General features: G+C 66.5%; 54 protein-coding genes, 5 tRNA genes and 2 other RNA genes (2 of these 61 running past the window's edge). 27 read left to right on the forward strand and 34 right to left on the reverse strand.

Annotated elements, in window-relative coordinates:
- The 15 genes from nusG to ACD584_RS09635 all read right to left on the reverse strand — a co-directional run.
- On the reverse strand, window positions 1-546 hold the 5' portion of the coding sequence (nusG, locus tag ACD584_RS09565; protein ID WP_011036113.1) for a transcription termination/antitermination protein NusG. The gene continues 12 nt to the left of window position 1, outside the view; only the first 546 of its 558 coding nucleotides appear in the window; its start codon is at window positions 544-546; the stop codon falls past the left edge of the window.
- A 13-nt stretch (window positions 547-559) separates the two neighbouring features.
- Window positions 560-970: a preprotein translocase subunit SecE gene (gene secE, locus ACD584_RS09570; protein ID WP_014506812.1), complete on the reverse strand. Its 411-nt coding sequence runs from the start codon at window positions 968-970 to the stop codon at window positions 560-562.
- A gap of 49 nt (window positions 971-1,019) precedes the next feature.
- Window positions 1,020-1,095 (reverse strand) — tRNA-Trp (locus tag ACD584_RS09575).
- Between the two features lie 104 nt (window positions 1,096-1,199).
- Complete coding sequence (gene tuf, locus ACD584_RS09580) at window positions 1,200-2,390, reverse strand: elongation factor Tu (RefSeq protein WP_040942179.1); 1,191 nt, start codon at window positions 2,388-2,390, stop codon at window positions 1,200-1,202.
- A 46-nt stretch (window positions 2,391-2,436) separates the two neighbouring features.
- Window positions 2,437-2,512, reverse strand: a tRNA-Thr gene (locus ACD584_RS09585).
- Between the two features lie 33 nt (window positions 2,513-2,545).
- Window positions 2,546-2,619 (reverse strand) — tRNA-Gly (locus ACD584_RS09590).
- Between the two features lie 29 nt (window positions 2,620-2,648).
- Window positions 2,649-2,734 (reverse strand) — tRNA-Tyr (locus tag ACD584_RS09595).
- A gap of 151 nt (window positions 2,735-2,885) precedes the next feature.
- Window positions 2,886-3,977, reverse strand: coding sequence for a redox-regulated ATPase YchF (gene ychF / locus ACD584_RS09600; protein ID WP_076036316.1), 1,092 nt, complete (start codon window positions 3,975-3,977; stop codon window positions 2,886-2,888).
- Window positions 3,978-4,053: 76 nt separating this feature from the next.
- A complete protein-coding gene (pth, locus tag ACD584_RS09605) occupies window positions 4,054-4,635 on the reverse strand; it encodes an aminoacyl-tRNA hydrolase (RefSeq protein ID WP_076036317.1) in 582 nt (193 codons plus the stop codon).
- Window positions 4,636-4,685: 50 nt separating this feature from the next.
- Window positions 4,686-5,315 carry a 50S ribosomal protein L25/general stress protein Ctc gene (locus tag ACD584_RS09610; protein ID WP_076036318.1) on the reverse strand — a complete coding sequence of 210 codons (630 nt, stop codon included), beginning with the start codon at window positions 5,313-5,315 and terminating at the stop codon, window positions 4,686-4,688.
- A 108-nt stretch (window positions 5,316-5,423) separates the two neighbouring features.
- Window positions 5,424-6,383 carry a ribose-phosphate diphosphokinase gene (locus ACD584_RS09615; RefSeq protein ID WP_011269977.1) on the reverse strand — a complete coding sequence of 320 codons (960 nt, stop codon included), beginning with the start codon at window positions 6,381-6,383 and terminating at the stop codon, window positions 5,424-5,426.
- A gap of 184 nt (window positions 6,384-6,567) precedes the next feature.
- A tRNA-Gln gene (locus tag ACD584_RS09620) sits at window positions 6,568-6,644 on the reverse strand.
- A 3-nt stretch (window positions 6,645-6,647) separates the two neighbouring features.
- Complete coding sequence (ispE, locus tag ACD584_RS09625; RefSeq protein WP_011036107.1) at window positions 6,648-7,535, reverse strand: 4-(cytidine 5'-diphospho)-2-C-methyl-D-erythritol kinase; 888 nt, start codon at window positions 7,533-7,535, stop codon at window positions 6,648-6,650.
- Complete coding sequence (gene lolB / locus ACD584_RS09630) at window positions 7,517-8,173, reverse strand: lipoprotein insertase outer membrane protein LolB (RefSeq protein WP_076036319.1); 657 nt, start codon at window positions 8,171-8,173, stop codon at window positions 7,517-7,519. The genes ispE and lolB overlap by 19 nt, the downstream gene beginning before the upstream one ends.
- Window positions 8,170-9,858, reverse strand: a complete 1,689-nt coding sequence (locus tag ACD584_RS09635) for a tetratricopeptide repeat protein (RefSeq protein WP_042596301.1) — start codon at window positions 9,856-9,858, stop codon at window positions 8,170-8,172. The genes lolB and ACD584_RS09635 overlap by 4 nt, the downstream gene beginning before the upstream one ends.
- A gap of 65 nt (window positions 9,859-9,923) precedes the next feature.
- Here ACD584_RS09635 and hemA point away from each other — a divergent pair, with 65 nt between their 5' ends.
- The 5 genes from hemA to ppk2 all read left to right on the forward strand — a co-directional run bounded on the left by hemA (window position 9,924) and on the right by ppk2 (window position 15,941).
- Entirely contained in the window at window positions 9,924-11,222 is a 1,299-nt protein-coding gene (hemA, locus tag ACD584_RS09640; protein WP_076036320.1) for a glutamyl-tRNA reductase, read from the forward strand.
- Window positions 11,200-12,285: a peptide chain release factor 1 gene (gene prfA / locus ACD584_RS09645; RefSeq protein ID WP_011036103.1), complete on the forward strand. Its 1,086-nt coding sequence runs from the start codon at window positions 11,200-11,202 to the stop codon at window positions 12,283-12,285. Before hemA ends, prfA begins: the two co-directional genes overlap by 23 nt.
- Window positions 12,282-13,988 (forward strand): tetratricopeptide repeat protein, encoded by a 1,707-nt coding sequence (locus ACD584_RS09650; RefSeq protein ID WP_076036321.1) that lies wholly within the window; start codon window positions 12,282-12,284, stop codon window positions 13,986-13,988. The genes prfA and ACD584_RS09650 overlap by 4 nt, the downstream gene beginning before the upstream one ends.
- Window positions 13,989-14,609: 621 nt before the next feature.
- On the forward strand, window positions 14,610-15,128 hold the full coding sequence (gene moaB, locus ACD584_RS09655; RefSeq protein WP_012439128.1) for a molybdenum cofactor biosynthesis protein B: 519 nt from the start codon (window positions 14,610-14,612) through the stop codon (window positions 15,126-15,128).
- A 30-nt stretch (window positions 15,129-15,158) separates the two neighbouring features.
- Complete coding sequence (gene ppk2 / locus ACD584_RS09660) at window positions 15,159-15,941, forward strand: polyphosphate kinase 2 (RefSeq protein WP_011036100.1); 783 nt, start codon at window positions 15,159-15,161, stop codon at window positions 15,939-15,941.
- Here ppk2 and ACD584_RS09665 read toward each other — a convergent pair.
- The 4 genes from ACD584_RS09665 to ACD584_RS09680 all read right to left on the reverse strand — a co-directional run bounded on the left by ACD584_RS09665 (window position 15,923) and on the right by ACD584_RS09680 (window position 19,388).
- The gene (locus tag ACD584_RS09665; protein ID WP_076036322.1) at window positions 15,923-17,146 is read right to left on the reverse strand and encodes a hypothetical protein; all 1,224 of its coding nucleotides are present in this window, start codon (window positions 17,144-17,146) and stop codon (window positions 15,923-15,925) included. The two genes, ppk2 and ACD584_RS09665, sit on opposite strands and share 19 nt — an antisense overlap.
- 87 nt (window positions 17,147-17,233) lie before the next feature.
- A complete protein-coding gene (locus ACD584_RS09670; protein ID WP_070692038.1) occupies window positions 17,234-17,500 on the reverse strand; it encodes an acylphosphatase in 267 nt (88 codons plus the stop codon).
- Window positions 17,500-18,114, reverse strand: a complete 615-nt coding sequence (locus ACD584_RS09675; RefSeq protein ID WP_076036323.1) for a TlpA disulfide reductase family protein — start codon at window positions 18,112-18,114, stop codon at window positions 17,500-17,502. Before ACD584_RS09675 ends, ACD584_RS09670 begins: the two co-directional genes overlap by 1 nt.
- Window positions 18,111-19,388, reverse strand: a complete 1,278-nt coding sequence (locus ACD584_RS09680; RefSeq protein WP_042596311.1) for a YihY family inner membrane protein — start codon at window positions 19,386-19,388, stop codon at window positions 18,111-18,113. The genes ACD584_RS09675 and ACD584_RS09680 overlap by 4 nt, the downstream gene beginning before the upstream one ends.
- A gap of 112 nt (window positions 19,389-19,500) precedes the next feature.
- Here ACD584_RS09680 and wrbA point away from each other — a divergent pair, with 112 nt between their 5' ends.
- The gene (gene wrbA, locus ACD584_RS09685; RefSeq protein WP_014506797.1) at window positions 19,501-20,097 is read left to right on the forward strand and encodes an NAD(P)H:quinone oxidoreductase; all 597 of its coding nucleotides are present in this window, start codon (window positions 19,501-19,503) and stop codon (window positions 20,095-20,097) included.
- A complete protein-coding gene (locus ACD584_RS09690; protein WP_076036324.1) occupies window positions 20,094-20,438 on the forward strand; it encodes a DUF2069 domain-containing protein in 345 nt (114 codons plus the stop codon). The genes wrbA and ACD584_RS09690 overlap by 4 nt, the downstream gene beginning before the upstream one ends.
- Window positions 20,439-20,577: 139 nt before the next feature.
- Here ACD584_RS09690 and ACD584_RS09695 read toward each other — a convergent pair whose 3' ends face one another.
- Window positions 20,578-21,795 (reverse strand): glycoside hydrolase family 30 beta sandwich domain-containing protein, encoded by a 1,218-nt coding sequence (locus ACD584_RS09695; RefSeq protein WP_076036325.1) that lies wholly within the window; start codon window positions 21,793-21,795, stop codon window positions 20,578-20,580.
- A 177-nt stretch (window positions 21,796-21,972) separates the two neighbouring features.
- Between ACD584_RS09695 and ACD584_RS09700 the strand changes: the two genes are divergently transcribed.
- From ACD584_RS09700 to ybaK, 3 genes are read left to right on the forward strand one after another with little or no spacing between them, the layout of a single operon-like run.
- Entirely contained in the window at window positions 21,973-22,227 is a 255-nt protein-coding gene (locus ACD584_RS09700; RefSeq protein WP_139328371.1) for a hypothetical protein, read from the forward strand.
- Window positions 22,212-22,697, forward strand: a complete 486-nt coding sequence (locus ACD584_RS09705) for an asparaginase domain-containing protein (RefSeq protein WP_076036327.1) — start codon at window positions 22,212-22,214, stop codon at window positions 22,695-22,697. Before ACD584_RS09700 ends, ACD584_RS09705 begins: the two co-directional genes overlap by 16 nt.
- Before the next feature lie 3 nt (window positions 22,698-22,700).
- Window positions 22,701-23,174, forward strand: coding sequence for a Cys-tRNA(Pro) deacylase (gene ybaK / locus ACD584_RS09710; RefSeq protein ID WP_050912403.1), 474 nt, complete (start codon window positions 22,701-22,703; stop codon window positions 23,172-23,174).
- Between the two features lie 126 nt (window positions 23,175-23,300).
- Here the strand turns inward: ybaK and ACD584_RS09715 are convergent, their stop codons facing one another.
- From ACD584_RS09715 to sufT, 5 genes are all read right to left on the reverse strand, one after another.
- Entirely contained in the window at window positions 23,301-24,998 is a 1,698-nt protein-coding gene (locus ACD584_RS09715) for a S8 family peptidase (protein ID WP_076036328.1), read from the reverse strand.
- A 351-nt stretch (window positions 24,999-25,349) separates the two neighbouring features.
- Window positions 25,350-26,759 (reverse strand): S8 family peptidase, encoded by a 1,410-nt coding sequence (locus ACD584_RS09720; protein ID WP_103699498.1) that lies wholly within the window; start codon window positions 26,757-26,759, stop codon window positions 25,350-25,352.
- 236 nt (window positions 26,760-26,995) lie between these two features.
- Window positions 26,996-28,738 (reverse strand): S8 family peptidase, encoded by a 1,743-nt coding sequence (locus ACD584_RS09725; protein ID WP_076036329.1) that lies wholly within the window; start codon window positions 28,736-28,738, stop codon window positions 26,996-26,998.
- Window positions 28,739-29,053: 315 nt separating this feature from the next.
- Complete coding sequence (locus ACD584_RS09730) at window positions 29,054-30,139, reverse strand: branched-chain amino acid aminotransferase (RefSeq protein ID WP_070692023.1); 1,086 nt, start codon at window positions 30,137-30,139, stop codon at window positions 29,054-29,056.
- Window positions 30,140-30,203: 64 nt separating this feature from the next.
- Window positions 30,204-30,758, reverse strand: coding sequence for a putative Fe-S cluster assembly protein SufT (gene sufT / locus ACD584_RS09735; RefSeq protein ID WP_011036085.1), 555 nt, complete (start codon window positions 30,756-30,758; stop codon window positions 30,204-30,206).
- A 173-nt stretch (window positions 30,759-30,931) separates the two neighbouring features.
- Here sufT and ACD584_RS09740 point away from each other — a divergent pair, with 173 nt between their 5' ends.
- The 4 genes from ACD584_RS09740 to ACD584_RS09755 all read left to right on the forward strand — a co-directional run bounded on the left by ACD584_RS09740 (window position 30,932) and on the right by ACD584_RS09755 (window position 33,112).
- Window positions 30,932-31,351: a hypothetical protein gene (locus ACD584_RS09740; protein WP_040941723.1), complete on the forward strand. Its 420-nt coding sequence runs from the start codon at window positions 30,932-30,934 to the stop codon at window positions 31,349-31,351.
- A 362-nt stretch (window positions 31,352-31,713) separates the two neighbouring features.
- Window positions 31,714-32,277 (forward strand): RNA polymerase sigma factor, encoded by a 564-nt coding sequence (locus ACD584_RS09745; RefSeq protein ID WP_029216817.1) that lies wholly within the window; start codon window positions 31,714-31,716, stop codon window positions 32,275-32,277.
- Window positions 32,274-32,627, forward strand: a complete 354-nt coding sequence (locus ACD584_RS09750) for a hypothetical protein (RefSeq protein WP_040941724.1) — start codon at window positions 32,274-32,276, stop codon at window positions 32,625-32,627. The genes ACD584_RS09745 and ACD584_RS09750 overlap by 4 nt, the downstream gene beginning before the upstream one ends.
- 5 nt (window positions 32,628-32,632) lie before the next feature.
- Entirely contained in the window at window positions 32,633-33,112 is a 480-nt protein-coding gene (locus tag ACD584_RS09755) for a DUF3106 domain-containing protein (RefSeq protein WP_076037781.1), read from the forward strand.
- 795 nt (window positions 33,113-33,907) lie between these two features.
- On the opposite strand, the gene ACD584_RS09760 is transcribed toward ACD584_RS09755, so the two are convergent.
- Entirely contained in the window at window positions 33,908-34,567 is a 660-nt protein-coding gene (locus ACD584_RS09760; RefSeq protein WP_070692017.1) for a TetR/AcrR family transcriptional regulator, read from the reverse strand.
- A 141-nt stretch (window positions 34,568-34,708) separates the two neighbouring features.
- On the opposite strand from ACD584_RS09760, the gene ACD584_RS09765 reads away from it, so the two are divergent.
- Entirely contained in the window at window positions 34,709-35,572 is an 864-nt protein-coding gene (locus tag ACD584_RS09765) for an alpha/beta hydrolase (protein ID WP_076036330.1), read from the forward strand.
- Window positions 35,573-35,635: 63 nt separating this feature from the next.
- Here ACD584_RS09765 and ACD584_RS09770 read toward each other — a convergent pair.
- The 4 genes from ACD584_RS09770 to ACD584_RS09785 all read right to left on the reverse strand — a co-directional run bounded on the left by ACD584_RS09770 (window position 35,636) and on the right by ACD584_RS09785 (window position 40,681).
- Window positions 35,636-35,710: non-coding RNA, sX9 sRNA (locus ACD584_RS09770), on the reverse strand.
- A 51-nt stretch (window positions 35,711-35,761) separates the two neighbouring features.
- A non-coding RNA gene (locus tag ACD584_RS09775) (sX9 sRNA) lies at window positions 35,762-35,836 on the reverse strand.
- 61 nt (window positions 35,837-35,897) lie between these two features.
- Complete coding sequence (locus ACD584_RS09780) at window positions 35,898-38,246, reverse strand: DUF1631 domain-containing protein (protein ID WP_076036331.1); 2,349 nt, start codon at window positions 38,244-38,246, stop codon at window positions 35,898-35,900.
- Window positions 38,247-38,467: 221 nt separating this feature from the next.
- A complete protein-coding gene (locus ACD584_RS09785; protein ID WP_076036332.1) occupies window positions 38,468-40,681 on the reverse strand; it encodes a DUF1631 domain-containing protein in 2,214 nt (737 codons plus the stop codon).
- 130 nt (window positions 40,682-40,811) lie between these two features.
- Between ACD584_RS09785 and ACD584_RS09790 the strand changes: the two genes are divergently transcribed.
- From ACD584_RS09790 to ACD584_RS09805, 4 genes are read left to right on the forward strand one after another with little or no spacing between them, the layout of a single operon-like run.
- On the forward strand, window positions 40,812-41,387 hold the full coding sequence (locus ACD584_RS09790) for a nitroreductase (protein WP_076036333.1): 576 nt from the start codon (window positions 40,812-40,814) through the stop codon (window positions 41,385-41,387).
- The gene (locus tag ACD584_RS09795) at window positions 41,384-42,382 is read left to right on the forward strand and encodes a 5'-3' exonuclease H3TH domain-containing protein (protein WP_076036334.1); all 999 of its coding nucleotides are present in this window, start codon (window positions 41,384-41,386) and stop codon (window positions 42,380-42,382) included. Before ACD584_RS09790 ends, ACD584_RS09795 begins: the two co-directional genes overlap by 4 nt.
- Window positions 42,379-42,930 (forward strand): NUDIX hydrolase, encoded by a 552-nt coding sequence (locus ACD584_RS09800; protein ID WP_012439149.1) that lies wholly within the window; start codon window positions 42,379-42,381, stop codon window positions 42,928-42,930. The genes ACD584_RS09795 and ACD584_RS09800 overlap by 4 nt, the downstream gene beginning before the upstream one ends.
- Window positions 42,911-43,702 carry an N-formylglutamate amidohydrolase gene (locus ACD584_RS09805; RefSeq protein WP_076036335.1) on the forward strand — a complete coding sequence of 264 codons (792 nt, stop codon included), beginning with the start codon at window positions 42,911-42,913 and terminating at the stop codon, window positions 43,700-43,702. Before ACD584_RS09800 ends, ACD584_RS09805 begins: the two co-directional genes overlap by 20 nt.
- A gap of 237 nt (window positions 43,703-43,939) precedes the next feature.
- Here the strand turns inward: ACD584_RS09805 and pip are convergent, their stop codons facing one another.
- Both pip and prmC read right to left on the reverse strand, forming a co-directional pair.
- On the reverse strand, window positions 43,940-44,881 hold the full coding sequence (pip, locus tag ACD584_RS09810) for a prolyl aminopeptidase (protein ID WP_076036336.1): 942 nt from the start codon (window positions 44,879-44,881) through the stop codon (window positions 43,940-43,942).
- A 174-nt stretch (window positions 44,882-45,055) separates the two neighbouring features.
- Window positions 45,056-45,907, reverse strand: coding sequence for a peptide chain release factor N(5)-glutamine methyltransferase (gene prmC, locus ACD584_RS09815; protein ID WP_076036337.1), 852 nt, complete (start codon window positions 45,905-45,907; stop codon window positions 45,056-45,058).
- Between the two features lie 199 nt (window positions 45,908-46,106).
- On the opposite strand from prmC, the gene ahpC reads away from it, so the two are divergent.
- The 6 genes from ahpC to ACD584_RS09845 all read left to right on the forward strand — a co-directional run bounded on the left by ahpC (window position 46,107) and on the right by ACD584_RS09845 (window position 52,018).
- Window positions 46,107-46,670 carry an alkyl hydroperoxide reductase subunit C gene (gene ahpC, locus ACD584_RS09820; protein WP_076036338.1) on the forward strand — a complete coding sequence of 188 codons (564 nt, stop codon included), beginning with the start codon at window positions 46,107-46,109 and terminating at the stop codon, window positions 46,668-46,670.
- A 189-nt stretch (window positions 46,671-46,859) separates the two neighbouring features.
- Window positions 46,860-48,449 (forward strand): alkyl hydroperoxide reductase subunit F, encoded by a 1,590-nt coding sequence (gene ahpF, locus ACD584_RS09825; RefSeq protein ID WP_014506771.1) that lies wholly within the window; start codon window positions 46,860-46,862, stop codon window positions 48,447-48,449.
- 90 nt (window positions 48,450-48,539) lie between these two features.
- Window positions 48,540-49,481, forward strand: coding sequence for a LysR substrate-binding domain-containing protein (locus ACD584_RS09830; RefSeq protein WP_076036339.1), 942 nt, complete (start codon window positions 48,540-48,542; stop codon window positions 49,479-49,481).
- A gap of 228 nt (window positions 49,482-49,709) precedes the next feature.
- Window positions 49,710-50,141, forward strand: a complete 432-nt coding sequence (rnk, locus tag ACD584_RS09835; protein ID WP_011036067.1) for a nucleoside diphosphate kinase regulator — start codon at window positions 49,710-49,712, stop codon at window positions 50,139-50,141.
- A gap of 62 nt (window positions 50,142-50,203) precedes the next feature.
- On the forward strand, window positions 50,204-51,172 hold the full coding sequence (locus ACD584_RS09840; protein ID WP_011036066.1) for a transaldolase: 969 nt from the start codon (window positions 50,204-50,206) through the stop codon (window positions 51,170-51,172).
- 276 nt (window positions 51,173-51,448) lie between these two features.
- Window positions 51,449-52,018 (forward strand): type 1 glutamine amidotransferase family protein, encoded by a 570-nt coding sequence (locus tag ACD584_RS09845; protein WP_076036340.1) that lies wholly within the window; start codon window positions 51,449-51,451, stop codon window positions 52,016-52,018.
- A gap of 521 nt (window positions 52,019-52,539) precedes the next feature.
- Here ACD584_RS09845 and msrA read toward each other — a convergent pair.
- Window positions 52,540-53,190 (reverse strand): peptide-methionine (S)-S-oxide reductase MsrA, encoded by a 651-nt coding sequence (gene msrA, locus ACD584_RS09850; protein WP_070692001.1) that lies wholly within the window; start codon window positions 53,188-53,190, stop codon window positions 52,540-52,542.
- Window positions 53,191-53,273: 83 nt separating this feature from the next.
- Window positions 53,274-53,798, reverse strand: a complete 525-nt coding sequence (locus ACD584_RS09855) for an SgcJ/EcaC family oxidoreductase (RefSeq protein WP_070691999.1) — start codon at window positions 53,796-53,798, stop codon at window positions 53,274-53,276.
- 124 nt (window positions 53,799-53,922) lie between these two features.
- Between ACD584_RS09855 and ACD584_RS09860 the strand changes: the two genes are divergently transcribed.
- Window positions 53,923-54,630, forward strand: a complete 708-nt coding sequence (locus ACD584_RS09860) for a response regulator transcription factor (RefSeq protein WP_011036062.1) — start codon at window positions 53,923-53,925, stop codon at window positions 54,628-54,630.
- A protein-coding gene (locus tag ACD584_RS09865) for an ATP-binding protein (protein WP_076036341.1) crosses the window boundary here: on the forward strand, window positions 54,627-55,257 show its beginning. The gene runs 1,280 nt beyond the window's last position; only the first 631 of its 1,911 coding nucleotides appear in the window; its start codon is at window positions 54,627-54,629; the stop codon falls past the right edge of the window. The genes ACD584_RS09860 and ACD584_RS09865 overlap by 4 nt, the downstream gene beginning before the upstream one ends.

Raw genomic sequence — 55,257 nt, forward strand, 5'->3', positions numbered from 1 at the left:
GACCTGGCCGAACTCGAGCTCGACCGGCGTGGAGCGACCGAAGATCAGCACCGCGACACGCAGCCTGCTCTTCTCGTAGTTGACTTCTTCCACCACACCGTTGAAGTCGTTGAACGGGCCGTCGGTGACACGCACCATCTGGCCAGGCTCGAACAACACCTTCGGACGCGGCTTTTCGACACCGTCCTGCACACGCTGCAGGATCGCATCGGCTTCTTCATCGCGAATCGGCAACGGACGATCGGCGGTGCCGCCGATGAACCCCATGACCTTCGGGGTTTCCTTCACCAGATGCCAGCTTTCGTTATCGATGCGCGGAATACCGGCCTCGTCATGCGTCTCGATCTGCACCAGCACGTAGCCGGGGAAGAACTTGCGCTCGGAGCGGCGCTTCTGCCCGGCGCGCATCTCGATGACCTCTTCGGTCGGCACCAGCACGTCGCCGAAACGCTCTTCCATTTCGGTGCGTGCGATGCGGTCGCGCAGAGCCTGCGCAACGGATTTTTCGAAGCCTGAATAGGCGTGAACGACATACCAACGCTTCACTGCTTGATTCTCCTCAACGAGCCAGGAACCACTGCGTGAGCTTCTGGATGACAAAGTCGAAGCCGCCCAACAGCAAACTCAGAATGATCACAACAACAATAACGACCCAGGTGGTGCGGATGGCTTCCTGGCGCGTTGGCCAGACCACCTTGCGCAGCTCGAACCTGGATTCGGACATAAATTCGCGGGTTTCCCGACCCTTGCCGGTTCCCAGAAACACAAATGCGCCGGCTACCAGGCCCACGATCACAGCCAGGGCACGCAGTTGCGGGGTCCAGGCTCCAAATTGGGTGGCACGCTCCGGCGTTGAAAACCAGAACCACACAAACAACCCCGCAACCACCAGGATCGCGGAGATGACGTATTTGACAATATCAGCGCTAGCGGACGACGCGCTCTTGGACGGCTCGATTTTGCTATTCATCCGGCTCTAGTTACCGATCTGACCCGAATCGCTGGGCCGGAAAGAGGAGTGGCACGCCAGGAGGGACTCGAACCCCCAACCTGCGGTTTTGGAGACCGCTGCTCTGCCAATTGAGCTACTGGCGTATGTACTCGTTACCGCACACCCTGAGACAACGAAGGCGGACCGAGGTTCAGCCGGCCCGCCATTCGTATGAACCCGGCGACCGAAGTCACCGGATTGCAGGCACTTACTTGACGATCTTGGCGACCACGCCGGCGCCGACGGTGCGGCCACCTTCACGGATTGCGAAGCGCAGACCTTCGTCCATCGCGACCGGGTTGATCAGGGTCACGACCATCTTCACGTTATCGCCCGGCATCACCATTTCCACGCCTTCCGGCAGCTGGCATGCGCCAGTGATGTCGGTGGTGCGGAAGTAGAACTGCGGACGGTAGCCCTTGAAGAACGGGGTGTGACGGCCGCCCTCGTCCTTCGACAGCACGTAGACTTCGGCTTCGAACTCGGTGTGCGGCTTGATCGAACCCGGCTTGCACAGCACCTGGCCGCGCTCCACGTCGTCACGCTTGGTGCCGCGCAGCAGCAGACCGGCGTTGTCGCCTGCCTGGCCCTGGTCCAGCAACTTGCGGAACATTTCAACGCCGGTGACCGTGGTCTTCTGCGTGTCGCGGATACCGACGATTTCGATTTCATCGCCGACCTTGATGATGCCGCGCTCGATACGACCGGTCACCACGGTGCCACGACCCGAGATCGAGAACACGTCTTCGACCGGCATCAGGAACGGACGGTCGACGTCGCGGGTCGGATCCGGAATAAAGGTATCCAGGGCTTCGACCAGCTTCAGGATCGCCGGCACACCGATGTCGCTCTGATCGCCTTCCAGCGCCAGACGGGCCGAACCGTGGATGATCGGGGTGTCGTCGCCCGGGAAGTCGTACTTGCTCAGGAGCTCACGCACTTCCATCTCGACCAGCTCAAGCAGCTCGGCGTCGTCGACCATGTCGGCCTTGTTCAGGAACACGACGATGTGCGGCACACCGACCTGACGCGAGAGCAGGATGTGCTCACGGGTCTGCGGCATCGGGCCGTCAGCGGCCGAACACACCAGGATCGCGCCATCCATCTGCGCAGCACCTGTGATCATGTTCTTGACGTAGTCGGCGTGGCCGGGGCAATCGACGTGCGCGTAATGGCGCACTGCGGACTCATATTCAACGTGCGCGGTCGAGATCGTGATACCACGCGCCTTCTCTTCCGGCGCTGCGTCGATCGCGTCGTACGCCTTGAACTCGCCACCGAAACGCTCGGCACCGATCTTGGTCAGCGCAGCGGTCAACGTGGTCTTGCCATGGTCGACGTGACCGATGGTGCCGACGTTAACGTGCAGCTTTTCGCGAAGAAATTTAGCTTTTGCCATGGGTGCGTGTCTCGGTAATCGTTTGGAGTTGAAGACGATTGAGTAATGGTGCTCACGAAAGGAATCGAACCTTCGACCTCCTCCTTACCAAGGAGGTGCTCTACCGACTGAGCTACGTGAGCGAGTTTTGCATTATGCCATGCATTTACGTTCAATGGAGCGGGAGACGGGAATCGAACCCGCACCATCAGCTTGGAAGGCTGAGGTTCTACCGTTGAACTACTCCCGCGCCGGGAACTGCAAGACACAACATGAAACTGGTGGAGGGAGGTGGATTCGAACCACCGAAGGCGTAAGCCAGCAGATTTACAGTCTGCCCCCGTTGGCCGCTTGGGTATCCCTCCAGCTTTTACTACCGGACCGGGGCGCGATAAAGCGATTCGGTTCGGGGTGAAGCAGCCCGCTATTTTGTTGTGGGACGCATGCGGTGTCAACAAAAATTTGGAGCAATTTCACCGAAGATGGCGCACGCCCCTGCGGGCCGCGCGCATCGCCTCAGACGTTGAAGCGGAAATGCAGCACGTCGCCTTCCTTGACGCGGTATTCCTTGCCTTCCAGACGTAGCCGACCCGCGTCGCGCGCACCGGATTCGCCGCGATACTTGATGAAGTCATCGAAAGCGATCGTTTCGGCGCGAATGAAGCCCTTCTCGAAGTCGGTATGGATCACGGCGGCAGCCTGCGGCGCGGTGGAACCGGCCTTGACCGTCCAGGCACGCACTTCCTTGACGCCTGCGGTGAAGTAGGTCTGTAGCCCAAGCAACTTGTAGGCGGCGCGAATGACGCGATTCAGGCCCGGCTCGTCGAGACCGAGATCGGCCAGGAAGGTGTCGCGGTCGGCATCGTCGAGCTGGGACAACTCTTCTTCGATCGCAGCGGAAACCGGCACGACCTCGGCGCCTTCGGCGGCGGCATGCGCACGCACGGCATCCAGGTGTGCATTGTTCTCGAACCCGTCTTCGAGCACGTTGCAGATGTACATCACCGGCTTGAGCGTGAGCAGGAACAGATCGCGCACCAGCGCCTTCTCTTCCTCGTCCAGACCAGCGGAGCGCCCTGCCTTGCCGTCGGCAAGTGCCGCCTGCAACTTGGCCAGCACCGGCTTGCGTGCTGCCGCTTCCTTATCGCCACCCTTGGCACTGCGCTCGGCACGATTCAGGGCCTTTTCCACGCTATCCAGGTCGGCCAGCGCCAGCTCGGTATCGATGGTTTCGATATCGGCGATCGGGTCGACCTTGTTGTTCACGTGGATGATGTCGGCATGCTCGAAGCAACGCACCACGTGGGTGATCGCATCGACCTCGCGGATGTGCGCCAGGAACTTGTTGCCCAGCCCTTCGCCGCTTGCCGCACCTGCCACCAGACCGGCGATGTCGACGAACTCGACCGCGGTCGGAATCAGCTTCTGCGGCTTGACGATCTCGGCCAACTCATTCAGACGTGGATCCGGCACCGGTACCACGCCCACGTTGGGCTCGATCGTGCAGAACGGAAAATTGGCCGCGGCGATGCCGGCCTTGGTCAAGGCATTGAACAGGGTCGACTTGCCAACGTTGGGCAGGCCGACGATGCCGCATTTGATACCCATGGGTTGTCCAGTGAATGGAGAATCGGGAATGGGGAATGGCAGAGCAGCGCTCCTACCATTCCCCATTCCCCATTCTCTATTTTTTTGGGGTGTGCAACCGCTTCATCGCCTCGTTGAAATTACCGTCCAGTGCCAGCGGCAGCGCATCGATGGTCGCATCCACTGCCTCGCCGATCGCTATGTCGTCATCGCGTCCGGCACGCCCCAGCACCCAGGGCACCACGCGGTCCTTGTGACCAGGGTGACCGATTCCGACCCGCAGCCGGTGGAACTTGCCATGTCCGAGCAGACGGATGGTGTCACGCAGGCCATTCTGGCCGCCATGGCCGCCGTCGAACTTGAGCCGCGCCGTGCCCGGCGCCAGGTCCAGCTCGTCATGCGCAACCAGCAGCTGCTCAGGCTCGATCTTCCAGAACCGCAGCGCAGCAGTGATCGACTTGCCACTTAGGTTCATGAAAGTGGCGGGTTTGAGCAACCACACCGTGTGGCCGGCGATCTCGGCCTTGGCGGTTTCGCCGAACAGCTTGCTGTCCAGGCCCCACCGTGCGCCGGTGCGCTCGGCGAGCGCATCGACGAAACGAAACCCGGCGTTGTGCCGGGTTTGCGCGTGTTCGGGACCGGGATTGCCCAGCCCGACGATCAGACGTAATGCAGACATACGGTATACCGGAGCCGGTGCTGCGCAGTGACGCAGCACCGGCCAGCCGATTACTTGGCGTCGCCTTCAGCGGCTTCGTCAGCCACGTCGTCGGCTTCCACCTGACCGTGCTTGGCGATGACCACTGCCACGTCGTGTTCCTTGCCCAGCTTCAGCTCGGGAATCTCCACGCCGGCCGGCAGGGTAATTTCCGACAAGTGGATCACGGTGCCCACTTCCAGCGTGCTCAGATCGATCTCGATGAACTCCGGCAGGTCCTTCGGCAGGCAGACCACCTGGACTTCGTTGAGCTCATGGGTCACGACCACTTCACTCGACTTGCCAGCCGGCGAGCTTGCTTCGTTGATGAAGTGCAGCGGCACCGAAGCGCTGAGCTTCTCGTTGGCACTGACGCGCTGGAAGTCGATGTGCATGATCAGCTGCTTGAACGGATGGCGCTGCATGTCACGCAGCAGCACCTGCTGCACGTCGCCATTGAGGTTCAGGTCGAGGATCGACGAGTAGAACCACTCGTTCCGCTGCGCAAGCCAGATCTGCTCGTGGTTGAGCTGGATGCTGACCGGCTCGAGTTCGCCACCGTAAACGATGGCCGGAATGACGCCAGCGTGACGCAGGCGGCGGCTCGCACCCTTCCCCTCGTCTGCGCGGCGCTCGACCTTGATTTCATGAGTCTTTGCCATTGGATTTCACTACCTAGTTGGAACACCGCCTCGCGGCGATGAAGCGTCTCCCCCGCGACCAGGAGAGACGGATTGCGGCACCCGGACATCCGGATGCCGAAGAACCTGTCAGTCGACGTAGAGCGAGCTGACCGACTCGCCGAAGGCGATGCGGCGGATGGTCTCGGCCAGCAGTTCGGCCACGCTCAGCTGGCGAATCTTGGGGCACGTGCGTGCCGCTGCGCTCAGCGGGATCGTGTCAGTGACCACCAGCTCGTCGAGCTGCGAATTGTTGATGTTGTCCACCGCCGGGCCGGACAGCACCGGGTGGGTGATGTAGGCCACGACCTTGAGCGCACCGCGCTGCTTGAGTGCCGCAGCGGCTGCGCACAGGGTGCCAGCGGTATCGACCAGGTCGTCCACCAGCACGCAGGTCTTGCCCTGCACGTCACCGATGATGTTCATCACCGTGGCGACGTTGGCGCGCGGGCGACGCTTGTCGATGATGGCCAGGTCCGCATCGTCCAGGCGCTTTGCGACTGCGCGCGCGCGCACCACACCGCCCACGTCCGGCGAGACCACGATCAGGTTGTCGGTGCCGTAGGCGCGCCAGATGTCGGCCAGCAACAGCGGCGAGGCGTACACGTTGTCGACCGGCACATCGAAAAAGCCCTGGATCTGATCGGCATGCAGGTCAACCGTCAACACGCGGTCGGCCTCCATCGCGCAGATCATCTTGGCGGCGACCTTGGCGGTGATCGGCACGCGCGAGGAGCGCATGCGGCGGTCCTGGCGCGAATACCCGAAATACGGGATCACCGCGGTGACGGACGCGGCGCTGGCGCGCTTGAGCGCGTCGATCAGCACCAGCAGTTCCATCAGGTTCTCGGCGCTGGGCGCGCAGGTCGGCTGGATGACGAACACTTCCTGCCGGCGCACGCTCTCTTCGATCTCGACCTGCACTTCGCCATCGGAGAAGCGCGTGACCAGCGCCTTGCCCATGCGCACGCCCAGCTCCTTGCAGATGCTTTGGGCAAGCGGTTTATTGGCATTGCCGGAGAACACCAGCAGATTACGTTGGTCTTGCATGAGATCTCTCGGGCGGCGGCAAAGAGCGTGCGGGTCGATGGCGGAGCGGGACAACGGCGCGCCAAGCCAGGCTTTTTTGGATCCGCACATGCTTTCCCTCACTCCCGCATAAGATGCGCGGGCGATTGCAGAGGGATCTGCAGGTACGGCGCGTGCAGAGGGATCTGCATCGATTCTCAACAACTGGCAGGGGCGGTAGGATTCGAACCTACGAATGCCAGGATCAAAACCTGGTGCCTTGGGCCTCTTGGCGACGCCCCTGCATCAAACCTGTATCGCGTCCAGTGCGTCGAGCAATGGCGAGTGCGCTGCACCCTCCACTACCCACGCCCGCAGGTTGCCCGGCAAATGCGCCATGGCCTGCTCTGCAGCAGCGCGCGTGGCGAATTCTACGAAACAACCGCTCCCCGACCCTGTCAAACGTGGCGTTCCGATCCTGGAAAGCGCCTGGAACACGGCCTCGATGGCAGGTTCCCGGCGCCGCAGGACCGGCTCGAACGCATTGTCGAGCAGAGAACCGGAAGCGAAGTCCGCTATTTTCGCGGGCGCAGCATCCCGCGTCAATTCCTGTGATTGAAACAGGACCGGCGTGGGCACGTGAATACCGGGGTCGACCAGCACGTAGGCCGCCTGCGGCAGGCTGATCGGGGTCAATTTTTCGCCCACACCTTCGGCCCAGGCGTTGTGCCCACGCACGAATACCGGCACATCGGCGCCGAGGCGCAGGCCCAGTTCGGCCAGGGTGTCGACCGGCAAGCCCAGGCCCCACAAGGCATTCAGGGCCACCAGCACGGTGGCGGCATCCGAGGAGCCGCCACCGAAGCCACCGCCGGCGGGGATGCGCTTGTCGACCCGCAACTCAGCCCCGAGCGCGGTGCCGGCATGAATTTGTAGCGCGCGCGCCGCACGCACCATGAGATCGTCGTCTTCGGCGACGCCCGGCAGGCTGGCGCCAATGCGCTGGATCTGGCCGTCGGTGCGCAAACGAACATGAACGGTGTCCCCCCAGTCGAGCAGGCGGAACACGGTCTGCAGCAGGTGATAGCCATCGGCGCGGCGCCCGACGATTTGCAGGAACAAGTTGAGCTTGGCCGGCGCAGGCCAGGCCGACCAGGCAGGGTTCGACGCAGACATCAGGGCGAGAGCGTCCATTGGTCGACCAGCAGGCGCACCTTGGCGTCGCCATTGCGCGCTTCGATCCGACGCGGCAGTTCGGGCTGGGCTGCGCTGGCGGGCGTCCATTCGAGGAAATCGATGGTCCAGCCGTCCTGCTGCACGGTGCGCGGCCGGCCGTGTTCGTCCAGGTCCACGCGCGCGGCGCCGGCGTCGGCGATGCGCAGGGCGCGTACCCAGTCGGGCATCTGATTGACCGGAATGGTCCAGCCAGTGGCCTCCAACAGCACCTGTTCGGCATCGGCGCCAGCGCGCGGCCCGCCGTCCAGGCCTTCCAGGCGACCTGCGCCCGTGGTGGTGTCGCCGGTCAGCACCCAGCTCTGCCGGGTCACCGGCGCACTCAATTGCACGTGGTAGCGCGGGCCATCCTGCTGCCAGTCGAGACGGCCACTGCCGCCATCGCGGCCCTTGCTGATCGCCACCCGGCCCTGGAACGACCATGCCGGATGTGCCTGCAGCCAGGCCTGGCGAGCGGTTTCAGCCTGCTGTGCGGATTCGCTCACCTGCCCCACAACCGCCGGCGCGGCACCGCCCTGCCCGCGCGGCACGCTGACACACCCCGACAGGCCGGCCAGCGCCAGCCCGGTGAGGGCCAGCATCCTGATCACCTGACTCATAGACCGAACTTCTCCACCGCACGCTGCAGCGCGCGGTTGTCCGGGTCGAGCCGGCGTGCTTCGTCGAAGTAGCGCCGCGCTTCGTCCTGCTTGCCGCTGACCCACAGCACTTCACCCACGTGCGCGGCGATTTCCGGATCCTTGACCAGGGCCCAGGCGCGACGCAGCTGCACCAGCGCTTCCTTGGTGCGGCCCATGCGGTAGAGCACCCAGCCGTAGCTGTCGACGATGGCCGGGTTGTCCGGCGCGGCCGTGCGCGCGCGATCGATCAGCGCCAGCGCTTCCTTGTAGCGGGTGGTGCGGTCGGCCAGGGTGTAGCCGAGCGCATTCAGGGCGGCGACGTTTTCCGGCTCGGCGACCAGGATCTTGCGCAGATCGGCCTCGGCACGCGGCACATCGTCACGGCGTTCCCAGGCCAGGCCACGCGCGTACAGCAAGGCGCCGTCGTCCGGATAGGCCGCAAGCCCGCGGGCAAAGGCGTCCAGTTCGCCCGGTGCATCGTCGGCACGCTGGTGCAGCTCGGCCTCCAGTACGTAGGCGTCGCGACGGGCGTCGTCGTCGGCACTGGCATCGCCCTGCAAGGCACGGGCTTCCTTGAGCGCTTCGGGTTTGCGGCCGAGTTCGTACAAGGCGCTGGCCGCGCGCAGGCGTGCCTCGCTCAGCTGCGGGCCGCCCGGAACGCCGCGATACCACTCCACTGCCTCGTCGTAGCGCTTGAGGAATTCGGCGATCTTGCCCAGCAACAGGCGGCGGTCCGGATCGGGCTTGGTCGCGTTGCCCTTGAGCTCGTCGTACAGCGCGGCCAGCGCGGTGTTGTCCTTCTCTTTGGCCAGCATCGAGGCACGCAGCCCGTAGGTCTGGGTGTCTTGCGGGCCGGTGGACAGCACCCGTGCCGCCGCTTCGGTCTGGCCCATCGCGTCATAGGCGAACGCCAGCGCGCCGCGCAGTTCGGAGTCCTTCACCGCCTGCGGCTCGACATTCTTCAGCAGCGCCAGCGCTTCGTCGTTCTTGCCTTCCTGCTGCAACTGGGTGGCGTGCAGCAAGGCCACGCGCGGTTCTTCGGGGAAGCGGCGCACCACTTCGTCGACGATGCGCTTGGCCAGCGCCGGGCGCTCCATCCGCAGCGCAAGCCGACCGAACTCCTGCCAGGCCTCGATCTGATTGGGAATGGCGCCGGCCTTGACCAGGTCTTCGAGCACATCGGCTGAAGCGTCCGGCTCGCGTCCGCCGTTGGCCAGGGCGATCAGCGCGAAGCGCCACCCGCGCGGGTCGGTTTCCTTGAGCAGGCCGAGCAGGTCGCGGCGTGCGGTGCGCAGATCGTTGCGGCGCAAGGCCAACGAGGCTTCGGTGCTACGCATTGCCAGCGACGACGGCGCACGGGCACGCCACAGGGCCAGGGCCTCGATGGCGCGCGCGTCATCGTTGGCCAGCATGGCGATGCGGGCGGCCCGCTCGGCCAGCCCGGCATCGCCGGCTTCGGCCTTGGCGGCATCCAGGTAAGCGCGCGCCGCCTCGTCCAACTGCCCGGCCTGCAAGGCGAATTCGCCTGCCAGGACTGGCTCCAGCGAGGCGCTGCCGGCAGTGGCTGCCGGGGGGGCGGGCGGTGCTTTTTTCGGTGCTGCGATGGCGCTGGTCGACACTGTGGCCAGCAAAAGAACACTCAGGATGCGAATCGGTACAGGCATCGGGGGCAACCGGGCCGTAAAATGGGGCCCTGAATGGCCAGCAGCTTATCGCAAGCAACTGAACAATGACGTTGTGGGTGCTCGGACTGAATCACCAGACCGCACCCGTGGACCTGCGCGAACGCGCGGCGTTCGCGGGTGACGCGTTACCGCGCGCGCTCGATTCGTTGCGCACCCTGCCGCAGGTGCGCGAGGCCGCGCTGCTGTCCACCTGCAACCGCACCGAGCTGTATGCGATGGCCGACGACCCGCAGACGCTGGTGGCCTGGCTGGACACGCACGCGCCCGGGTTGAGCGGCTATCTGTACCAGCACCACGACGCCGAGGCGGTGCGCCACCTGTTCCGCGTAGCCACCGGGCTGGACTCGATGGTGCTCGGCGAGCCGCAGATCCTGGGCCAGGTGAAGGACGCCTGGGCGGTGGCACGCGCGCACGGCGCGCTGGGCAGTGGCCTGGACCGGCTGTTCCAGCAGACCTTTTCGGTGGCCAAGCGCGCACGCACCGACACCCGCGTGGGGGCCAACCCAGTGTCGGTGGCCTCTACCGCGGTGCGGCTGGCGCAGGAATCGTTCGCACGCCTGAATGAATCGACGGTGCTGCTGGTGGGCGCCGGCGAGACCATCGAGCTGGCGGCCAAGCATCTGAGCGAAGGCCGCGTGCGGCGGCTGCTGATCGCCAATCGCACCCTGGCCCACGCGCAGACGCTGGCGACCCAGCATGGCGGCGTGGCGCTGCCGCTAACCGAGCTGGATCGCCACTTAGCCGAGGCCGATGTGGTGTTTTCCGCCACCGCCGCGCGCGAGCCGGTGGTGACCCGGGTGCAGGTGGAACAGGCGCTGCGCACGCGCAAGCGCAAGCCGATGCTGCTGTTCGACCTGGCGGTGCCGCGCGACATCGAGGCCTCGGTGGCCGAGCTGAGCGACGCCTACCTGTACACGGTGGACGACCTGGAACGCGCGGTGGAAGACAACCGCCGCAGTCGCCGCGAGGCGGCCGACCAGGCCGAAGCCATCATCGACCTGCAGGTGGCGCGCTATGTGGAAACGCTACAGGCCAACGAACGCCAGGCGCCGCTGAAGCGGCTGCGTGCCTTCGGCGACAGCACCCGCGACGAACTGCTGGCCAAGGCGCGGCAGCAATTGAACAACGGCAAGCCGGCCGATGAAGTGCTGGAACAGTTGGCGCATGCCTTGACCAACCGCCTGCTGCATCCGCCAACCGCCGCACTGCGCGATGCCGCGCTCAACAACGACCTCGACCTGACCAGCGCGGCCGACCGGCTGTTTCCCGAGAAACCCGGTTACCGCCATCCCCCTGTAGCTACCCCGATCGTGAGGACTGATGACGCCGACCCTGCGCCGTAAGCTCGAAGCGCTGGCCGAGCGCCGCGAAGAACTGCAACACCTGCTCTCCGATCCGGAGGTGGTCAGCAACAACGACAAGTTCCGCAGCCTGTCGCGCGAACTGTCGCAGCTGGAACCGGTGGCGCTGGCCATGCAGGAGGAAGCGCGCGCCAAGGCCGATCTGAGCGCCGCAGAGGCGATGCGCAACGATCCGGAAATGCGCGAGCTGGCTGAGGAAGAAATCCTCGCCGCACAGGCGCGCCTGGACGAACTGGACGCGCAACTGGCGCTGTTGCTGGTGCCGCGCGACCCGCGCGATGAAGGCAACCTGTTCCTGGAGGTGCGTGCCGGCACCGGCGGCGACGAAGCGGCGATTTTCGCCGGCGATCTGTTCCGCATGTACGCGCGCTACGCCGAGCGCCAGGGCTGGAAGGTGGAGATCGAATCCGACAGCCCCGGCGAGCACGGCGGCTACAAGGAAGTGGTGGCGCGGGTGGTCGGGCGCGGCGCGTATTCGCGGCTGAAATTCGAGTCCGGCACCCACCGCGTGCAACGCGTGCCGGCCACTGAATCGCAGGGCCGCATCCACACCTCGGCCGCGACCGTGGCGATCATCCCCGAAGCCGATGACGTGGAAGAGATCGTGATCAATCCGGCCGACCTGAAGGTGGATACGTTCCGCTCCTCCGGCGCCGGCGGTCAGCACGTCAACAAGACCGAATCGGCGATCCGCATCACCCACGTGCCCAGCGGCGTGGTGGTGGAATGCCAGACCGAACGCAGCCAGCACGCCAACCGCGACAAGGCGATGAAGCGCCTGAAGGCGCAATTGGTGGAAGCAGAACGCAGCAAGGCCGCCGCCGCCGAGGCGCAGACGCGCAAGTTGCAGGTAGGCAGCGGCGACCGCAGCCAACGCATCCGCACCTACAGCTTTCCGCAGGGCCGCATTACCGACCACCGCGTCGAAGGGCTGACCTTGTACGACCTGCCCAACATCATCGAAGGCGATCTGGATGCCTTGATCGCCCGCTTGCTGCACGAGCATCAGGCCGACGAACTGGCGCGACTGAGCGAGGGCACGTGACCGCCGACGGCCCGCGCGAGCTGTTGCAGCTGCGCGCGGCCGTGCGCCATCGCCCGCAGGATTTCGTGGCCTGGCTGATGCTGGCCGACGCGGAGCTGGGCATGGGCGACACGGCTGCCGGCGAGATGGCCGTGCAGCGCGGCCTCGCGCTGCAGCCTGGCCATCCGGAGGCGGTGGCGCGGCTGGGCCGCGTGCGCTGGGCGCAACAGCGCCATGCCGAGGCCGCCGTACTGCTGCAGCAGGCCTCCGATAGGGCCCCCGAACACCCCGGTATTGCGTTGTGGCTTGGGCATGCGCTGGAAGATGCCGGCCAGGCCGAAGCCGCCGCCGCCGCGTACACGCGTGCGCATCAGTTGTTGCCGGAGGAGCCGTACATCACCGCGCAGCTGCTCAACTGGCGGCGCCGGCTGTGTGACTGGCGCGCGCTGGATGTGCTCTCCGCGCAGGTGCGCGCCGCCGTGGCGCAGGGCGTTGGCGCGGTGGAGCCGTTCGCGTTCCTCAGCGAAGATGCCAGCGCCGCCGAGCAACTGGCCTGTGCGCGCACGCGTGCGCAAGCGATCGCCGCCAGCGTGCGGCCGCTTGCGCCAACGCGCGTGCGCAGCCACGGCGCGCTGCGGGTGGGCTTCGTCTCCAATGGCTTTGGCGCGCATCCCACCGGCTTGCTGACCGTGGCCTTGTTCGAAGCGCTGCAGCGGCGCCAGCCGGACCTGCAGGTGCATCTGTTTGCGACAAGCGGTGACGATGGCAGCACGCTGCGGACGCGACTCGCGCAGGCCAGCACCTTGCACGGCGTCACCGCGCTCGGGCATCTGGCCACTGCGCAGCACATCCGCGACCAGGGCATCGATCTGTTGTTCGATCTACGCGGCTGGGGCGGCGGCGGGCGCCCGGAAGTGTTCGCGTTGCGCCCGGCACCGGTGCAGGTCAACTGGCTGGCGTATCCGGGCACCTCCGGCGCGCCATGGATGGATTACGTGCTGGGCGATGCGTTCGCGCTGCCGCCTGCGTTGGAGCCGTTCTACAGCGAGCACGTGTTGCGCTTGCAAGGTGCATTTCAGCCGTCGGACACCTCGCGCGTAGTTGCCGAACCGCCTTCGCGTACGCAATGCGGCTTGCCCGCGCAGGGCGTGGTGCTGTGCTGCTTCAACAACAGCTACAAGCTCAATCCACGCAGCATGGCGCGCATGCTGGCGGTGCTGCGCGCGGTGCCCGACAGCGTGCTGTGGCTGCTGTCCGGGCCGGGCGAGGCCGATGCGCGTCTGCGCGCATTCGCACAGGCGCAGGGCGTCGACGCGCAGCGCCTGGTGTTCATGCCGAAGTTGCCGCATCCGCAGTACCTGGCGCGCTACGGGCATGCAGACCTGTTCCTGGATACGCATCCGTACAACGCGCACACCACCGCATCGGACGCGCTATGGGCGGGATGCCCGGTATTGACGACGCCTGGCGAGACGTTTGCTGCGCGGGTCGCTGGCAGCTTGAATCATCATCTTGGGTTGGATGAGATGAATGTGGCGGACGATGCCGCGTTTGTTGCCAAGGCGGTGGCGTTGGCGAGTGATCCGGCGGCGCTGGGTGCGTTGCGTGCGCGGGTGGATGTACTGCGGCGGGAGTCTGGGGTGTTTGAGATGGATGGGTTTGCGGATGATTTTGGTGCGTTGTTGCAGGCACTCGCGCGGCGTCATGGTTGGTTGGGAATTTAGCGCGGACTTTTTGCGTTCAAAATAGATGGCTGTCTTCCGCCGTACCCTCACCCCCAACCCCCGCTCCACGCCCCGGCCCGCGCTTGCGGCGCGGGCGCTCCAAGGCACGCGCGCCCATGGCGCGCAAGCTGTGCCTGCTCGCCCCAACGGGAGAGGGGCTCCAGCCAACTTCCTCGCTATCGCGTTCAAACTCCTCCAAGTCACCGTAATGAAGTGCCGAGGCGGCAGCGTGGCCGGGGATTGGCGGAGAGCGGCACAGGGATGTGCCCCGGCGGCGCGTCAGACAGGATGTCTGACCGAGCCGAGGAGCCGATCCCCGGCCGCGCTGCCGCGCCTCACCGAAGCTAGTACGGACAGGCATCTTGCTTCGCCGTACCCTCACCCCAGTCCCTCTTCCGGAGGGAGAGGGGCGTCCAACCTTGCGGCGTGGGCGCTCGGCGGCACGCACACCAGTGGCGCGCAAGCTGTGCCTTCTCGCCCCCAGGGAGAGCGGCTTATCGATTTGCCACGAACTGTCAGTTGCTAACTGCCAGTATCAGCGGATCCTCGACTGCGACTGACGTTGTGCGGCTTCACGCCGTGGTGCTGTACCCGGCCGTCCAGGCTCGCTAGGCTGGCGGCATGCCTTCCAATCTCGACTTCATTCCCTTGCACCTGTGCGTACTGACGGTGTCCGACAGCCGCACCCTGGCCGATGACCGCTCCGGCGATTATCTGGTCGACGCACTCACTCACGAGGGCCACGTGCTGCATGCGCGTGCGTTGTGCCCGGACGATCGCTATCGCATGCGTGCAATTGTCTCCGCCTGGATCGCCGATGCGCAGGTGGACGGCATCCTGGTGACCGGTGGCACCGGCTTCACCGGGCGCGATTCCACCCCCGAGGCGATCACCCCGCTGCTGGACAAGCTGATGCCGGGCTTTGGCGAGATGTTCCGCGCCATCAGCGTTGCGGAAATCGGCACCTCGTCGCTGCAGTCACGCGCGTTTGCCGGCCTGGCCAACCACAGCTTCGTGTTCTGTCTGCCCGGTTCCACTTCGGCCTGCCGCACCGCATGGGAAAAGATCGTGCGTGCGCAGCTGGATGCGCGCACCAAGCCCTGCAACCTGGCGACACTGCGTCCACGGCTGAGCGAATAGCCTGCGCGTTCCATCGCTGGCGGAACGCGCATGTCGCACCTCAAACGCAAGGCCTACAAGAAACTGCTGGAACCGCTGCAGCTGGAACTGGTCGGCATGGCACGCTGGCTGCAGCACACCAACCAGCGCGCGCTGGTGCTGGTGGAAGGCCGCGACACCGCCGGCAAGGGTGGCGTGATTCAAACCATCGCCAGCCATCTCAATCCGCGCCAATGCCGGGTGGTGGCGTTGCCCAAGCCCAGCGATCGCGAAAGCACGCAGTGGTATTTCCAGCGTTACGTGACGCATCTGCCGGCGGCCGGCGAGTTAGTGCTGATGGATCGCAGCTGGTACAACCGCGCCGGCGTGGAGCGCGTGATGGGCTATTGCACCGACGCGCAGTACCAGGCGTTTCTGGAGCAGGCACCGCGCTTTGAACAATTGCTGGTCGACGACGGCATCCTGCTGTTCAAGTACTGGCTGTGCGTGGATCAGGCCGAGCAGGAAGAACGCTTTGCCGAGCGCCACGCAGATCCGCTCAAGGGCTGGAAGCTGTCGCCGGTGGACCTGCAGTCACGCGCCAAGTACGACGACTACACCGCCGCGCGCGAACGCATGCTGCAGGCCACCCACACTGCGCAAGCGCCGTGGACGCTGGTGGACTTCAATGACCAGAAGCGCGGGCGGCTGAGCCTGATCCGTGATCTGCTGGACCGGCTGCCGGATACCTCGGTGCCGCAGGAGCTGCTGCCGCTGCCGCCACTGGACGGCAAGCTGCACAAGGAGCACTACGGCGTGCTGACCCCGATCGATGATTACGCCGGCCAGTCCTGAGAGACTTCGTCGCTGGCGGCAGTGGCGCGCGGCAACGGATGCACGCCCGCCTGGCCTTCGACCTGCTCGGCCTGCACCACCAACTGGCTCAGGCGCTGGGCGAACAACTGCATGAAGCCGCGGTGCAACGGGCGCATGGCCTCGATGTAGTCGACATCGTCGGTCTGCGGCCCGAGCGGGCTGCAGGACGCCAACAGCACTTCGTCCAGGCGCAGCGCGGTGTCGGGCAGGCGCACCGTGGCCGCGCGGCGTAGCCAGTCGCGCATACCCTGGCGGTATTCGGCGGCCAGGATGTAGGCCACTTCCACCTGGTCCAGGTCCACATCCGGGTTCCAGGCGAGCACCTGGATCACCTGCGAGCGCTCGTCCAGCACGCGGCTTTCGGCGATCAGGGCATGCAGCTGCTGCAACAGCTGCCATTGCGCGAGCGCACCGTCGCGCTGCGGCGAGGGCATGGCCTCGATGGCCAGCACCAGGCGGCGGGCGAACAGGGCCGGCACGTGGGCCAGCACCAGCGGGCCGGCGTCGGCGCCCAGCAACAGGCGTTCGGTCCGCAGCGCGGCGGTGTCGGGCAGATAGCCGTCCTGCAGCGGGCGCATCACGCCGTGATCGAGCAGCGACAGCACCACATCCAGCCAATAACGGCGTTCCTGCTGCTGCGCGCGGTTGGCGCTGGCGTTTTGCCAGGCGGGGCGCAGTTCGTCCAGCCGCGCGATGCAGGCCTGGCTATCCAGCGCATCCCACGGCGCGCGGGTGGCGTCGTTTGGATCGAAGGCGTCGACGTTGAGCATGCCGCCGCCGAAGCGGTGCCAGGCGGCGCCACGCAGCGCATTGGCCGGATCAGGCTTGGCTGGGGCGAGCGGTGCTGCCGTGGCCGGCCGCAACAGCGCGGCGTAGGCATCGGCCCAGGAATCGGGAAGACGGGCAGACAACGGATAGCTGGCCGACGGCTCGCCCAGCCCGCGCCGCGCCAGGCGCAGGCTCCACAGCACCGCACCCAGCACGATGCCCGCGAAGACCCAGGCCAGCAGCCAGCTGGCGGCGGCCTGCTCAGGGCGCAACACCCGCGTGGCCGGGTGCATGAACAACAGCCAGCCGCTGCCCAGCAGCGCGCCCAGATACAGCCACGGCGCCAGCTGCGCCGATGCACTGCGAGGTTCGGGCAGGTCGCGCCCACTGTTCTGGTCTTGAGATGGAGCTGCCATACATTTCCCCTGCACGCCTGATCGCGTGGACATCCAGGTTATCGGCGAGGAAACGCAAGTCTGTTGCCCTGCTCAGGCAACTTTTGGCTAGCCGGTTACAAATGCTTCAGTCGTCGGAATCGCGCATGGCGTGCGCGTGACAGACGCGACCTTGCTCGCTGGCGAGCCCTGCCAGAGCCAGTGTTCAAGTGCCTCCAGTGCTGCAGCGGAACCGGCGGCGACAACTTCCACGCTGCTGTCCGCCTGGTTGCGCGCATGTCCGCGCAGCTGCAGCGCCAGCGCCCGCTCGCGCGTGGAGGCGCGGAAGAACACGCCCTGCACGACGCCGGTGACGATGAAGCGTGCCGCCTGCATCAGCCGGCCTTGCCGGTGATGCCCACTGCGGTCTCGATGTCGCGCGCGGTGACCGGGCCGAGGAACTGCTTGGCCACCTTGCCGTCGGGGCCGATCAGATAGGTCATCGGCAGCCCGCGCGGAGTGGCGAAGTCCTGCGGCGGCTGGTACGGGTCCAGGATGGCCACCGGATACGACACCGGGTGATCCTTGAGGAAGGACTGCATGTCGGCGGTGGTGATGTCCTCGTAGGCCAGGCCGACCACTTCGATGGAGTCGCGCATGGTGTGCAACGCCGACAGCTCGGGCATCTCCTTCAGGCACGGCGCACACCAGGTGGCCCAGAAGTTCACCACCACCCACTTGCCGCGGTGCGCAGCCAGGTCGTAGGTCTCGCCGGACACGGTGGGCAGCGACAGGGTCGGCATCTCGGCGGTCTTCTGCACCACCGAACTAGTGGTGGACGCAGCGGCCGGGTCAGTGCCGGCCGGTGGGGTCGCTGGCGCCTGGTTGGCGGGCGTGGGCGCCGGTGACGCCGTGGTCGATGTGCCCTCGCCGGTGGGCTTGCAGGCGGTGAGCAGGGCCAACGGCAACAGCAGCGCGCAGGCGCCGCGCATCAACGAACGCAGGGTCATGGGGGATCTCCCGGAAGGTGAGTATAGAGGTCGCCGACCGGCTGCGCCAGCACGCTGCGCAGCGGTTGACGCAATTGTTCCAGCGCGGCGGCGGCGGCCTGGCCATAGGGGTCGTCGCGGCACGGCAAAGGGCGGTCTTCGACCGGCACCCGCAGCTGGCAGCTTTCGTACAGCTCGGCCAGCGGCACCACGTCCAGGTCGCGCGCCAGCAGCCAGTTGCCGCGCTCGTCACGGCGCAGCAGGCGGATACGTTTGAGCTCGCACAGCAGCTCCTGCATCAAGGTGTCGGTGAGCATGGGCTCCAGCGCCAGGATGCGGTCTTCGTCCAGCCCGTTGCCGTGCAGGCGTGCCTGGCGGAAGCGCCCGAGCAGGCGCAGCAGGCCGTAGATCTCGAATCCCGGCGGCAGCCGCATGGCTTCGGGCTGGTAGCGGAACGCCGACATCGACGATGCCAGCGACGCGCCCAGCAACACCGACACCCAGCTCAGGTAGATCCACAGCAGCAGGATCGGCAGCGCCGACAATGCGCCATAGATACGTTGATAGGTCTGGAAATTGCCCAGGTAAAAGCCGAAGCCCCACTTGACGATTTCCATCAGGATCACCGCCAGCAGCGCGCCCGGCAGGGCATGCCGCAGCCGCACCACATGCTGCGGCACCACGCGGTAGATCAACACGATGCAGACGAACTCCACCGCCATCGGTGCCAGCCGCCAGGCGAATTCGGCCAGCCATTGGCCTTCGGTGGTGCGGAACAGCGGCAGCGCGAACACATACGCAGCCATGGCCATCGACGCGGCCGCCAGCATCGTGCCCAGCGTCAGCACCGTCCAATAGATCAGAAAGCGCGTCACCTTGGGCCGGGCCGCGGCCACGCGCCAGATACTGTTGAAGGTCTGCTCGATGCTGTGCAGGGTGATCAGCAACGAGGCTACCAGCGCCACCATGCCGGCTACGGTGAACTTGCCCAGATCCTCGAGCGATCGGTTGAGGTAGTTCTGCACCGAGCGCGCCGCGCCCGGCACGAAGTTATTGAAGATGAAGTCGGTGAGCGCGTCCTTCCACTCGTTGAATGCCGGAAACGCCGACAACACGCCAAACACCACGATCGCCAGCGGCACCAGCGCAAACACCGTGGTGTAGGCCAGCGACGCGGCCGCCTGGAACAGCCGGTCGTCCAGGAAACGGCGCCACAGAAAACGCCCGAAGCTGGCCGTGCGTGCACGGTCCCGCAGGCGTTCCTTCCACTGATGCATGGTGTTCACACGCGACATCGGGCAAGGGTAACCGAAGCGTCGTCATCGCGGCCTTGCCGCACCTGCGGCGTGCAGCCAGGCCACGCCATCGCCGATACTGCGGCCACCTCACACAGGCGGCAGATGCGCGATGACGGAAATTCTGGTGCTGTACTACAGCCGTGGCGGTTCGGTGGCGCGGCTGGCGCGGCAGATCGCGCGCGGCATTGGCGAAGTGCCCGGCATGAGCGCGCGGCTGCGCACGGTCCCGCCGGTGGCGGCGGTGACCCAGACCAGCGCCCCGCCGGTGCCCGACGAAGGCGCCCCGTATGTGGACGCTGCGGATCTGGCCGAATGCGCCGGCGTGCTGCTCGGCAGCCCGACGCGCTTCGGCAACATGGCCGCGCCGATGAAGCACTTCCTCGACAGCCTGGGTGCCGAATGGGCCAACGGCACCCTGGCCGGCAAACCGGCGGCGGTGTTCACCTCCACCGCCTCGATGCACGGCGGCCAGGAATCCACGCTGCTCTCGATGCACCTGCCACTGCTGCACCACGGCTGCCTGATCGTCGGCATCCCGTTTACCGAAACAGCTCTCAGCCACACCACCAGCGGCGGCACGCCGTATGGCGCCAGCCATGTCTCCGGTGCGGGCGGCGACCCGCAGCCCAGCGACGAAGAAGCCGTGCTGGCACGCGCCCTGGGCCGCCGGGTGGCCGATATCGCCCGGCGGCTGGCAACCCCGTGAGCCGGCGCGCCGCGCACTGGCTGCTCACCGCCGCCTTGCTGGCCCTGTCGGCGTTGTTCGTGGTGTGGTTTCACGATGACCGCCATCGCGTCGCCGCGTTACTGGTGTTCGCGCTGCCGCCGCTGCTGATGGCCATGGGCGCCGTGCGCAGCACGCGTGCGCGCTTCTGGGCCGGCGTGTTCGCGTTGGGCTGGTTCAGCCACGGCATCATGGCCGCCTGGAGCGCGCCCGGCGTGCGTGGCCTGGCCTGGCTGGAATTGCTGCTGGCCCTGCTGGTGGTGGCGCTGGTCAGCGGCCATGGCGTGGCCGCGCGGTTCGGCAAGCGCCGCGCTCCGCGCTAACGCGGGTTGCGCAGGCGGCCAGTGGGGCGGACGAACTGCCCGCTCCACTGGCCGTGGACTCACACCGTCACGGCGAGGTCATTGCCGTGGGCAGCGCACTCAATTGCCTGCCACCTTCACCGCAGCGCCCGCCCGTCCGTCACTGCCCCACTAGCGTGGCGATGCTCTGCGGGTCGATATACAGCGAGCTCTTGCCGCCGCTCACCGTGTACGCACCGGCATAGCCGGCGTTGAGGCTGGATGAGGTGGTGTATTTGACGAACTGCGTGGCAGCGCCGGCCGGCACGGTCAGATCCAGTCGCTGGTGGGCGGTGCCGGTGTTGACCGCCACCACCACGATCTTGTTGTCCGGCGTGCGGTACGCCGTGGTGGACACGTCTGCATACGGGTGCTCGGTGGCACCGATCCGGACCGACCCTGGCCGCACGAACCGCGCGTACTGCGACAGCACATACCCGCGCTTGCTGACCGAACCACCTTCGCTGATCAACCCGTAACTGCGGCGGATGTACCACCAGATGTAGGCGTTGTAGTTGGCGACCATGCTCTGATGCAGCTCGCTCGCAACGCCCAATGCCGACGGCCACGCATTGCCATCGCTGGTGTCGGTGTAGTGCTCGGTCATCCAGACCTGCTTGCCCTTGCTGCGCGCCAGTGCGTAGTCCTTTGGCTGCGCGCCGTACAGATGTCCGGCGACGATGGACGTGGCCTGGCTGGCCTTGGCGTTGTTGAGCACCGGGTCGGTGATGGAAAAGGTGAAGCCAACCGATTCGCCCACGATCACCTTCAACGCGCCGAACTTGCCGCCTTCGGCGTTGAGATAGTTGACGAAGTCGCTGCCATTCCAGTCTGCGGATTCATAGTCTGGATGCCAATCCGGCTCGTTCTGCAGCGAGATCGCGTACAGCGGTGCGTTGCGCGCCGACAGGTAGTTGGCGAAATCCAGCAGATGCGTGGTGTAGGCGGCGTACGAGGTGGACAACAACTTGCCGCCCTTGACCAGGCTTTTGTTGGACTTCATGTACGCCGGCGGCGACCACGGCGTGGCGAACAATATGCCACCCAGCGCGCGCACGCGCGCGGCGGTGGGAACCTGCAGGCTCCAGCCACTGCTGGAGGGGTCGATGCGCATGCGCAGGATCGACAGGCCGATCTGTCCGTTGCCGCTGCCATAGGCAAGATCCACCTGCGCGGGGGTCAGATCGTTGATCCATCCCGCACCATTCATCCCGCCGAATCCGCGCACCGTCTGGTACGTCTGGTTCGGGTTGACCGTGACGGTTTGCGCAGCGGCAGTGGCGGTAAGGCACAACCCGATCAACGGCACTACGGCACGCAGCAACACGGAAGGCTTCATGCTTCATCTCAAGAATTGAACGAAGGCGCCAACCCAACGCATCGACGACCGTGCGCGCACAGGCAGCCGTTGCACAGCGCGTTGGCATTGCTGCCTCGCACGGCCGCGCAACAAAGCGATCGCGACCAGTGAAACGGCGTGTGGAGTGTGCGCGTGGCCGATGACACTTGAATGGGCATGGCATCCAAGAACGCGGCGCTGTCATGCAGCGAACGGATGGCGCAGGAAGGAGTGCGTGCGGTGACGCACGCGCCCGCGTCACCGCTGCGGCAGTGCACCACGCCTCACGCTGCCGCGCCCTACATCGGAATGCGCCCTGCCCTGCCCGGCCATCGCCTGCACCGCTGGCGCCAGCGCCGTATCATGGCGGCCCTCGCGCGGCCTTGCACCGCGCCGGCCCTACAGGACCTGCAGCAATGGAAGACCTCCTGATCGTCACCACCGGTGGCACGATCGACAAGATCTACTTCGACGACAAATCGGACTACCAGATCGGCGACCCGCAGATCGGCCAGATCCTCAAGGAACTGGGCGTGACCTTCCGCTTCACGGTCATCCCGATCATCCGCAAGGATTCGTTGCACATCACCCAGGAAGACCGCGAGCTGATCCGCGCCACCATCCAGGCGCAGCCCGCCCGGCAGGTGCTGATCACCCACGGCACCGATTCGATGGTGAAAACCGGCAAGGTGCTGCAGTCGATCGCCGACAAGACCATCGTGATGACCGGCGCACTGAATCCGGCGCGCTTTCGCGGCTCCGATGCCGAGTTCAACATCGGCTGCGCGGTCGGGGCCGTCCAGACGCTGCCGGCCGGCGTCTACATCGCCATGAACGGGCGGATCTGGAACCCGGAAACGGTGCGCAAGAACGTGGCGGCCAACCGGTTCGAACCGGTCTAAGCGATGAGCAAGGCCACCCGCGCCACCCGTGCACTGGATGCGGCCGGCGTGGCCTATGTGCTGCATCCTTATCCGTACCAGGCCGATGCCGATGCAAAGGGCCTGCAAGCCGCACAGACGCTGCAACTGCCGCCGCACCAGGTGCTCAAGACCCTGATGACCTGGGTGGACGAGCACGCGATCTGCGTGGTGATCCCGTGCGACCGCCGGTTGTCGTTGAAGACCCTTGCCAGCGCCTGCGGTGGCAAGTCCGCGCGCATGATGGAGGTGGCCGATGCCGAACGCCGCACCGGCTACAAGGTGGGCGGCATCAGCCCGCTCGGGCAGCAGCGGCCCACGCCGGTGCTGATCGAATCCAGCGTGCTCGACGCACCTGCGTTGTGGATCAACGCCGGCCAGCGTGGCCTGCTGCTGGAATTGGCCGGCGCCGAGATTGTGCACGTCCTCGGCGCGCGCGCTTACCCGCTCTGCGAGTGAGCCTGCCACGCCCGCAATAACGCAGGCAAGCCAGCCTTGCGTACGCCATACATAGAAACGCGCTGGCACCTTGCCTCAGGCGCCAGCGCGTCACTGCCTCGCACGGGCAGGCGGCTGCCCTGGCTATCAGTACGTCGCCACCAGGTTGACAGCGGAGAACGCCAGCGTTCCTTTGAGTCGCACGTAATACGTGCCTGCCGCAGGTGCGGTCAGTGTGCAGGTTTCGGCATTGCCGACCAGCATGCTGCGGCAGCCAAAGGCGGCGTCGGTGGGCAGTGCATTGGCGCGCAGTGACAGGTCGGCATTGCCGCTGCCGCCGCTGAGCGTGACCTTGAGCGAGCGCGTACCTGCCGGCACCTTGACCTGGTAATACAGCGAATCGCCGATCGCCGCGCTCAGGCCAGTGCGTACTGCATTACTGGTCAGCAACGTGGCATTGATCACCGCCGCCACCGCACCATCGGCATTGATCAGGCCCGCACCGCAGCCGGGAGCGCACGCCACCGGCAACGGGCGTGCACTGCTCTTCAGCAGCGCCTCCACCGTTGCCGGCGTCAGCGGGTTGAGCGCCACCGACTGCATCAACGCCACCACGCCGGCCACATGCGGCGCCGCCATCGAAGTGCCGCTATACACCGCGTAGGCCGGATTGGCTGGAACCGTGGTGCCGCTATTGAGCGTGGAGATGATCGCCTGGCCGGGCGCGGCGATGTCCACGCCCTTGCCGAAGTTGGAGAAGCTGGCCTTGGCGCCGGCCGAGGTGGTTGCCGCCACCGCAATCACGTTCGCGCAATTGGCCGGCATGCTGGTGGCCACATCCATATTGCTGTTGCCGGCCGCCACTACCACGGCGGTGCCGCGCGTGACCGCGCCGGTGATGGCATTGCCGATGATCGTCGAGCAGCTGCCGTAGCCGCCGAGCGACAAGTTGATCACTGTGGCGGGATTCGGATTGGCCGGTACCCCGGTCACCTTGCCGCCAGACGCCCACACGATGGCATCGGCAATATCGGACATGTAGCCACCGCATTTGCCGAGCACGCGCAACGGCAACAGCTTGGCATTGAAGGCGGTGCCGACCACCCCGGCCGCGTTGTTGCCAACTGCGGCAACGATGCCGGCGACATGGGTGCCATGCCAGCTGGAATTGGACGCCGACGCGCCCGCACCGCAAGCGTTGGCCGCGGACCAATCGCCCTGATCGGCGGCATTGTTGTCACGCCCGTTGCCGTCGCCTGCGACGGTGGGGTCGGTGATGAAGTCGTAGCCGGGCAGCACGTTGGCGGCCAGGTCCGGATGCGCGGTGATGCCGGTATCGATCACCGCCACCACGATGCCCTTGCCGGTGGTGCGGTCCCAGGCCGGGCGGACATTGAGGCTGGCGGTGGTGGTTCCCATCGCCCACTGCTGTGGCAGGCCGGGGTCGTTGGGCGCCAGCAGTGGCCGCATCAGCACGTCCACTTCCACCCGCTTGACGGTCGGGTCGGCGGCAAGCCGGCGCATCAGGCTTTCCGAGTCGACCCGGTCCAGGCGCCGATCGGCCACCAGCAGCATCGGGCCGGCACTGAGCCGACGCGTGGCCGACAAGCCCAGCGCGCGCCCTTGCCGCCTGGGGACGGCGCGGGCGATCTCGCCCCACGGAGCCGACAGCCCGGTCGCGCGGGTGCTGCCCACGCGGTCCTTGTAGCTGACGATGAAACGGTGGTGGCTCGAGCCCGATGCCAGCCCCTGCAGGTTGACCTCGCCGGCCGATACCTGAAACACACACGCCATCGCACACACACACGCCGCGTAGCGCAATGCGCCAACCGTTGACTGCCTCATGAATCGCCCTCCCCAGGACATCGGTACTCGGATGACGCGCAGCGCAGGGACTGCAATGCCGCGTCGGATGCGCGGGCATTGCATGACGCAGCCCCCACGTGACGAGGCTATCGGCGAACCCGAATGCCGCTGAAGCCAGGCAGCATCAGCCCACTTGCGTTCGTTCAGCCACCCCTGGCGCACGTCCCGGCCCATGCAGCGCGCGCACAAAAAAGCCCCGCCTGGGCGGGGCACAAGAGAGAGAGAGACAGGCACCGACAGCCGCGTCGGGAGCGCTCTGACAGACGCCGGCACTTGTGGCCGGCGTCCGCTGGGGAAATACGCGTTACGGCCTCGCGTTACGGCGTCGCGTTACGGCGTCTGGCTGACCGCGCCTGCTGCGTTGACGATGCCGGCGCCGCAACCGCCCGAGCAGGCGCCCGGCAATGGCCGTGCAGTGTTCTTCAACAGCGTTTCCACCGCCGCCGGAGTCAACGGACGCGACGCTGCAGACTGCACCAGCGCGACCACGCCGGCCACGTGCGGCGCCGCCATCGAGGTGCCGTTGTAGGACGCGTAGCTGGCGCTGCCCGGGGTAGTGGTGCCGCTGTTGAGCGTGGACAGGATCGCCGAGCCCGGGCCGGAGATATCGATGGTGGTGCCGAAGTTGGAGAAGCTCGAACGTGCGCCGGCCGAGGTGATCGAGGCCACCGAGATCACATTGGCGCAGCTGGCCGGGGTGAAGTTGGCCACGTTGGCATTGCTGTTGCCCGCCGCCACTACCACCGTGGTGCCGCGCGACACCGCGCCGTTGATGGCGTTCTGGTAGGTGCTCGAGCAGGCGCCGTTGCCGCCGAGCGACATATTGATCACTTCGGCCGGGTTGGCATTGGCCGGCACGCCGCTGACGGTGCCGCCGGAGGCCCAGACGATCGCATCGGCGATGTCCGAGGTGGTGCCGCCGCACAGGCCCAGCGCGCGGATCGGCACGATGCGCGCATTGAACGCGGTGCCGGCCACGCCGGTGCTGTTGTTGGTGACCGCGGCAATCGTGCCGGCCACGTGCGTGCCATGCCAGCTGGAGTTGGCCGCTGCCACGCCGGTACCGCACTGGTTGGCCGCGCGCCAGTCGCCCTGGTCGGCCGCGTTGCTGTCACGGCCGTTGTTGTCGCGCGCACGCGCCGCATCGCTGATGAAGTCGTAGCCGGGCAGCACGTTGGCGTTGAGGTCCGGATGGCTGGTGATGCCGGTGTCGATCACCGCGACCACCACGCCGGTGCCGGTGGCGGTGTCCCAGGCCGGGCGCACGTTGATGCCCGATGCGGTGGTGCCAAAGCCCCACTGCTCGGACAGACGCGTGTCGTTCGGGGTCAGCGTCGGGTACATGATCTGGTCGATTTCCACGTATTCCACGCTCGGGTCGGCGGCGATGCGGCGCATCAGCGTCTCGGCTTCGGCGCGGTCCAGACTGCGGTCGGTCTTGAGCACTTCAGAGCCCAGCGCGGTGCGACGCACGTGGTTCAGGCCCAGCGCGCGGCCAGCGCGTGCCGGCACCGCAGTGGCAACAGAATTGAGCGAGGCGCGCATCGAGGTCGGGCTCACCGACGCACTGCTGCCGTCGCGGTATTTGACGATGAAGCGATCCAGCGTCGGCTGCGAATCCAGCCCGGACAGATTCACCTGCCCGGCGAAGGCCGGCACCGCCAGCAGCGAGGTCAGCGCGGACACACCCAGGACTACCAGCGCGCGCGTAGGCGCACGACGTTGCGACACATTGGACATCGATCGTTCCTTTGAGTGATGAGGTGCCGCAGATGCGGCGTGATGGCCGGACCCCGTCGCGCGCTGCGATGGCAGGTCTGGAAGTGCACAGGCAGGTGCCTGTCGAAACGACTGACCGGTGTCCGTCCCGGCCACGCGGCAACACATCCCCAGCACCTGCCGAATCGGCAGGCGTGGAGTGGATTGCAGATGGGGAGCGCGCCCTGGCGCAGTGCCGGGGCGCGCGTGACGCGCGGTTAGTAGCTGGCGCGCAGGGTGACGCCGGAGAACGTGCTGTAGGCCTTCAGACGCACGTAATACGTTCCGGACGGTGCGGTGATGGTGCAGGTCTCGGCATTGCCGCTGCGGTACGGGCGGCAGGTGTAGGCCGAGTCGGTCGGTGCACTGCCGGCGCGCACATACAGGTCGGCATCGCCGCTGCCGCCGCTGGTGGTCACCGTCAAGGTGCCGCTGCCGGCCGGCACGGTGATGGTGTAGTTCAATTCCGCGCCGGTCGCCGCGCCCAGGCCGGTCACCGGAGTGCCGTTGGTCAGGGTGTTTCCACCACCGCCACCGCCGCCGCTCCCGCCATTGATGGCCGCAGTGACCGCGGCATCGGCGTTGACGATGCCGGCACCGCAGCCGCCCGAGCAGGCGCCCGGTAAAGCACGCGCGGTGTTCTTCAACAAGGTTTCCACCGCTGCTGGCGTCAGCGCGGTCGGTGCGACCGATTGCACCAGCGCGACCACGCCAGCCACATGCGGCGACGCCATCGAGGTGCCGTTGTAGGACGCATAGCTGGCGCTACCCGGCGTGGTGGTGCCGCTGTTGAGCGTGGACAGGATGGCCGAGCCGGACGCCGACACATCGATCCCGGTGCCGAAGTTGGAATAGCTGGCCTTCGCGCCCGCCGAGGTGGTGGCGGCCACCGCAATCACGTTGGCGCAGTTGGCCGGCAGCGAACCGGACACATTGGATGCATCGTTACCGGCCGCGACCACCACCGTGGTGCCGCGCGACACCGCACCATTGATGGCGTTCTGCATCGTGGTCGAGCAGCTACCGCCACCGCCGAGCGACATGTTGATCACCTCGGCCGGGTTGGCATTGGCCGGGATGCCGCTGACGGTGCCGCCGGAGGCCCAGACGATGGCGTCGGCGATATCCGACAGCGATCCACCGCACTTGCCGAGCACGCGCACCGGTACGACCTTGGCGCCGTAGGCGGTGCCGGCCACGCCGGTGGTGTTGTTGGTCACTGCCGCGACCGTGCCGGCCACATGAGTGCCGTGCCAGCTGGAGCTGGCGGCGGGAACGCCGGCGCCGCATTCGTTGGCGGCGTACCAGTCGCCTTCGTCGGCCGCATTGCTGTCACGGCCGTTGCCATCGCGTGCAGTGGTTGCATCGCTGATGAAGTCGTAGCCGGCCAGGATATTGGCGTTGAGGTCGGCATGGCTGGTGATGCCGGTATCGATCACCGCCACGACCGTGCCGCTGCCGGTGGCCTTGTCCCAGGCCGGGCGGATGTTCAGACCGGCGTTGGTGGTGCCGAACGCCCACTGCTCGGACAACCGGGTGTCGTTGGGGGTGAGCGTGGCATGCAGGATCTGGTCGACTTCAACGCTCTGCACATTGGGATCAGCGGCCAATTGCCGCATCAGGGTTTCGGCCTCGGCGCGGTCCAGGGCGCGGTCTGCCCTTACCAGTTCCGGCCCCAACGCCAGGCGGCGCACCGAGTTCAGGCCCAGCGCCTTGCCGGCTTTGGCCGGCACCGCGCGCGCAGCAGTGCGCAGCGAGGTGGTCAACGCGGACGGGCTGGCCAGCGCGGTGCTGCCGTCCTTGTAGGTCACGATGAATTTTTGATGGGTCTGTGCGGTGGCCAGGCCATCCAGGTAGACCTCGCCGGCAAAGGCCGGCATCGCGAGCAGCAGCGAGGTCAGGGCGGACGCGCCCAGGATGGTGAGCGAGCCAGTACGCTTGCGGAGAGACGCAGTCGACATCGAATTCCCTTCCATATCAAAGAGAACCGCCGGAGCGGTGTTATCCGGCGCCGCCTTCCGTAGGTCAGCGCCGAGGTCCCCGGATCGCCTCTGTTATCGATCCGTTCAGCGAACCTACCGCACTCCAACCGAACTGGACAATAAGAGCTTCGCACTTTCAAAAAATTAAATATCAGATTTGTGACACCGTACGGCACCGTTCAGTCTCGCGATGACATGTGGCGACACCAAATGACACGCACTTGCTGCACTGCGCGCAAAAAAAAGGCCCCCGCGCTGACGCGCAGGGGCCCTGATTTGGCTTGATGTGTTGGCTTAGGACAGACGCACCAGCCAACCGTGGCGGTCCGGCACGCGCCCGTACTGGATGTCGGTCAGCTCCTGGCGCAGCGACATCGTCACCTCGCCCGCCGGTGCAGACAGGTCGCCGACCGCAAAGCCATCGCCCTTCAGCTCGCCGATCGGGGTGACCACGGCCGCCGTGCCGCAGGCGAACACCTCGCTGATCTCACCGGAGGCCACGCCGTCCTTCCACTCGTCGATGGACACCTTGCGCTCCACCACCTGCATGCCGCGGTCGCGGGCCAGCTGCAGGATGCTGTCGCGGGTGATGCCTTCCAGGATGCTGCCGGACAATTCCGGCGTCACCAGCGTGCCGTCCTGGTAGACCAGGAACACGTTCATGCCGCCCAGTTCCTCGATGTACTTGCCTTCCACCGGGTCCAGGAACAGCACCTGCGAGCAGCCCTGCGCATAGGCTTTCTGCTGAGGCAGCAGCGAAGCGGCGTAGTTGCCGCCGCACTTGGCCGCGCCGGTGCCGCCCTTGGCTGCACGTGCGTACTCGGTGGACAACCAGATCGACACCGGCGCCACGCCCTTGGCGAAATACGGACCGGCCGGGCTGGCGATCACGTAGTACGAGGCCTTGTGCGCCGCGCGCACGCCCAGGAACGCCTCATCGGCGATCATGAACGGGCGGAAATACAGGCTGGTTTCCGGCGCCGACGGCACCCAGCCGGCATCCACGGCCACCAACTGGCGCAGCGACTCCACGAACAGGTCCACCGGCAGTTCCGGCAGCGCCAGGCGGCGCGCGGAGCGCTGCAGGCGCTCGCCATTGGCCTGCGGGCGGAAGGTCCAGATCGAGCCGTCGGCATGCCGGTAGGCCTTGATACCTTCGAAGATCTCCTGGCCGTAATGCAGCACCGAGGCGGCCGGATCCAGCTGCAGCGGGCCGTAGGCACGCACCTGCGCATCGTGCCAACCGAGCTCGTTGGTCCAGGAGATGGCGACCATGTGGTCGGTGAAATGCAGGCCGAACCCAGGCGCAGCCAGGATCACGGACAGTTCGTCGGCGCTGCGCGGCGACGGGGAGCGGGTGGAAGCGAAGGACACGGACACCGAGAGATTCCTGTAGAGCGGAAGGAAAGACGCGGCGCCACGTGCAAGACATGGCGCCTGATGGTCAGAGCATGCCGGTCTCGAGACGGGCCGCTTCGGACATCATATGCCGGCCCCACGGCGGGTCGAAGACCAGCTCGACATCGGCCTCGGCAATGGTCGGGATCATTTCCACCTTGCTGCGCACGTCGTCGACCAGGATCTCGCCCATGCCGCAACCGGGCGCGGTGAGGGTCATCTTGACGTCCACCCGGCGCTGGTTGTCTTCTTCGCGATGGCTCACCACCGCCTCGTAGACCAGGCCCAGATCCACGATGTTGAACGGAATCTCCGGGTCGAAGCAGGTGCGCAGCTGCTGCCACACCAGCGCTTCCACTTCCTCGTCGCTGGCGTTCTCCGGCAGTTCCAGCCCCGGTGGGGCCTCCTTGCCGATCGCATCGCCGTCCTTGCCCGCAATACGGAACAGGTTGCCTTCGACGAAGACGGTATAGCTGCCACCCAGCGCCTGGGTGATATAGCCGTAACTGCCTGCGGGCAGGGTCACCGAATCGCCTTGCGGCACCATGACGGCATCGCAATCGCGTTCGAACTGGACGGGTTCGCTGCTACGGGAATACATGGGCTGGATATGGGGCCGCGTCGGGAGCGCGCAAGTCGGCCATTCTAGCCGACCACGGCGGGCAGGCTGGCGATTGCGGCGTGCAGCACGGACGACGCTGCATTCCATCCGCCAGCGCTGCACACCGCAACGGCAGCACGCGCTCTATCATGTGCGCACTGTCAGGAGTTCCAATGCCGCCCACCTCTGCGCCCGCCAGAACCGCTCACTGGCTCTGGCCCCCGCTCCTGCTGCTGGGATGCGTCACCGCCCTCATCGCCTGGATCCTCGTCGCGCTGACCCTGGGCCATCAATCCGGCTGGATGGCGGTGCTGGTCGCGCTGGAAGTGGCGTGGATGCTGCGCCTGGGAACCTTGCCGGCTGGTCCGCTGCGCGTGGGCATCACCCTGGTGTCGACCGTGGCGCTCATCGTGGCGGCCAACTGGGGCATCGCGTCGGCACAGCTGGGCGGCGCACTTGGCCTGGATCCGTGGACCTCGTCGCTGAAGATGGGCGCCGGGCTTGCCTGGACCCTGCTGCAGCTGGCCAATACCGGGCTCGACCTGGCCTGCTATGTGGCCGCGCTGGGACTGGGCTGGTGGGCTAGCCGCTAGCTGGGGTTCCCCGTGCCCGCGTGCGGTGCGCTGGCAGTGTGGACTGTGATACTCCGACCGGACCCGGCGGCGTTAGTGCCTACTGCTTCAACGGGCCGGTGGTCGTCTCTTCGGCTTGTTTGCGAAGCAGACAGATCAGGCCCCAGTTCGGCCAATTGTCTCCACCCTCGCCGCTGCTTGTTTCGGCGCGCCTAGCCCCGCCGCTGTGACACGCATAACAGGCCTCGGGCGCTTCGCGGCAGGCCTCCCGGCCCGCCGCGATTTTTGCCGACTTCCCGTGCCCCGCCTTGTTCGTGTCATCGCGTGTCAACCCGATGGCTGCCCGTGCGTTGACGGCATATCGTCTTCGCGGAAGCTACGCTGTGCTGGTGGGAACCCCTTTCGATCCGCAACCTGCTGCACCGGCAACGGCGGCGCCTGTCTCGCTGGACGCGTTCCTGTCCGGGATCGGGCCGCGCGCGTTCCGCTTTGCCGAGACCGGCCTGCGCCACCGCGAGGACGCGCTGGACGCGGTGCAGGACGCCATGGTGCGGCTGCTCGGTTATCGCGATCGTCCTGCCGAAGAATGGACCCCGCTGTTCTGGAGCATCCTGCGTAGTCGCATCATCGATCTGCAGCGGCGGCGCAGCTTCCGGCTGAAGTTCTGGGCCCCGAACGAGCGTGCCGACGACGAAGGCAGCATCGACTGGCTCGATCCGGGCATCGGCCCGGCCGGCGAACAGCAGCAGCAAGAGGCGTATCAACGCCTGGTCGAAGCGCTACGCACATTGCCGGCACGCCAGCGCGAAGCCTTCACGCTGCGCGTGCTCGAAGACCTGGACGTGGCCACCACCGCCAAAGCGATGGGCTGCTCGGAAGGCTCGGTCAAAACCCATTTGTCGCGTGCGCGCGACGCATTGCAAAAACAGTTCGAGGATTTCCTGTGAACCGCTCCCACGACCCGGCCCAGTTCGATGCGCAGATGCGCCGGCTGCATGCCACCGCACTCACCACCTTGCCGCCGGACACACTGGCCCAGCTGCGCCAGGCACGCCATGCGGCCACCGCCCAGCGTTCGCGGCGCCTGCACTGGCTGCTGGCCACCGCGTGCTCGGCGCTGCTGGCGGTAGGCATCGGTGTGCAGTTGCGTCCCACCGAGCAAGCACCGGCAACCACGACCACGCAGGTGGCGACCACTACACCGGCCGCCACGAGCACCGACACCGATGACCTGCTGACCCAGAACCCGGACCTGTTCGTCTGGCTCGGCTCCGATACCGCCCTGGCCATGGAATGAGCATGATGACCCGCACCACGCGCCTGCTGTTGACCCTGTTGCTGTGCGTCTCGCCTTGCGCGGCGCTGTGGGCCCAGGACCGCCCACCCGGCCCGCCGCCGGGGCCGCCACCGCACGATGGGCCCGGCCCGCGCGGCGCCGAGACGCCGATGCCCGAATGGGACACGTTGAGCGCGCAACAACGCCAGGTCTTGATCGACGCCTTGCGCGAGCGCTGGAACGACGCGCCGGACGAGCGCCCACGCATGTTCCGGCACGCACGCCGCTGGCTGGACATGACCCCGGAACAACGCAAGCAGGCCAAGGCCGGGATGGACCGCTTCCGCAACATGAGCCCCGAGCAGCGCCGCGAGGCCAAGGCCCTGTTCGAACGCATGCGCACGCTCACCCCGCAACAACGCAACGAACTGCAGCAGCGCTGGCAGAAAATGAGCCCGGCCGAGCGCAGCGCCTGGCTCCGCGCGCATCCGCCGGTCGATGATTGAGCGCATGCGCCGCGTTGGCGCGTGCGCGTAAGTATTCGCTGGGCTGGCGGTATCGGAACCCGGAGACGCTGCACCTGCACCGTCCGTAGCGAAGACGTCCGGCCCGTCCTGCTGCAGCGTCATCGCAGTGCCTGGCAGAGCAACCGCACCTAAAACACGCGCTGTGGATGCTCGATCCAAAGACGCGCATCAAGAGAATCGTCGTTGCCGACGCATGTGCATCGCCTCTTTCCGCGTACGTTGGCAACGCGTGCTGCACTAAACATACGCAGAACACGCTTCGCGCAATGCCTGCACGAGCACTCGGCCAACCCGATCGGCATCCTGGCGAGCGAGCAGTCGCCACCTGCAATGCGGTATCGCACATAACGTGTGCCGGCGGCCTATCGCATCAAATCAAGTTGATCCTCGCGGTTGCTCGCCTGGCGATCGCTGCGACGTCGGCTGTCGTCAAACGACGCGACGAGCGCGATCCCTGTGTCAAACATTGCATCCGCCGCACGCAGTCTCCCAATCCGGTACTGGCTTGCGACATACCACTCTCGCTAGCTGCTGGTGGTGACTCACTGCGACTGCCTATTTTTGCTGCTTGATGTTTACTGATCGCTGTTTCTGATTGCTACCAGCTGCCTGCTACTTTTTGCCTGCTGTCCGCTGATCACCGCCTGCGCTTCCCAGCCGCTAATTGCCGATTGCCGCCAACCACCAGCGCAGCGCCCAGATGCAAGGCGGCGCCCGATTGCTGCGTACGTCATTACGCCAGGCTCGCCGCCATGAAGAACAGCCAGCCTGCAGTCAGGGCGCCAGCAGCGCCGGGATCAGCGGCGCGAAGATCAGCTCTGGCGGGAACAGCGGCACCGACTGCGCAGGGTGGTCGATCGCCAACGCGGCATACCCATGCGCCGCGCTCCAGGCCAGCAAGGTGCGCTGCTGCAGCAGCTCGGCCGGCGGGGGGCTGCCGTGCTGCGCACACCAGGCGGTCGACAAGGCATTGCGCAGGCAAGCGCGCGCCGCCTCGCTGGCCTGCGCCAGGCGCGGCAACGGATGTGCGCGCAGATCCAGACTGAGCATCAGCCGGAAATGCTGTGGAAATTCGATCGCAAAGCGGATGTAGCCCAGCCCGCAACCCATCACCGGGTCGCTCACGTCCTGCTGGGTGGCCGCGATGCGCGCGACCATGCGCTCGTAGCCGTCGGCCACCATTTCCGCCACCAGGCCATTGAGCGAGCCGAAGTGGTGCGCCGGTGCGGCATGCGACACGCCGGCGCGGCGGGCGCAAGCGCGCAAGGTCAGCGCGCGGGCGCCCGACTCGGCCACGATCTCCCACGCGGCCCGACGCAGTGCAGCGGGCAGATCACCGTGGTGATACGTGCCGGGCGCATCTGACGGGGTGGTGATAGCGCTCACGGTGCGGTCCTCATGGGGCAATTCTCGTCTGGCGCGCGCATGTGGCATGCGTTCCTCTCGCGGCTCTCATCATGAGACCAGGGCAGTGAACCACTCAATCTTGACGGTGACAAGATGCGACAGGCAGACTCGGCCATACCGACTCATCGGCACCGCCTGGCTGGATGCCCTCCCTTCCGGATTTCTTACATGCGCCCGTCCCGTCCCCCCCTGCGTCTTCGCCTGCTCCGCACCGCCCTGGCCACCGCCAGCCGGTTCGCACCCGGCCCCACCGGCCGCTATCTGGCCAAGCGCTTCGTGACGCCGTTGCCCGCAACGCGCCGTCATGCCGCTGCCGCGCTCGCCAGCCTGCCGGACACGGCCCGCCACACCCTGCGCATCGCCGACACGGACGTGACTGTCTATTGCTGGGGCGACCCGGCCGAGCACCCGTACGTGCTGCTCTCGCATGGCTGGTCGAGTTTCGGGCTGCGCTTTGCCGCCTGGGTGCCGCGCCTGCAGGCGCTGGGGTATGCCGTGGTGGCCTTCGATCAGGCCGGCCACGGCGCCAGCAGCGGCCGTCTCAGCAATTTCCCGCACTTTGTCGAGGTGCTGCGCCACATCGGCCGCCATTTCGGTCGGCCGGCGGCCTTCATCGGCCATTCGATGGGCGCCTCGTCGGTGGTGTTCGCCGATGAAGCCAGCTGGCGACCGGCGCGCTATGTGCTGATCGCGCCACTGCTCACCCCGGCCAAAAGCGCGGAACGCCAGTTTGCCGCCGCCGGCATCGCCGCACGCACGTTCGCACCGTTCGAACAGTGGCTGTCCGAGCTCACCGGCAAGCGTTTCGCCGACTTCGATGCCAGCGAACGTCTGCCGCAGTTCGATCGCCCCGCGCTGATCATCCACGACCGCCGCGACCGCGAAACGCCGTGGGAAGAAGGTGCACGCTTCGCCGCACTGTGGCCGGGCGCGCAGCTGGTCAGTACAGAGGGCCTGGGCCACAACCGCATGGTCGATCACGCCTCGGTGATCGATCAGGCACTGCACTTCATCGGCCCGGCGTCTCGCTGAGGCCGGCAACGGGGCCCCGCGCATGCCGCACGGTCATGGCGACCGTGCGGGTCTGCGTAAAGCAGCGAACACAGCGGAGCGGTTAATCGTCAGGTTGGTGCGGACGACGCGGAGGAACCGGAGTGCCCGAGGGCACATGAGGATGCCGAATACGGGCGGCGCAGCCGTTTTGACAGCAGCGCTTAGAGCGGGTAACACAACGGAGCAAGCAGTCGCCAGGTGGGTGCGAACGGCGCGGAGTAACCAGAGTGTCCGCGGATACATGAGAACGCCGAGCATCGGCCGCGCCCGCCTGGCGGCTGCGCAGCCGTTTTGACAGCGGCGCTTAGTGCACGGTGCCGTTGTTGAGCGGATCCAGGCGGTCGATCACGCCCTGCATCGCGCTGTCGAACGCGCCGTCGTTGATGTGTTCGCGCAGCCGCCCAAGCCGCACCATCACTGCCAGTTCTTCCGGAGAAGCGACGCAGAAGCGCACGCCACGCCGGTTGACGAACAGCAGCCGCGAGGAGATCGGGCTCACCCACGACAGCTTGCCCGCCTGCACCTTGCCGTCCTTGTCGACGAAATCCAGCCAGGTGCCGATGTCCATTGCGCGGAACCGCTCCGCATCGGCGCTGTCGATGCTCTGTGCCACGGCCTCGGCGCCCAGCACCACGCTGACGCTCTCGGCCGCCGGCGGTGGCAGGTTCACCTGCGGCAACTCCGGCAAGGCCTTTTCCAGCTCTGGCCGCGCCTCGGCAATCGCCTGCAAGGTGTCGTGCAGCGCGGTGATCGCCACCACCACGGCATCGCCATGCAATCCAACGCTGGCAAACACACGGTGCAGCGCCGGTTGCCAGGCCTGCAGCCACGGCTTGCCGATGATGTGGCGGCGCGCCTCGGCAAGTTCCTCCAGCACGCCGTCGGCCATTGCCAGCGCCTCGACGGTTCCGGGACCTTCGTCGCCGTCGCGCAGGATCGCCATGGTCAGGTGATGCAGCCACGGCTGGCGCAGGAAATCTTCCACCGCCTTGGGCAATGGCGCGCCGGCCTGCACGCGCTGCTCCAGTTCCGACAGCGCGCGGGCGCGCGCCAGTTCGAGTTTTTCCTGGCCACGCTGGGTTTCGGTAGCGCGGCGTTCGGCAATTTCCACCCGGCGCCGGTGCTGCGACAGGAAGTCGCGAAATTCTTCTTCCAGGGTCAGGAAGATCGCCAGATTCTCGTTGAATTCGGCCACCAGGCGGTCGACGATTTCTTCGACCTTGCCCATCAGCACGCGCTCGGCAGCGCTGTCGCCGTTGTTGCCTTCGCAGGCCTCGGCCAGCGAATTGAGCAGGCGCCGCGCCGGATGGGTCTTCTGGACGAACATCTTGCGGTCCAGCAGCGCCACTTTGACGAAGGGCACCACCAGCCGGCCGATCATCTCGCGCGAGCGGTTTTCCAGGTCGCGCTCGTCCAGCATCACGTCGAACAGCATGCCGACCAGGTCGATCGCATCCTCGTCCATCGGATCCAGCTTCGCGGTGGCCGGGTCCACGCCCAGACGCGTGGCGCTGTTGAGCACTTCGTTTTTCAGACGCTGCGCAAGCGATTCGTCGTCGTCGCCGATCGCCGCCTGCAGCGTGGCACTCGGCGTGGCCTGCAGCAGCGACAGCACCGACATCATCTCGCGCTGGCTCAGCGGGCGTTGCTGCCCCACCGCTACGGATGCGGCGGATGCGGCGTTTTCGCGCACGTTGCGGGTCTGCTGGAGCAGCTCGTGCAGGGCATCGAGCAGCATGCCCTGGCTGCCGCCCGGGTGATCGGCGTCGCCGTCTCCGCCCGCATGGCCATCCGCACTGCCGCGCTGCGCGGCCGCCTGCATGCGCCCGCGGCTATGCGCCCAGCGATCCAGAAACCGGTTGGCCCAGGCCGGCGCGTACTGCTCGTTGGGGTCTTCGCCAGCGGCCTCGCCATCGAACCCCTGGCCGTCGGCGGCGCTGCGTTCGCCCTGCGCCTGATCGCGCGGCTGCATGCGCGGCGGCGCACGCTTGGGCTGGGAAATCTCGGGCATCACCCCGGCCTTGGCCAGGGTCTCGTCCAGTCGGGCGTATAGCTTGCCGATCGGCTCGGCCAGGTCGCGCTCGCACAGTTTGATCAGCACCAGGCGCACTTCCGGCGCCAGGTCGCAGGTGGCAAAGGCTTCGTGGATGGCTACGCCCAGATGCTCGGGGCCCACCGGGTTGGTATCGGCCACCAGCTCCAGGCCGCCGGCGATCCAGCCCAGGCGACGATCGATGCGCGCCAGCACCTGCTTGAAATCCCGCAGCAGCACGGTGGCCAGGTTGCGCACCGCCAACCGCGATTCCAGCACGTGCTCGGGCACCAGGCTCAGCGGGCCGGTGCCCATGTCGCCGGCCAGCACCACCTCCGCCGACAGCGGCGTGCCTTGCAGCAAGGCCTGCCAACCGGCCTCGAGCTGCTGGCGGAATTGTGCACAGACCTCGTCGCGCTTGCGGCGCAGTTCGCGCATGCCATCGAGAAATAGCAACTGTGACGCGCCCGCGGATTCGGCGCGGTCGAACAGGACATCATCGAAATGTGCCACTGCAGCTGCAAATACCTGCGCGATCGGCGGCACGAAGACAGCGTGCGCCTGATCGAGCAAGCGTTGGTCACGGCCCGGGTGTCCCGACGGACTGGGCTGGAAGGTCATGCGCAAAGGCTCCCCGCCTTTGCAGGCGTGAAAATTCTCGAACGAGGAAAAACAGACGCGGCCCCAAATTCCGCCCTCGCATGGTAGGCGGTTCGTATGCGCGATAAATGTGACGAAGTTCTCACTTTACTCGTGACCGCCCAGGGTTTGCATGGCAGTCGGACATCGTAGCCCCTGCATTACAGTGGAGCTTGCCAGAATCGGCCGGGCGGCGGCCAAGGTTAAGCATGCGCGGCGCCGGAACCATCCAGGCGGTCCACCACCCCTTGCATGGCGCTGTAGAAGGCATCGTCCTCGCGGTGCAGGCGCAGCCGGTCCAGCCAGACCATCATGGCCAGTTCTTCGGGCGAGGACACGCACAAGCGCCCGCCACGGCGGTTGACGAACGTCAGCCGCCCGGAGATCGGGCTGATCCAGGACAGCTTGCCCGGCTGTACACGCCCGGCGCGGTCGATGAAGTCCAGGCAGGTTCCCAGCGGCAACTTGCGGAAGTAATCGGCGGTGACGCGGTCAAATTCCACCTCGGCAGAGGCGTCCAGCATCGGGGTCAGCGGTTCGGCCACCGTATCGGCGGGGCTGGCGCCAACCCGCAAGGTCGCCAGGATCGGCGCGGCCGCGCCCTGCCCGACCACCAGCGCGTGCTGCAGTTCCTGCAGCGCCTGCTCGGCTTCGCGCTGGGCCAGCCCGGCCTGGGCAAACGCCTGCAGCAGTGCCGCGCGGTACGGCTCCAGCGCTTCGCCGCCGCCGGCCTGGCTCAGCTGCGCCAGCACCGCGTCGCCGAGCGCCAGCGCCTCTTCGAGCAGCGGGCCGGCGCCATCGCCGCGCAACGCCGCCTGCTGCACCGCCGGGTGCCAGACGCGGCTGAAAAAATGCTCCACCACCGGCGGCAGCGCGCCACGCGCCAGCCGCTCGGCCAACGCCTGTGCGGCGACGCCGCGCGCACGCTCGCGGCGTTCTTCGGCGCGCTGCAGTTCGTTGGCACGGCGCTCGGCGATTTCCACCCGGCGCCGGTATTGCTCGTAGCTGGCGCCGAACTCGGCCTCCAGCGACAGAAACACCGCCGGGTGCTCGTCGAAATCGCGCACCACCTCGTCCACTGCGGCCTGCACCTGCGCCAGCAACGCCTGCTCGGCCGAGGTTTCGCCACCGTTGCCGTCGCAGGCCTCCACCAACAGGTTGAGCAGGCGCCGTGCAGGATGACCATCGCGCACGAACAGGCGGCCGTCGAGCATGGCCATCTTGGCCATCGGCACCAGCAGATGGCCCAGCAAGGCGCGCTGCCAGTCGGACAGATGGCTCTGCACCAGGATCGCTTCGAACAACAGCGCCACCAGATCCAGCGCGTCTTCGTCGTCGGCATTGAGGCGGGCGGTGGCCGGGTCCACGCCCAGCGAGGCCGCCGCACGCATCACCTGCTGGCGCAGCCCGCGCGCCAGGCCCAGCTGCAGCCCGTCGATGGCATCGAAGCCGGCCTTGGGCATGGTCTGCAGCAATGACAGGGCCGAGACCACTTCGCGCGGCGACAGCAACCGTTGCTCGGTGGAGACAGTTGCCTGGCCCGGCTCACGTTGCCGGCGCGCATGCTGCAGCAACTGATGCAGCCCGGCCGGCAGCACGTCGCGGCCGGTGCGCAGATGCACGTCGATGACCTCCACTCCGACCAGCGCACTCTGGCCGCCGGACCAGTCGGCGAAGAAGCGTGCGATCCAGTCCGGCGCATCGCCGCTGTCTTCGCCCTCTGTCTCGCCCTGGCGCGGAATTCCGCGCCGGCGGCTGCGTGCGTGTGGCAGGTCGCGCAGGCGCGCCACCTGTGCCAGCGCCTGTTCGAGTTCGCCGTAGCGTGTGCCGACGCGGTCCATCAACTGCTGCTCGCACAGTTTGATCACCGCCAGATGCACCTTCGGCGCCATGGTCACGCCCTGAAAGGCTTCGTACAGCGCCACGCCCAGGTGCTCGGGGCCAAACGGATTGCTGTCGCCGTCGATGCGCAGCCCGCCGGCAATGAAGCCCAGGTAGCGGTTGAGCCGCATCAGCTCCGGGCGCCACTGGTGTTGCAGGGCGCCGGCCAGGTTGCGCACCGCCAGGCGCACCTCCAGGTCCTGTTCGGGCAGCAGGCTCAGGCCCGCGCCGCCGCGCGCCAGGGTGCGGTCGGCCGACAGCGGGCGCCCGGATTCCAGGCCTTGCCAGGCCTGCGCCAGATGCCCACGGAAGCGCGCGGTGATCGGCTCACGTTGCTGGCGCAGCGCCTTGATCGCTTCCATGAAATCGTTCTGCGCCGGGCCGGCATCGGCCGCCAGCCGGAACAGCGACTCGGCCAGCACGTCCTGCACGTCCAGGAACGCGTCGGCCAACGGCACGAGCACCACCTCGCGCACCTGATCCAACAGTTGCGGGTTGCGGCTGGGAAGCGCATCGGTGGGCAGGAACTGGGTCATCGGACGACGCGAAGGGCACGCATGAAGAAGGATCTGCCATGGCAGGCGGACAGCGCCCGGCCGGCCATGGTGCAACGGGCGTTGGGAAGGGCCCGTCTATAATCGAGCACCCCCGCCCTGATCCGGAATTATGCACGCACCGTATTCGCTCCAGGCGCTGGACGCCCGCCGCTCGGTTCCCTCCAAACAACTCGGCGAGCCCGGCCCGGACGAGGCCACCTTGTTACGCATGCTCACCTCGGCGGTGCGCGTGCCCGACCACGGCAAGCTGGTGCCGTTCCGCTTCCTGCGCATTGCCGGCGATGCACGGCAGGCGCTGGGCGAGTTCCTGGCCGAACGCACCCTGGCAGGCGATCCGCTGACGCCGCCAGCGGCCGTGCAAAAGGACCGCGAACGCTTCAGCCAGGCGCCACTGGTAATTACGGTTATCGCCACGCTGCAGCCGGAGCACAAGGTGCCCGAGCAGGAACAGTTGATGACCGCAGGCTGCGTCTGCTTCGCGCTGCTGCAGGCTGCGCAGGCGCATGGCTTCGGTGCGCAATGGCTGACCGCCTGGATGGCCTACGACCCGGCGGTAGCTGGGTACCTGGGGCTGGACGAACACGAGCGCGTGGTCGGCTTCATCCACATCGGCACACCGCGCATGCAGGTGCCCGAGCGCGAGCGCCCCGACCCGCGCGCACTGCTGCGCGACTGGACGCCGTGACCACGCCCGCGCCCCCGCTTGCCACCGCGCCGCTCGCCGCGGCGCTGCAGACGCCGCGCCCGGTGCCGCTGTATCTGGTCGATGCCAGCCTGTATGTGTTTCGCGCCTGGCATTCGATCCCGGACGAGTTCCAGGACGCGCAGGGCTGGCCCACCAACGCGGTGCATGGCTTTGCCCGCTTCCTGCTGGATCTGCTCGAACGCGAGCGCCCGCAGCACGTCACCATTGCGTTCGACGAAGCGCTGGACAGCTGTTTCCGGCATGCGATCTACCCTGCTTACAAGGGCAACCGCGAGCCCGCGCCGGACGCACTGCGTCGCCAGTTCGCGCATTGCAAGGCACTGTGCGCGGCATTGGGGCTGAGCGTGCTGGCCCATCGCGAATACGAAGCCGACGACCTGATTGGCAGCGCGCTGCACAGCGCGCGTGCGCAGGGCCTGCGCGGCATCATCGTCTCGGCCGACAAGGACTTGTCGCAGCTGTTGTTCGAACACGACGAACAGTGGGACTACGCGCGCAATGTGCGCTGGGGCATGGACGGGGTGAAGGCACGTCATGGCGTGCACGCGCACCAGATGGCCGACTACCTGGCGCTGTGCGGCGATGCGATCGACAACATCCCCGGCATCACCGGCATCGGCGCCAAGTCCGCAGCGGTGCTGCTGGCGCACTTCGGCAGCCTGGATGCCCTGCTCGAACGGCTGGACGAGCTGCCGTTCCTGCGCTTGCGCGGCGCTGCGCAAATGGCGCTGCGGTTGCGCGAACAGCGCGAGCACGCCTTGCTGTGGCGTCAGCTCACCACCATCGCGCTCGATGCGCCGCTGGAACTCACCGAGTCCGGCTTCACGCGCGCCCCCGCCGATACCGACATGCTGACCGGCCTGTGCGACAGCCTGCGCTTTGGCCCGCTCACGCGCCGGCGCCTGCTGGCCGCCAGTGGCGGCGCCGTGTTGCCGCCACCTCCCGCTTCCCTGTCCCAAGGTCCCTTTCCATGAATCGACACGACACTCCGCCCACCGTGGTCTACGAAGGCAAGTACCAGCGCATGGTAGTGCGCGGCACCTGGGAATATTCCGAGCGCGTACATGCCGGCGGGCTGGCCGCGATCATCGTGGCGGTGACGCCGGACGATGCAATGCTGTTCGTCGAACAATTCCGCGTGCCGTTGCAGGCGCGCACCATCGAAATGCCCGCCGGGCTGGTGGGCGATATCCATGCCGATGAATCCATCGAGCTATCGGCGATCCGCGAACTGGAAGAAGAAACCGGCTGGACCGCCGACCATGCCGAAGTGCTGATGATCGGGCCGACCTCGGCCGGCGCCAGCAGCGAGAAGATCGCCTTCGTGCGCGCCACCGGCTTGCGCAAGGTCGGCGCAGGCGGCGGCGATGCAAGCGAAGACATCACCGTGCATGAAATCCCGCGCGCACAGGTGGGCGCGTGGCTGGTGCAGAAGATGGCCGAGGGCTACCAGATGGACCCCAAGTTGTGGGCCGGCCTGTACCTGGTCGACCACGCACTGGATGGCACGCCGCGTGGTTGAGGTGGCCGCCCCGCTGCTCGGCCCGGATGACCCCGCGCCGTTCACGGTGCGCAACGCGCAAGGCGCATCGCCGTGGTTGTTGATCGCCGATCACGCCGGGCAACGCGTGCCGGCGCGCTTGCACAACCTCGGCCTGCCGCAGCACGAACTCGACCGGCATATCGGCTGGGACATCGGCATTGCCGAGGTCACGCGCCGGTTGGCCGAGCAGCTGGACGCGTTTTCGATCAGCCAGACCTATTCGCGGCTGGTGATCGACTGCAACCGCCCGCACGCTGCCGCCAGCCTGATGCCGGAGGTCAGCGACAGCACGCCGATTCCAGGCAACGCCGGGCTGACCGCCAGCGCGCGCCAGCAACGTATCGACGCCATCTTTGCGCCGTACCACGCGCGTATTGCCGCCGAACTGGACGCACGCGCGGCACGCGCCCAGCCGACGCTGCTGGTCTCGATGCACAGCTTCACCCCGGTGATGGCCGGGATCGCGCGGCCCTGGCATGCGGGCGTGCTGTACAACCGCGACACGCGCCTGGCGCATCGGCTGCTGCAGGCTTTGCGCGCGGAACCTGATCTGGTGGTGGGCGACAACCAGCCGTATGCGGTGAGCGATGCCACCGACTACGCGATTCCGGTCTACGGCGAAGGCCGCGGCCTGCCGCATGTGGAGCTGGAAATCCGCCAGGACCTGATCAGCGACGCCGCCGGCCAGAACGCCTGGGCACAGCGGCTGGCGCGGCTGTTGCCGCCTCTGGCGGAGGGTTTGCCGGGCTAAGTACCGCGCTGGTTTGTTGAGCTAAACTCCGCGATGGTTTGCCGGGCTGAAAGCGACGTAGGAGCGCGCTTGCGCGCGATGGGGCGTTATCGGTAAATCCCCATCGCGCGCAAGCGCGCTTCTACGCGAGTTGGTCGTTGCATTGGCGCATTGCATTGGCACGCGGTATTCGACAACGCAGCTACTGCTGCAACTTGGCCAGCGGCCGGACATGCCGGCCGCTCACCGCGCGCCTTCTCAGGCGAAGCTGTCGGTCGCACGCACCAGCGCGTCGACGGTCTCCGGCTCGAAGGCCGAGTGACCGGCCGCCGGGCTGATCTTTAACTCGGCCTTCGGCCACGCCTTGTGCAGCTCCCACGCGCTCTGCATCGGGCACACCACGTCGTAGCGCCCCTGCACGATCACCCCGGGAATCTCGGCGATGCGGTGCGCGTCGCGCAGCAGCTTGTCTTCGGCATCGAAGAAGCCGCCGTTGACGAAGTAGTGGTTCTCGATACGTGCGAAGGCCAGCGCGAAATGCGCGTCCTCATGCCCGGTGACGAAATCTTCGTCCACATGCAGGAAGCTGGTGGCGCCTTCCCACACGCTCCACGCCTTGGCGGCGGCCAGGCGGGTGGCTTCATCGGTGCTGGTAAGGCGGCGATGGAAGGCGGAGATCAGGTCGTGCCATTCCTCTGCGGGAATCGCGGCGATGTAGTGCTCCCACGCATCCGGGAACAGCCGGCTCGCGCCTTCCTGGTAGAACCACTCCAACTCCCAGCGGCGCAGCAGGAAGATGCCGCGCAGCACCAGCTCGGTGACCTGCTGCGAATGGGTCTGCGCGTACGTCAGCGCCAGGGTCGAACCCCAGCTGCCGCCGAACACCTGCCAGCGCTCTATCCCCAGATGCGCACGCAGCCGTTCGATGTCGGCCACCAGATCCCAGGTGGTGTTGTCGGTCAGATCGGCATGCGGCGTGGAGCGGCCGGCGCCACGCTGGTCGAACAGCACGATGCGGTACTTGGCCGGGTCATGGAACCGCCGCATCTTGGTATTGCAGCCGCCGCCCGGGCCGCCATGCAGCATCACCACCGGTTTGCCCTGCGGGTTACCGCATTGTTCAAAGTAAAGGGTGTGGCGGTCGTCGACCTGGAGGGTGCCCTGGTCGAAGGGCGTGATCTCGGGATAGAGCGTGCGCATGCGTCGGTCCTGCGGGAAAGGCCGCATTGTATCGGCTGCTGCCAGAGGCACGCCGCGCGGCGATGCGCAGGGACATGGCGCTGCGCGCAGGCACACAGCTTGGTGTGGAATCCGTCCTTCAGGGCAGTTGCTTGCTCGACAGTGCAAACAGAACCGCTGCCGCATGCGCCGGGATCACCCCGCAGCGTGCGGCCACTGCCCCAGCGTGACGCGGTCGCGCTGCTCCAGGTCCTGGTGGGTCGCCACCGCTGCAAACCCACGCGCGATCAACAGCGCGGCCACCGCCTCGCCCTGGTCCCAGCCGTGCTCGAGCAGCAGCCAGCCGCCTGGCAGCAGATGGGCGGGCGCGTCGGCCACGATCAGACGGATGTCATCCAGGCCGTCGCTGCCGGAGGCCAGCGCGCTCGCGGGCTCGTAGCGCAGATCGCCCTGCTGCAGATGCGGGTCCGCAGCGGCGATGTACGGCGGATTGCTGGCGATCAGATCGAACCGTTCGCCGGCCAGCGGTTGCAGCCAGTGGCCCAGGCGGCACTCCACGTTGTGCAGCCCATGCGCGTGCGCGTTGTGCCGGGCAATGGCCAGGGCATCGGCACTGGCATCGGTGGCGATCAGTTGCGCCTGCGGCCGCTCGCTGGCAATTGCCAGCGCGATCGCGCCGCTGCCGGTACCCAGATCGACCACCCGGACGCCGGCGGTCAGCTCCAGGCGTTCCAGCGCCAGCTCCACCAGCGTTTCGGTATCGGCGCGCGGGATCAGCGTGGCGGTGGAGACCGCCAGGTCCAGGGTCCAGAACCCGCGCGAGCCGGTCAGGTAGGCCACCGGCTCTCCCTGGTGACGCCGCTCCACCAGCGCGCCGAAGCGCTGCGCCTGCTCAGCCGGCACCGGATCGCGCCCATGCGCGAACAACCAGGCGCGGTCGCGCCCCAGCGCATGCAGCAGCAAGGGCTCCGCGTCGCTGCGCGCAATGCGGATGACCGCCTCGCGCAGCAGCTGTTCGGCGGACATGACGGCGGGAGCCTCAGACATGCGGCAACTTCACTTGTGCGAAACATCGGCCGACCATTATCGGGGATGGCAGCAGGTGCGCACGCCAGAGCCAGTCTGGCGTCTTGATAGCCGCAGCCTATCTATGCAATTCCATCAATCGATTTGAGATATCTATTGATCCTGCCTACCATGGCGCCTGTTCCGTCCCCCAACCCCCTTCACCGCAAGAGGAAACTCAATGTCTCTCATCAACACCCAGGTCCAGCCCTTCAAGGCGAACGCGTACCACAACGGCAACTTCATTGAGGTCACCGAAGCAAGCCTGAAGGGCAAGTGGTCGGTGCTGATCTTCATGCCGGCCGCCTTCACCTTCAACTGCCCGACCGAAGTGGAAGACGCCGCTGACAACTACGCCGCGTTCCAGAAGGCCGGCGCCGAGGTGTACATCGTTACCACCGACACGCACTTCTCGCACAAGGTGTGGCACGAAACCTCCCCGGCCGTGGGCAAGGCGCAGTTCCCGCTGATCGGCGACCCGGCCCACAAGCTGACCCGCGCGTTCGGCGTGCACATTGAAGAAGAAGGCCTGGCCCTGCGCGGCACCTTCATCATCAACCCGGAAGGCGTGATCAAGGCCCTGGAAATCCACGACAACTCCATCGCCCGCGACGTCACCGAGACGCTGCGCAAGCTGACCGCGGCACAGTTCGTGGCCAACAATCCTGGCCAGGTCTGCCCGGCCAAGTGGAAGGAAGGCGCCAAGACCTTGGCTCCGTCGCTGGACCTGGTCGGCAAGATCTAAGCCGCCTCGCATCCCTGGCCCGGTTTCCGGGCCGGGGGTGAACCGGAGCCGGTGCCGGGCTACCCGCCAGCCATCGCCAGCACGCACCCCGCCTTCGCGCCGGCTGCGGTTCATCCCCTTCCTCCCCAGGCGACCTGCGCATGCGCAGCGACGCCGCGTCCTCCCCTTGCCCATTCCCAGGAGTTTTCCATGTTGGATGCCAATCTCAAGACCCAGCTGACCGCCTACCTGGAACGGGTCACGCGGCCGATCCAGATCCATGCCTCGATCGACGACACCCCCAAGGCGCGCGAGATGCTCGAGCTGCTCGAGGATCTGGTGCTGCTCTCGGACAAGATCAGCCTGGACGTGCACCGCGACGACAACCAGCGCAAGCCCTCGTTCGCGCTGACCACGCCGGGCCAGGACATTTCGGTGCGCTTTGCCGGCCTGCCGATGGGGCACGAATTCACCTCGCTGGTGCTGGCGCTGCTGCAGGTCGGCGGACACCCTTCCAAGGCCACTGCCGAGCTGATCGAGCAGGTGCAGCACCTGGATGGCGACTACCAGTTCGAAACCTATTTCTCGCTGTCGTGCCAGAACTGCCCGGACGTGGTGCAGGCGCTGAACCTGGCCGCGGTGCTGAACCCGCGCATCAAGCACGTGGCCATCGATGGCGCGCTGTTCCAGGACGAGGTGGAAACCCGCCAGATCATGTCGGTGCCCACCGTGTACTTGAACGGTGAACTGTTCGACCAGGGACGCATGACGCTGGAACAGATCGTCGCCAAGCTCGACACCAATGCAGCCAAGCGCGATGCCGCCAAGATCGCCGCCAAGGATGCCTTCGACGTGTTGGTGGTTGGCGGTGGCCCGGCCGGCTCGGCAGCAGCGGTGTATGCCGCACGCAAGGGCATCCGCACCGGCGTGGCTGCAGAGCGTTTCGGTGGTCAGGTGCTGGACACCATGTCGATCGAAAACTTCATCTCGGTGCCGGAAACTGAAGGCCCGAAGATGGCTGCCGCGCTTGAGCAGCACGTGCGCCAGTACGACGTGGACATCATGAATCTGCAGCGTGCCGAGCAACTGATCCCGGCCGGTGCCGATGGCCTGGTCGAAATCAAGCTGGCCAATGGCGCATCGCTCAAGAGCAAGACGGTGATCCTGTCCACCGGCGCGCGCTGGAGGCAGATGAATGTGCCCGGCGAAGACCAGTACAGGAACAAGGGCGTGGCCTACTGCCCGCATTGCGATGGCCCGCTGTTCAAGGGCAAGCGCGTGGCGGTGATCGGCGGCGGCAATTCGGGCGTGGAAGCGGCGATCGATCTGGCCGGCATCGTGGCGCATGTCACGCTGGTGGAATTCGACGACAAGCTGCGCGCCGACGAAGTGCTGCAGCGCAAGCTGCGCAGCCTGCACAACGTGCGCATCATCACCAGCGCGCAGACCACCGAAGTGCTGGGCGATGGTCAGAAGGTCACTGGGCTGGTCTACAAGGACCGCACCGGTGGCGACACGCAGCACATCGACCTGGAAGGTGTGTTCGTGCAGATCGGCCTGCTGCCCAACACCGAGTTCCTGCGTGGCACGGTGGAGTTGTCCCCGCGCGGCGAGATCATCGTCGACGACCGCGGCCAGACCAATGTGCCGGGCGTGTTCGCGGCCGGCGACGCGACCACGGTGCCGTACAAGCAGATCGTGATCGCGATGGGCGAAGGTTCCAAGGCTGCATTGAGCGCGTTCGATTACCTGATCCGCTCCAGCGCACCGGTCAGCGCCGACGTAGCCCAGGCTGCGTAAGCGTGAGCTCAGCCAGCGCCCGGCCCGCCCGGGCGCTAAGCTGCGGTTGGTCCAGTCCGTTCCACGTCACAGCCACGAGGGCTGCTGCACATGAATCTGCGTGACCTGAAATACCTGGTAGCCCTGGCCGACCACAAGCATTTTGGCCGTGCCGCCACTGCCTGTTTCGTGAGCCAGCCCACCTTGTCCACCCAGATCAAGAAACTGGAAGACGAGCTCGGTGTGCCGCTGGTCGAACGTGCGCCGCGCAAGGTGATGCTCACCCCGGCTGGCCGCGAAGCCGCCATGCGCGCGCGCAGCATCGTGGCCGAAGTGGAACAGATGAAGGAAGCCGCCCGCCGCAGCCAGGACCCGGAAGCGGGCACCGTGCGCCTGGGCATCTTCCCCACCCTGGCGCCGTATCTGCTGCCGCATGTGGTGCCACGCATCCGCGAGCGTTTTCCGCGTCTGGAGCTGTTGCTGATCGAAGAAAAAAGCGACCAGCTCATCCACCAGTTGCGCGAAGGCCGTATGGACGCCGCACTGCTGGCCCTGCCCCTGCAGGACGAGCAATTGCATGCCGAATTCCTGTTCGAAGAACCCTTCGTGCTGGCGGTGCCGGAAGGCCACCCGCTGTCACGGCACGACAGCATGACGCTGGACGATCTCTCCGAGCAGCGCCTGTTGCTGCTCGAAGACGGCCACTGCCTGCGCGAACAGGCGCTGGACGTGTGCCATCTTGCCGGCGCGCTGGAAAAGTCCGAATTCCAGGCCACCAGCCTGGAAACCCTGCGCCAGATGGTGGCGGCCAATGTCGGCGTCACCCTGCTGCCGATGCTGGCGGTCAAGCCGCCGGTGGCACGCTCGGAAAACATCCGCCTGATCCGCTTCCGCGAAGACAAGCAGCCCAACCGGCGCGTCGCCATGGCGTGGCGGCGCAGCTCGGCAATGACGGCGTTCCTGGAGCAGCTCTCGCAGATCTTCAAGGAATTGCCGGACAGCCTGTTTACGCTGGACCAGCCGGCAAGCGGCCCGAAAGCTGTCGCCGCCTGAAGGCCGCGCACTGCCGCGGTCGCTTCACAACGCAATCTTGTCGACAATGGACGAAGGCGGCACGCAGGTGTCGCCTTTTGCTTGTCCACTCTTTACCGCTGATGCCGGCGCCTACGGGCAACGCGTGACCGGTGCGATGTGCCCGCCTGCATTGTGGTCACGCCGCGCCGCCCTCACCTGTTGTTGGAGGGCGCACCGTGCGTCCGCTGCCCTTGTCAGGAGATTGCCATGACCTCGCAACACCACAGCGGCTTGCCGCCATCCATTCTGGTGTCCAGCCACGACCTCGCCCGCCTTGAAGCGATGCTCGAGTCTTCCGCGTTGAACAACCATCCGGCCGCCGCCGCGCTGGCCGACGAACTGGGCCGCGCACGCGTCGTGCCGCCCGACCAGATTCCCGGCGATGTCGTCACCATGCACTCACGCATCGAATGCGAAGACGAGCTGCATGGCGAACGTCACACGCTCACCCTCGTGTACCCGCACGAAGCCGATGTCCAACACAGCCGCATCTCGGTGCTGGCGCCGGTGGGCACCGCCTTGCTCGGCCTGTCGGTCGGCCAGTCCATCGATTGGCGCGCACCCGGCGGACGCGACCTGCGCTTGCGCGTGACCGCCGTGCACGACCAGCCCGAAGCGGCGGGCGACTTCCGTCGCTGAGCGCGCTAACGTAACGCGCTGCGTCCTATCCCCGACCCGTTCCACGATTCGAGAGAACCCGCATGACTGCATCCCCCTCCAAGCTTGCCCAACTGCGTGACCTGTCCGTTGTCGTTGCCGATACGGGCGACTACGACGCGATCAAGCGGCTCAAGCCGGTCGATTGCACCACCAATCCCACCCTGGTCAAGAAAGCGCTGGATCTGCCGGTGTATGCCGACCTGATCGAGCGCGAGCTGGCCTGGGGCCGTGCGCACGGTGGCGAAGACCGCAACAGCACCATCAACGAAGTAGCCGATCGCCTGACCGTCGGCGTGGGCACGATGCTGTCGGAACTGGTACCCGGCCGCGTGTCCACCGAAGTGGACGCGGACCTGGCGCACGACACCCAGGCCACCATCGCCAAGGCACGCAAGTTCATCGCGATGTATGCCGAGCGTGGCGTGTCCAAGGACAAGATCCTGATCAAGATCGCCGCCACCTGGGAAGGCATCGAAGCCGCGCGCCAACTGCAGCAGGAAGGCATCGACTGCAATCTGACGCTGATCTTCAACCGCTCGCAGGCGCTGGCCTGTGCCGAGGCCGGTGTGTTCCTGATCTCCCCGTTTGTCGGCCGCATCCTGGATTTCTTTGTCGCCAAGGGCCAGACCCCGGCCAGCATCGACGAAGATCCGGGCGTGGTGTTCGTGCGCGGTGTCTACGACGAGTTCAAGCGCCGCGGTTCCTCCACTGTGGTAATGGGCGCCTCGTTCCGCTCCACTGCGCAGATCGAGGCGCTGGCCGGCTGCGACCGCCTGACCATCTCGCCGGACCTGCTGGAGAAGCTCGACGCCGACCACGGCGACCTGCCGCGCAAACTGTCGCCACTGAATGCGGACAACGCGGCCATCACGCCGATCAACAGCGACAGCTTCGCCACCGACTTGGCCGCTGACGACATGGCCACCGAGAAGCTGGCCAGCGGCATCGACACCTTCGCCAAGGACCTGGAGGCGCTGCGCAAGACCATCGCCGACAAGCTCGCTGGCTGATCGTTCCCGTTGTTGCGTCACTTCGAACGCCTGCGGCATCGCCCGCAGGCGTTTTTGTTTGTGGCATTAGCGATTGATTCGCAGCGCGCACAGACCGCCACCGATCGATGACCTGCAGCCCAGCGCGATCTGCCACTGCCGCGTAAGCCTCCAGGCGCGTGCCGCCCCGGCGGCGCCGAAAGCCAGCAACCTGCGCGTCGCTGTTTCGACAACACGCTCACAACATCTGACGGGCCGCTGCCTAGAATCCGGATTCCTCAACGGACGAAACGGACAATGGCAAACATCGCAGTGGTGATGGTCGACGGTGTCGCTGACTGGGAAATCGGCGTGGTCCTGCCTGCGGCGCGCGAGTGGTTTGGCGACCAGGTCGCCATCGCCAGCATCGACGGACAGCCGGTGCACTCGATCGGCGGCTTGCGCATCACGCCGGAATTTGCGCTCTCGGATCTGGCACCGCTGGACGCCGATCTGTGGATCCTGCCAGGCAGCGAACGCTGGCAAGCCGGCGAGATTCCCGGGCTGAGCGGCGTACTGTGCGAACGCGTGCAACAGCAGCGCCCGATTGCGGCCATCTGCGGAGCCACCATCGCACTGGCGTATGCGGGTCTGCTCGACGAGCGGCCGCACACCAGCAATTCGCTGGCGTTCTTGCAGGAGCACGTGGTGCCGTACGCCGGCGCTGCGCATTACCGGCACGAGAAAGTGGTCAGCGCCGACGGCGTGATGACCGCACCCGGCACCAGCCCGGTGGGGTTTGCGGTGACCTGCATGCGCACCCTGCATCCGGAGCGCACAGAATTACTGGCACAACTGCGCGGCATGTTCTCTGGCGAATTCGTCTAGCAGCAGCGGCTATTGACGTAACAGGACACGCACTTCTGCGATATGCCGGCACCAAGTTTGTGGGGCGGCTCGCCGATCAGCGAGAACTGCGCCTTACACGGCTGGGGAGGTTAGTGCCACGCATGTGCGACAAGTGCGCATCGAGTGGCGGCTTCCCAGAAAGCCGTGGAAACGCAGTTGCTGCTCGTGTGCTGAGACTTGCCAGCACGTCGCACTCAAGCCGCCGCGACTACCACTCAATGGCGTTACCGACCTCTGCGTCCACGCGCCCGACGCCGGTGCGTGACGCATGCGCCTGCAGGCGGCGTCGCGCACCAGCACGGAACCAGTCTTCCGCAACTGCGGTCGGCCACCGCAACTGGCACACAAAAAGATGGCCACGCCGTCTCCGGCGTAGCCATTGCAAGTTGCCTGGCATGCACTCCCATGCGCTGCCTGATAGTGAAAACGCTGCCGGTCACTATGGCCATCGGCACGCCACGATCACATGGCAGCGCTTGGATCCGGCCTCGCCTTTCCGCTCAGGCATCCAGCCCGATCGGGCAGCTCACTCCCGTTCCGCCAAGCCCGCAATAGCCATTGGGGTGCTTGGCGAGATACTGCTGGTGATCGTCCTCGGCGTAATAGAACGTGGGCGCCGGGTAACGGATCTCCGTGGTGATGTCGCCATAACCGGCTGCGGTCAATTGCTGCTGGTAGGCATCGCGGCTGGCAATGGCCGCGTCGTATTGCGCTTGCGTGCTGCAGTAGATCGCCGAGCGGTATTGCGTACCGACATCGTTGCCCTGCTGCATGCCCTGGGTTGGATCGTGGCTTTCCCAGAACGTGCGCAGCAATTGTTCGAACGACACCGCCTGCGCGTCGTACACCACCAGCACCGCCTCGGTGTGGCCGGTCTGCCCTGAGCAGACTTCCGAATACGTCGCGTTCGGTGTTTTGCCCCCGGCGTAACCCACCGCCGTGGTGTAGACCCCAGGCACGTTCCAGAACTTGCGTTCCGCGCCCCAGAAGCAACCAAGCCCGAATTGCACCTGGGCCAGGCCGGTGAACTCACCACGCAACGGGTGGCCGTTGATCAGGTGCGTGTTGTGCAGCGGCAACGCCTGGGTACGTCCCGGCAATGCTTCGCCGGACCGTGGCATGCGTTGTTTGAAGGCGCCGATTCCCAACATGGTGCAACTCCCGCGTGTTTGAGGGTTGCCTGCTGGATGGCGCCGGTGGGAGCGGCTTTCAAGCCGCTCCCGGCGATTGCACCTCACTTCGCCTTGGTGACCGCAGCGGTGGCGGTGGCGGTATCCACTTCCGGCATGGCCGAGCTGTGGTGGTTGATGATCAGCCACTTGCCGTCGCGCTTTTCGTACACGAAGGTGTAGCGGGCCTGCACATCGCTCTTCTTGCCGCTCTTGTCGGTGAGCGTGAAGGTGTACACACCGGCATCCACTGCGCTGTCGTCATCGAGCAGGCGCACGGTGCGGTAGTTGATGACGCCCTTCGGCTTTTTGGTCAGGAACATCTCGAAGTAGTTTTCGATCTGCTCGCGCGAGGCGCGCACTTCGTTGGAGACCGTCGGCAGCAGCACGCCGTCCGGGGCGTACAGGTCGGCCACCTTGTGCGGGTTGCCGGTGGCCAGGGCCGCGTTCCAGGTGTCGAACAGCGCAGCCACTTCGCGCGCTTCGCCATCGGCGGGCAGCGCGGCCTTGTCGGTGTAGTGCATCACGCCGCCAGCCAGCGCCGGGGTGGCAGCCAGAGCCAGAACCAGAGAGAACAGGGGGCGACGCATGGGGTATCTCCGTTGAGTGATGGGGGTTGCCTCAGTGGGCGAGCCCAGTATCGAAATCCAGCGAGCCCAACAATTCCGCCGAGTGGCATATACTCAAATATGCTGATCGGCCTAGAGCTCGGATATGGAAACCCCAACCAATGCAGGCGATTGGCGCCTGGCGTTACGTCGCGACGCCTCCGACAGCGCACGCTGGCAGGCGCTGCAGGAGGCCAGTGCGGCGCTGCGCAGTGCCAGTACGCCCGAACAGGCTTGCGATGCAGTGCTGGGCCGCGTGCTGTTGCTGCTGGGGCTGGAAGATGGCGCGGTGCTGGCGCAGCGCGGGCCACGCGCGCAGGTGTTTGCCAGCAGGGGCCGCGCCCTGCCGCCCGGCGCCAGCGCCCCCGGTGACAGCCATGAAGCCACTTGGCTGATGCCGCCCCGCCCGGCCGAAATGCGTGATGCAAGGCTGCCGATCCAGCTGCTCGGCACCACACTGGGCATGGTGTGCGTGGCCTGGAACGACGGCCGCCTGGCGCCGGGCAGCGACGACCTGCAGGCATTGCAGGCCTTTGCGCTGCTGTTGCCGGCGATGGTCGCCGAGCCAGCCAGGCCGGTCGCCACGCGGCGGCGCAAAGCGGTGCAGGACGATCGCCTGAGTGCCCTGAGCAAGCGCGAAAAACAGGTGCTCTCGCTGCTGCCGCGCGGGCTCACCAACGCGACACTGGCAGCTGAACTGGGGATTTCTCCCGGCACGGTCAAAGTGCACGTCGAGCGAATCCTGCAGAAACTTGAGGTAAAAGATCGCACCCAGGCCGCGGTGTACGCGGTCCACGCAGGACTTGCGCAATGAATGCTCTGGCGGTGCGATGGAACGATTGGCCGATCACCCGCAAGAGCCTGGCGGTGGTCACCCTGCCGCTGCTGCTGCTGGCCGTGGCCTTGATGGCGATCTACAGCGTGGAGCGACAGAACATCGCCGCCGAAAACGATGTGCGCCAAACCTTGGAAGTGCTGAGCGACCTGTACGAAGCACACGCGCTGCTGGCCGAAACCGCCGCCGGTGTGCGCGGGTATCGGCTGGTGCGCCGCGATGAATTCCTCACCCCGTACCGCGACGCGGAGCCGCGCCTGCAACGCGTGGCCGAGCGGCTGTCGCAACGCATTACCGACCCGGTGCAGGCGCAGCGTTTTGCGCGTATCAAGCCGTTGTTCGCCGAAAAGATGCAGGGCTGGCGCCGTCTGCTTGCACCGGATCTGAGCCGCGAGGAAGAGATCCGCCAGCTCTGGGACGGCAAGTACAAGCTCGACATCCTGCGCGCTGAATTACGCGAACTGCGCAATTACGAAACCGCGCAATTGCAGGTGCGCACCGCCAAGGCGCAGGGGCTGCGCCAGCGCAATCTCATCATCACCCTGAGCGCGGCGATGCTCGGCGGCCTGGGCGCGGTGTTTGCGGTGGCGTGGTTCGCCTCGGCCT

This window comes from Xanthomonas sp. NCPPB 2922 (assembly GCF_041520885.1).
GTDB classification, from domain to species: Bacteria; Pseudomonadota; Gammaproteobacteria; order Xanthomonadales; family Xanthomonadaceae; genus Xanthomonas; species Xanthomonas campestris.

Bases quoted from the DNA above. Each gene is read 5' to 3' on its own strand.
- rnk (WP_011036067.1), top strand. From the start codon at position 49,710: ATGACCTCGCAACACCACAGCGGCTTGCCGCCATCCATTCTGGTGTCC.
- ACD584_RS09705 (WP_076036327.1), top strand. From the start codon at position 22,212: ATGGAAGACCTCCTGATCGTCACCACCGGTGGCACGATCGACAAGATC.
- wrbA (WP_014506797.1), top strand. From the start codon at position 19,501: ATGACGGAAATTCTGGTGCTGTACTACAGCCGTGGCGGTTCGGTGGCG.
- ACD584_RS09830 (WP_076036339.1), top strand. From the start codon at position 48,540: ATGAATCTGCGTGACCTGAAATACCTGGTAGCCCTGGCCGACCACAAG.
- ACD584_RS09715 (WP_076036328.1), bottom strand. From the start codon at position 24,998: ATGAGGCAGTCAACGGTTGGCGCATTGCGCTACGCGGCGTGTGTGTGT.
- moaB (WP_012439128.1), top strand. From the start codon at position 14,610: ATGCCTTCCAATCTCGACTTCATTCCCTTGCACCTGTGCGTACTGACG.
- pip (WP_076036336.1), bottom strand. From the start codon at position 44,881: ATGCGCACGCTCTATCCCGAGATCACGCCCTTCGACCAGGGCACCCTC.
- ACD584_RS09790 (WP_076036333.1), top strand. From the start codon at position 40,812: ATGCACGCACCGTATTCGCTCCAGGCGCTGGACGCCCGCCGCTCGGTT.
- ACD584_RS09855 (WP_070691999.1), bottom strand. From the start codon at position 53,798: ATGCGTCGCCCCCTGTTCTCTCTGGTTCTGGCTCTGGCTGCCACCCCG.
- lolB (WP_076036319.1), bottom strand. From the start codon at position 8,173: ATGAGTCAGGTGATCAGGATGCTGGCCCTCACCGGGCTGGCGCTGGCC.
- ACD584_RS09845 (WP_076036340.1), top strand. From the start codon at position 51,449: ATGGCAAACATCGCAGTGGTGATGGTCGACGGTGTCGCTGACTGGGAA.
- ACD584_RS09615 (WP_011269977.1), bottom strand. From the start codon at position 6,383: ATGCAAGACCAACGTAATCTGCTGGTGTTCTCCGGCAATGCCAATAAA.
- ychF (WP_076036316.1), bottom strand. From the start codon at position 3,977: ATGGGTATCAAATGCGGCATCGTCGGCCTGCCCAACGTTGGCAAGTCG.
- msrA (WP_070692001.1), bottom strand. From the start codon at position 53,190: ATGTTGGGAATCGGCGCCTTCAAACAACGCATGCCACGGTCCGGCGAA.
- ACD584_RS09800 (WP_012439149.1), top strand. From the start codon at position 42,379: ATGAATCGACACGACACTCCGCCCACCGTGGTCTACGAAGGCAAGTAC.
- secE (WP_014506812.1), bottom strand. From the start codon at position 970: ATGAATAGCAAAATCGAGCCGTCCAAGAGCGCGTCGTCCGCTAGCGCT.
- ybaK (WP_050912403.1), top strand. From the start codon at position 22,701: ATGAGCAAGGCCACCCGCGCCACCCGTGCACTGGATGCGGCCGGCGTG.
- ispE (WP_011036107.1), bottom strand. From the start codon at position 7,535: ATGGACGCTCTCGCCCTGATGTCTGCGTCGAACCCTGCCTGGTCGGCC.
- ACD584_RS09765 (WP_076036330.1), top strand. From the start codon at position 34,709: ATGCGCCCGTCCCGTCCCCCCCTGCGTCTTCGCCTGCTCCGCACCGCC.
- ACD584_RS09670 (WP_070692038.1), bottom strand. From the start codon at position 17,500: ATGCAGGCGGCACGCTTCATCGTCACCGGCGTCGTGCAGGGCGTGTTC.
- ACD584_RS09665 (WP_076036322.1), bottom strand. From the start codon at position 17,146: ATGGCAGCTCCATCTCAAGACCAGAACAGTGGGCGCGACCTGCCCGAA.
- prmC (WP_076036337.1), bottom strand. From the start codon at position 45,907: ATGTCTGAGGCTCCCGCCGTCATGTCCGCCGAACAGCTGCTGCGCGAG.
- pth (WP_076036317.1), bottom strand. From the start codon at position 4,635: ATGTCTGCATTACGTCTGATCGTCGGGCTGGGCAATCCCGGTCCCGAA.
- ACD584_RS09785 (WP_076036332.1), bottom strand. From the start codon at position 40,681: ATGACCCAGTTCCTGCCCACCGATGCGCTTCCCAGCCGCAACCCGCAA.
- ACD584_RS09695 (WP_076036325.1), bottom strand. From the start codon at position 21,795: ATGAAGCCTTCCGTGTTGCTGCGTGCCGTAGTGCCGTTGATCGGGTTG.
- ACD584_RS09680 (WP_042596311.1), bottom strand. From the start codon at position 19,388: ATGTCGCGTGTGAACACCATGCATCAGTGGAAGGAACGCCTGCGGGAC.
- ACD584_RS09740 (WP_040941723.1), top strand. From the start codon at position 30,932: ATGCCGCCCACCTCTGCGCCCGCCAGAACCGCTCACTGGCTCTGGCCC.
- ACD584_RS09725 (WP_076036329.1), bottom strand. From the start codon at position 28,738: ATGTCGACTGCGTCTCTCCGCAAGCGTACTGGCTCGCTCACCATCCTG.
- ACD584_RS09635 (WP_042596301.1), bottom strand. From the start codon at position 9,858: ATGCCTGTACCGATTCGCATCCTGAGTGTTCTTTTGCTGGCCACAGTG.
- ppk2 (WP_011036100.1), top strand. From the start codon at position 15,159: ATGTCGCACCTCAAACGCAAGGCCTACAAGAAACTGCTGGAACCGCTG.
- hemA (WP_076036320.1), top strand. From the start codon at position 9,924: ATGACGTTGTGGGTGCTCGGACTGAATCACCAGACCGCACCCGTGGAC.
- ACD584_RS09760 (WP_070692017.1), bottom strand. From the start codon at position 34,567: ATGCCACATGCGCGCGCCAGACGAGAATTGCCCCATGAGGACCGCACC.
- ACD584_RS09780 (WP_076036331.1), bottom strand. From the start codon at position 38,246: ATGACCTTCCAGCCCAGTCCGTCGGGACACCCGGGCCGTGACCAACGC.
- ACD584_RS09675 (WP_076036323.1), bottom strand. From the start codon at position 18,114: ATGACCCTGCGTTCGTTGATGCGCGGCGCCTGCGCGCTGCTGTTGCCG.
- prfA (WP_011036103.1), top strand. From the start codon at position 11,200: ATGACGCCGACCCTGCGCCGTAAGCTCGAAGCGCTGGCCGAGCGCCGC.
- ACD584_RS09720 (WP_103699498.1), bottom strand. From the start codon at position 26,759: ATGTCCAATGTGTCGCAACGTCGTGCGCCTACGCGCGCGCTGGTAGTC.
- ahpF (WP_014506771.1), top strand. From the start codon at position 46,860: ATGTTGGATGCCAATCTCAAGACCCAGCTGACCGCCTACCTGGAACGG.
- ACD584_RS09700 (WP_139328371.1), top strand. From the start codon at position 21,973: ATGGCATCCAAGAACGCGGCGCTGTCATGCAGCGAACGGATGGCGCAG.
- tuf (WP_040942179.1), bottom strand. From the start codon at position 2,390: ATGGCAAAAGCTAAATTTCTTCGCGAAAAGCTGCACGTTAACGTCGGC.
- ACD584_RS09755 (WP_076037781.1), top strand. From the start codon at position 32,633: ATGACCCGCACCACGCGCCTGCTGTTGACCCTGTTGCTGTGCGTCTCG.
- ACD584_RS09860 (WP_011036062.1), top strand. From the start codon at position 53,923: ATGGAAACCCCAACCAATGCAGGCGATTGGCGCCTGGCGTTACGTCGC.
- ACD584_RS09805 (WP_076036335.1), top strand. From the start codon at position 42,911: ATGGCACGCCGCGTGGTTGAGGTGGCCGCCCCGCTGCTCGGCCCGGAT.
- sufT (WP_011036085.1), bottom strand. From the start codon at position 30,758: ATGTATTCCCGTAGCAGCGAACCCGTCCAGTTCGAACGCGATTGCGAT.
- ahpC (WP_076036338.1), top strand. From the start codon at position 46,107: ATGTCTCTCATCAACACCCAGGTCCAGCCCTTCAAGGCGAACGCGTAC.
- ACD584_RS09840 (WP_011036066.1), top strand. From the start codon at position 50,204: ATGACTGCATCCCCCTCCAAGCTTGCCCAACTGCGTGACCTGTCCGTT.
- ACD584_RS09610 (WP_076036318.1), bottom strand. From the start codon at position 5,315: ATGGCAAAGACTCATGAAATCAAGGTCGAGCGCCGCGCAGACGAGGGG.